50 protein-coding genes (2 of these 50 running past the window's edge) are annotated in these 57,090 nt (G+C 73.7%); 32 read left to right on the forward strand and 18 right to left on the reverse strand.

Annotated elements, in window-relative coordinates; all coding sequences use genetic code 11:
* On the forward strand, positions 1–197 hold the 3' end of the coding sequence (locus tag ACW14Y_RS34460) for a cryptochrome/photolyase family protein (protein ID WP_456984681.1). 1,318 nt of this gene lie to the left of the window's left edge; only the last 197 of its 1,515 coding nucleotides appear in the window; the start codon falls outside the window, past its left edge; its stop codon occupies positions 195–197.
* A 115-nt stretch (positions 198–312) separates the two neighbouring features.
* Here the strand turns inward: ACW14Y_RS34460 and ACW14Y_RS34465 are convergent, their stop codons facing one another.
* Positions 313–1,308, reverse strand: coding sequence for a 2-hydroxyacid dehydrogenase (locus ACW14Y_RS34465; protein ID WP_456984682.1), 996 nt, complete (start codon positions 1,306–1,308; stop codon positions 313–315).
* Between the two features lie 341 nt (positions 1,309–1,649).
* Between ACW14Y_RS34465 and melC1 the strand changes: the two genes are divergently transcribed.
* Positions 1,650–2,060 (forward strand): apotyrosinase chaperone MelC1, encoded by a 411-nt coding sequence (gene melC1, locus ACW14Y_RS34470; protein WP_340635168.1) that lies wholly within the window; start codon positions 1,650–1,652, stop codon positions 2,058–2,060.
* 61 nt (positions 2,061–2,121) lie between these two features.
* Entirely contained in the window at positions 2,122–2,949 is an 828-nt protein-coding gene (gene melC2 / locus ACW14Y_RS34475) for a tyrosinase MelC2 (RefSeq protein ID WP_380309117.1), read from the forward strand.
* Positions 2,950–3,066: 117 nt separating this feature from the next.
* Here the strand turns inward: melC2 and ACW14Y_RS34480 are convergent, their stop codons facing one another.
* The 5 genes from ACW14Y_RS34480 to ACW14Y_RS34500 form a co-directional block, all read right to left on the reverse strand.
* Positions 3,067–4,092: a 6-phosphofructokinase gene (locus tag ACW14Y_RS34480; protein WP_380309115.1), complete on the reverse strand. Its 1,026-nt coding sequence runs from the start codon at positions 4,090–4,092 to the stop codon at positions 3,067–3,069.
* Between the two features lie 367 nt (positions 4,093–4,459).
* Complete coding sequence (locus ACW14Y_RS34485) at positions 4,460–5,188, reverse strand: type 1 glutamine amidotransferase (protein WP_030396266.1); 729 nt, start codon at positions 5,186–5,188, stop codon at positions 4,460–4,462.
* Between the two features lie 64 nt (positions 5,189–5,252).
* Positions 5,253–6,515: a MurT ligase domain-containing protein gene (locus tag ACW14Y_RS34490; protein WP_266273085.1), complete on the reverse strand. Its 1,263-nt coding sequence runs from the start codon at positions 6,513–6,515 to the stop codon at positions 5,253–5,255.
* Positions 6,516–6,975: 460 nt separating this feature from the next.
* Positions 6,976–8,388 carry a GNAT family N-acetyltransferase gene (locus ACW14Y_RS34495; RefSeq protein WP_380310125.1) on the reverse strand — a complete coding sequence of 471 codons (1,413 nt, stop codon included), beginning with the start codon at positions 8,386–8,388 and terminating at the stop codon, positions 6,976–6,978.
* An 89-nt stretch (positions 8,389–8,477) separates the two neighbouring features.
* Positions 8,478–9,941, reverse strand: a complete 1,464-nt coding sequence (locus tag ACW14Y_RS34500) for a pyridoxal phosphate-dependent decarboxylase family protein (RefSeq protein ID WP_456984683.1) — start codon at positions 9,939–9,941, stop codon at positions 8,478–8,480.
* 390 nt (positions 9,942–10,331) lie between these two features.
* Between ACW14Y_RS34500 and ACW14Y_RS34505 the strand changes: the two genes are divergently transcribed.
* A complete protein-coding gene (locus ACW14Y_RS34505) occupies positions 10,332–11,504 on the forward strand; it encodes a WD40/YVTN/BNR-like repeat-containing protein (RefSeq protein ID WP_456984684.1) in 1,173 nt (390 codons plus the stop codon).
* A gap of 200 nt (positions 11,505–11,704) precedes the next feature.
* Here ACW14Y_RS34505 and ACW14Y_RS34510 read toward each other — a convergent pair whose 3' ends face one another.
* Entirely contained in the window at positions 11,705–12,847 is a 1,143-nt protein-coding gene (locus tag ACW14Y_RS34510; protein WP_456984685.1) for a hypothetical protein, read from the reverse strand.
* Between the two features lie 209 nt (positions 12,848–13,056).
* Positions 13,057–14,907 (reverse strand): asparagine synthase (glutamine-hydrolyzing), encoded by a 1,851-nt coding sequence (asnB, locus tag ACW14Y_RS34515; RefSeq protein ID WP_456984686.1) that lies wholly within the window; start codon positions 14,905–14,907, stop codon positions 13,057–13,059.
* Positions 14,908–15,119: 212 nt separating this feature from the next.
* On the opposite strand from asnB, the gene ACW14Y_RS34520 reads away from it, so the two are divergent.
* Positions 15,120–15,404, forward strand: a complete 285-nt coding sequence (locus ACW14Y_RS34520) for a hypothetical protein (protein WP_030396260.1) — start codon at positions 15,120–15,122, stop codon at positions 15,402–15,404.
* 42 nt (positions 15,405–15,446) lie between these two features.
* On the forward strand, positions 15,447–17,273 hold the full coding sequence (glmS, locus tag ACW14Y_RS34525; protein ID WP_380312607.1) for a glutamine--fructose-6-phosphate transaminase (isomerizing): 1,827 nt from the start codon (positions 15,447–15,449) through the stop codon (positions 17,271–17,273).
* A 105-nt stretch (positions 17,274–17,378) separates the two neighbouring features.
* On the opposite strand, the gene ACW14Y_RS34530 is transcribed toward glmS, so the two are convergent.
* Together ACW14Y_RS34530 and ACW14Y_RS34535 are read right to left on the reverse strand one after the other, a co-directional pair.
* Complete coding sequence (locus tag ACW14Y_RS34530) at positions 17,379–18,530, reverse strand: serine hydrolase domain-containing protein (protein WP_380302355.1); 1,152 nt, start codon at positions 18,528–18,530, stop codon at positions 17,379–17,381.
* 108 nt (positions 18,531–18,638) lie between these two features.
* A complete protein-coding gene (locus ACW14Y_RS34535; RefSeq protein ID WP_456984687.1) occupies positions 18,639–20,435 on the reverse strand; it encodes a beta-galactosidase in 1,797 nt (598 codons plus the stop codon).
* Positions 20,436–20,719: 284 nt separating this feature from the next.
* Here ACW14Y_RS34535 and ACW14Y_RS34540 point away from each other — a divergent pair, with 284 nt between their 5' ends.
* A complete protein-coding gene (locus ACW14Y_RS34540; RefSeq protein ID WP_456984688.1) occupies positions 20,720–22,126 on the forward strand; it encodes an amidase in 1,407 nt (468 codons plus the stop codon).
* Between the two features lie 27 nt (positions 22,127–22,153).
* Here ACW14Y_RS34540 and ACW14Y_RS34545 read toward each other — a convergent pair whose 3' ends face one another.
* The 3 genes from ACW14Y_RS34545 to ACW14Y_RS34555 all read right to left on the reverse strand — a co-directional run bounded on the left by ACW14Y_RS34545 (position 22,154) and on the right by ACW14Y_RS34555 (position 26,279).
* The gene (locus ACW14Y_RS34545; RefSeq protein WP_456984689.1) at positions 22,154–24,136 is read right to left on the reverse strand and encodes an FUSC family protein; all 1,983 of its coding nucleotides are present in this window, start codon (positions 24,134–24,136) and stop codon (positions 22,154–22,156) included.
* A gap of 98 nt (positions 24,137–24,234) precedes the next feature.
* Positions 24,235–25,551 (reverse strand): MFS transporter, encoded by a 1,317-nt coding sequence (locus ACW14Y_RS34550; RefSeq protein WP_456984690.1) that lies wholly within the window; start codon positions 25,549–25,551, stop codon positions 24,235–24,237.
* Positions 25,548–26,279, reverse strand: a complete 732-nt coding sequence (locus ACW14Y_RS34555; RefSeq protein ID WP_456984691.1) for an ArsR/SmtB family transcription factor — start codon at positions 26,277–26,279, stop codon at positions 25,548–25,550. Before ACW14Y_RS34555 ends, ACW14Y_RS34550 begins: the two co-directional genes overlap by 4 nt.
* Positions 26,280–26,482: 203 nt before the next feature.
* On the opposite strand from ACW14Y_RS34555, the gene ACW14Y_RS34560 reads away from it, so the two are divergent.
* Positions 26,483–27,223: a PIG-L deacetylase family protein gene (locus ACW14Y_RS34560; protein WP_266273072.1), complete on the forward strand. Its 741-nt coding sequence runs from the start codon at positions 26,483–26,485 to the stop codon at positions 27,221–27,223.
* A gap of 5 nt (positions 27,224–27,228) precedes the next feature.
* On the opposite strand, the gene ACW14Y_RS34565 is transcribed toward ACW14Y_RS34560, so the two are convergent.
* The 4 genes from ACW14Y_RS34565 to ACW14Y_RS34580 all read right to left on the reverse strand — a co-directional run bounded on the left by ACW14Y_RS34565 (position 27,229) and on the right by ACW14Y_RS34580 (position 30,288).
* Positions 27,229–28,386: a PP2C family protein-serine/threonine phosphatase gene (locus ACW14Y_RS34565; RefSeq protein WP_456984692.1), complete on the reverse strand. Its 1,158-nt coding sequence runs from the start codon at positions 28,384–28,386 to the stop codon at positions 27,229–27,231.
* Positions 28,387–28,459: 73 nt separating this feature from the next.
* Positions 28,460–29,188 (reverse strand): DedA family protein, encoded by a 729-nt coding sequence (locus ACW14Y_RS34570; RefSeq protein WP_456984693.1) that lies wholly within the window; start codon positions 29,186–29,188, stop codon positions 28,460–28,462.
* Between the two features lie 47 nt (positions 29,189–29,235).
* Positions 29,236–29,430, reverse strand: a complete 195-nt coding sequence (locus ACW14Y_RS34575; protein WP_380302372.1) for a DUF1918 domain-containing protein — start codon at positions 29,428–29,430, stop codon at positions 29,236–29,238.
* Positions 29,431–29,610: 180 nt separating this feature from the next.
* Entirely contained in the window at positions 29,611–30,288 is a 678-nt protein-coding gene (locus ACW14Y_RS34580; RefSeq protein ID WP_380302374.1) for a TetR/AcrR family transcriptional regulator, read from the reverse strand.
* A 179-nt stretch (positions 30,289–30,467) separates the two neighbouring features.
* Here ACW14Y_RS34580 and ACW14Y_RS34585 point away from each other — a divergent pair, with 179 nt between their 5' ends.
* A complete protein-coding gene (locus ACW14Y_RS34585) occupies positions 30,468–31,028 on the forward strand; it encodes a hypothetical protein (RefSeq protein ID WP_456984694.1) in 561 nt (186 codons plus the stop codon).
* 120 nt (positions 31,029–31,148) lie between these two features.
* Here the strand turns inward: ACW14Y_RS34585 and ACW14Y_RS34590 are convergent, their stop codons facing one another.
* A complete protein-coding gene (locus ACW14Y_RS34590) occupies positions 31,149–31,964 on the reverse strand; it encodes an NAD(P)H-binding protein (protein WP_456984695.1) in 816 nt (271 codons plus the stop codon).
* Between the two features lie 110 nt (positions 31,965–32,074).
* On the opposite strand from ACW14Y_RS34590, the gene ACW14Y_RS34595 reads away from it, so the two are divergent.
* The 23 genes from ACW14Y_RS34595 to ACW14Y_RS34705 form a co-directional block, all read left to right on the forward strand.
* Entirely contained in the window at positions 32,075–32,716 is a 642-nt protein-coding gene (locus tag ACW14Y_RS34595) for a TetR/AcrR family transcriptional regulator (RefSeq protein WP_455709446.1), read from the forward strand.
* Between the two features lie 351 nt (positions 32,717–33,067).
* Positions 33,068–36,274 (forward strand): non-ribosomal peptide synthetase, encoded by a 3,207-nt coding sequence (locus tag ACW14Y_RS34600; protein WP_456988326.1) that lies wholly within the window; start codon positions 33,068–33,070, stop codon positions 36,272–36,274.
* Between the two features lie 80 nt (positions 36,275–36,354).
* Positions 36,355–39,048: an acyl-CoA dehydrogenase family protein gene (locus tag ACW14Y_RS34605; RefSeq protein ID WP_456984696.1), complete on the forward strand. Its 2,694-nt coding sequence runs from the start codon at positions 36,355–36,357 to the stop codon at positions 39,046–39,048.
* 61 nt (positions 39,049–39,109) lie between these two features.
* Positions 39,110–40,354, forward strand: a complete 1,245-nt coding sequence (locus tag ACW14Y_RS34610; RefSeq protein ID WP_456984697.1) for a cytochrome P450 — start codon at positions 39,110–39,112, stop codon at positions 40,352–40,354.
* A gap of 150 nt (positions 40,355–40,504) precedes the next feature.
* Positions 40,505–40,975: a GNAT family N-acetyltransferase gene (locus ACW14Y_RS34615; RefSeq protein WP_266273061.1), complete on the forward strand. Its 471-nt coding sequence runs from the start codon at positions 40,505–40,507 to the stop codon at positions 40,973–40,975.
* Positions 40,972–41,604 (forward strand): hypothetical protein, encoded by a 633-nt coding sequence (locus tag ACW14Y_RS34620; protein WP_380302386.1) that lies wholly within the window; start codon positions 40,972–40,974, stop codon positions 41,602–41,604. Before ACW14Y_RS34615 ends, ACW14Y_RS34620 begins: the two co-directional genes overlap by 4 nt.
* Positions 41,605–41,614: 10 nt before the next feature.
* Positions 41,615–42,694: a BtrH N-terminal domain-containing protein gene (locus ACW14Y_RS34625; protein WP_456984698.1), complete on the forward strand. Its 1,080-nt coding sequence runs from the start codon at positions 41,615–41,617 to the stop codon at positions 42,692–42,694.
* Positions 42,694–43,956: a DegT/DnrJ/EryC1/StrS family aminotransferase gene (locus ACW14Y_RS34630; RefSeq protein ID WP_456984699.1), complete on the forward strand. Its 1,263-nt coding sequence runs from the start codon at positions 42,694–42,696 to the stop codon at positions 43,954–43,956. Before ACW14Y_RS34625 ends, ACW14Y_RS34630 begins: the two co-directional genes overlap by 1 nt.
* Before the next feature lie 80 nt (positions 43,957–44,036).
* Entirely contained in the window at positions 44,037–44,900 is an 864-nt protein-coding gene (locus ACW14Y_RS34635; RefSeq protein ID WP_380386061.1) for a transketolase, read from the forward strand.
* On the forward strand, positions 44,893–45,819 hold the full coding sequence (locus ACW14Y_RS34640) for a transketolase family protein (protein WP_380386026.1): 927 nt from the start codon (positions 44,893–44,895) through the stop codon (positions 45,817–45,819). The genes ACW14Y_RS34635 and ACW14Y_RS34640 overlap by 8 nt, the downstream gene beginning before the upstream one ends.
* Positions 45,820–45,896: 77 nt before the next feature.
* The gene (locus tag ACW14Y_RS34645; protein WP_380302394.1) at positions 45,897–46,064 is read left to right on the forward strand and encodes a lysine biosynthesis protein LysW; all 168 of its coding nucleotides are present in this window, start codon (positions 45,897–45,899) and stop codon (positions 46,062–46,064) included.
* The gene (locus ACW14Y_RS34650; RefSeq protein WP_380302396.1) at positions 46,057–46,941 is read left to right on the forward strand and encodes a RimK family alpha-L-glutamate ligase; all 885 of its coding nucleotides are present in this window, start codon (positions 46,057–46,059) and stop codon (positions 46,939–46,941) included. The genes ACW14Y_RS34645 and ACW14Y_RS34650 overlap by 8 nt, the downstream gene beginning before the upstream one ends.
* Entirely contained in the window at positions 46,938–47,948 is a 1,011-nt protein-coding gene (argC, locus tag ACW14Y_RS34655; protein ID WP_380302398.1) for an N-acetyl-gamma-glutamyl-phosphate reductase, read from the forward strand. The genes ACW14Y_RS34650 and argC overlap by 4 nt, the downstream gene beginning before the upstream one ends.
* A 5-nt stretch (positions 47,949–47,953) precedes the next feature.
* On the forward strand, positions 47,954–48,775 hold the full coding sequence (locus ACW14Y_RS34660) for a [LysW]-aminoadipate kinase (protein WP_380302400.1): 822 nt from the start codon (positions 47,954–47,956) through the stop codon (positions 48,773–48,775).
* Between the two features lie 32 nt (positions 48,776–48,807).
* Positions 48,808–49,860 (forward strand): M20/M25/M40 family metallo-hydrolase, encoded by a 1,053-nt coding sequence (locus ACW14Y_RS34665; RefSeq protein WP_456984700.1) that lies wholly within the window; start codon positions 48,808–48,810, stop codon positions 49,858–49,860.
* On the forward strand, positions 49,857–50,594 hold the full coding sequence (locus ACW14Y_RS34670) for a sulfotransferase-like domain-containing protein (RefSeq protein ID WP_456984701.1): 738 nt from the start codon (positions 49,857–49,859) through the stop codon (positions 50,592–50,594). The genes ACW14Y_RS34665 and ACW14Y_RS34670 overlap by 4 nt, the downstream gene beginning before the upstream one ends.
* Before the next feature lie 99 nt (positions 50,595–50,693).
* Positions 50,694–51,947 carry an MFS transporter gene (locus ACW14Y_RS34675; RefSeq protein WP_380302406.1) on the forward strand — a complete coding sequence of 418 codons (1,254 nt, stop codon included), beginning with the start codon at positions 50,694–50,696 and terminating at the stop codon, positions 51,945–51,947.
* Positions 51,948–52,059: 112 nt separating this feature from the next.
* Complete coding sequence (locus ACW14Y_RS34680; protein ID WP_456984702.1) at positions 52,060–52,335, forward strand: phosphopantetheine-binding protein; 276 nt, start codon at positions 52,060–52,062, stop codon at positions 52,333–52,335.
* A complete protein-coding gene (locus ACW14Y_RS34685; RefSeq protein ID WP_456984703.1) occupies positions 52,332–53,903 on the forward strand; it encodes an amino acid adenylation domain-containing protein in 1,572 nt (523 codons plus the stop codon). Before ACW14Y_RS34680 ends, ACW14Y_RS34685 begins: the two co-directional genes overlap by 4 nt.
* The gene (locus tag ACW14Y_RS34690) at positions 53,903–55,219 is read left to right on the forward strand and encodes a condensation domain-containing protein (RefSeq protein WP_456984704.1); all 1,317 of its coding nucleotides are present in this window, start codon (positions 53,903–53,905) and stop codon (positions 55,217–55,219) included. The genes ACW14Y_RS34685 and ACW14Y_RS34690 overlap by 1 nt, the downstream gene beginning before the upstream one ends.
* Positions 55,220–55,302: 83 nt before the next feature.
* Complete coding sequence (cysC, locus tag ACW14Y_RS34695; RefSeq protein WP_456984705.1) at positions 55,303–55,866, forward strand: adenylyl-sulfate kinase; 564 nt, start codon at positions 55,303–55,305, stop codon at positions 55,864–55,866.
* Positions 55,863–56,795: a sulfate adenylyltransferase subunit CysD gene (gene cysD, locus ACW14Y_RS34700; RefSeq protein ID WP_380302416.1), complete on the forward strand. Its 933-nt coding sequence runs from the start codon at positions 55,863–55,865 to the stop codon at positions 56,793–56,795. The genes cysC and cysD overlap by 4 nt, the downstream gene beginning before the upstream one ends.
* 2 nt (positions 56,796–56,797) lie before the next feature.
* Positions 56,798–57,090 carry the beginning of a sulfate adenylyltransferase subunit 1 gene (locus tag ACW14Y_RS34705; protein ID WP_380386040.1) on the forward strand. 1,048 nt of this gene lie beyond the right edge of the window, so the window shows 293 of its 1,341 coding nt (coding positions 1–293); the start codon lies at positions 56,798–56,800; its stop codon lies beyond the right edge, outside the window.

Here is a 57,090-nt window from a genome sequence, read left to right on the forward strand (position 1 = left end):
GCGCCTACCGGCCCGGTGACCGGACCGGGGAGCGTGCCTGCCCGTTCACGGCCGGCTACTGGTCCTTCGTCCACCGCCACCGCGCACTGCTGGCCGCCAACCACCGCACCGCCCGCGCCGTCGGGGGGCTCGACCGGCTCGGCGACCTCCCCGAGCTGCTGGCGGCCGAGACCGCCCGCGGGAGCGCCGCCCCCTGACGGCCCTGGGCCCCGCCGTGCGGCCCCGCCGTACGGCAGGCGTTCCCCCGCGTCGACGTCCGGCTCCACTCCGCGGGCGACAGTTGCCGGATCACCGTACCGGTTCGTCGGGAGGTCAGGTCCTCGGGACGAGGGTGTTCCCGTTGGTGCGGCCGGCGGCGAAGTCGTCGATGTTGCGGACGGTGGCGTCGATGATCTGGCCGACGGCGGTGCGGGTGAAGTAGGCCTGGTGGCTGGTGACCAGGACCTGGGGGAAGGTGACGAGACGGGCGAGGGTGTCGTCGGCGATGCCCTCGATGGAGCGGTCGGTGAAGAAGACGCCGGTCTCCTCCTCGTAGACGTCGAGGCCGACGCCGGAGAGGTGTCCGGCGCGCAGGACCTCGACCAGGGCGGCGCTGTCGACGAGGCCGCCGCGGCTGGAGTTGACCAGGATCGCGTCGTCCTTCATCCGGGCGAGGGCGGCGGCGTCGATGAGGTGGTGGGTGGAGGGCAGCAGGGGCACGTGCAGGCTGACCAGGTCGGCGCGGGAGAGCAGTTCGGGCAGTTCGGTGTAGGTCAGGCCGAGGTCGCGGCAGGCGGGGTTCTCCGCGATGTCCCAGCCGAGGAGTTCGGTGCCGAATCCGGCCGCGATCCGGGCGAAGCACTCGCCGATCTTGCCGGTGCCGATGACGCCGACGGTCATGCCGTGGATGTCGCGGCCGAGGAGGCCGTCGAGGCGGAAGTCGAACTCGCGGGAGCGGCTCGCGGCCCGGGTGAGCCTGCGGTTGACGGCCAGCGCCAGGGCCCACGCGTGTTCGGCGACCGCGTAGGGGCTGTACTGGGAGACCCGGGCGACGGTCAGGCCGAGGCCGGCTGCGGCGTCGAGGTCGATGTTGTTGAAGCCGGTGGAGCGCTGGGCGACCAGCCCGGTGCCGCCGGCGGCGAGGACGGCGAGGGTCGCGGCGTCGAGTTCGGCGTTGACGCTGCTGCTGACCACCGGGTACCCGGCCGCGAGCGGGGCGGTGTCGCGGTTGAGGAAGACGGAGAGGCAGCGCAGCGAGTGCCGGCCCGCGAAGGCCTTCTCCAGCAGCGGGCGCTCGTCGGCCTGCACGCCGTACGCGAGGATCTCCATCGCCTGGCCCCTCCGGGGTCTCGTCCGCTCCATTGCGCTCCTCCGGTCACGCTAGGGCGACTCCCGCCGGTCCCGCCAGGTGGACGCGGCCGAGGGTGGTCGTCGGCGTGATCGCCGGGTGAACGCGGGGGTGATCGCTGCGTGGTCGGCAGGTGACAGAAAATGACCGGATTTATACGCAACCCTACGTACCCCCGCCGATCGGCTGTTCCGTAGGTCAACGAGCATTGCGACCATCGAAACGGGTGATTCGATCAAGGAATCACCTTCGTTTAACGATTAACCAATCGTTCGTGAACAGTGCCCGAACCACAGCCCCGGGCACTTGAGGGGGTATCACCATGTCCGAGGACACCCATGCCACGGAGCTGACGCGCCGACGGATGCTCCAGGGGGCCGCGGCCGCCCTGACCGTTGCCACCGGCACCGTCGTGATCGGTCTCGCGGGCCCCGGCGGCGGGGCCGCCACCGCCGCCGACCCGGGCGCGTCCGACAGCTTCGACGAGGTCTTCCAGGGCCGACGGATCCAGGGCCGCCCGGCCGACGGGGGGAGCCACCACCACGGCGGCGCCGCCGGCACCGGCTACGAGGTGCGGATCGACGGCGACGAGCTGCACATGATGCGCAACGCCGACGGCACCTGGATCAGCGTCGTCAACCACTACCAGACCTTCGCGACGCCGCGCGCGCTCGCCCGGGCCGCCGTCAACGACCTCCAGGGCGCCACGCTCGTCCCGGTCGTCACCGCCTGATTCCGGCCACCCGGCCACCCGGCCACCCGAGACCGATACACCACCACCAGAGGGGGGACTCATGGGAGTCCGCAAGAACCAGGCGAACCTGACGGCCCAGGAGAAGCGCGCGTTCGTCAACGCCGTGCTGGCGCTCAAGGCGAACGGCGGCTACGACCCGTTCGTCACCACGCACAACCAGTTCATCATCAGCGACGTCGACAACGGCGAGCGCACCGGGCACCGCTCGCCCTCCTTCCTGCCCTGGCACCGCCAGTACCTGCTGGAGTTCGAGCGCGCGCTGCAGGCCGTCGACCCGAGCGTCAACCTCCCGTACTGGGACTGGACGGCCGACCGCACCGCCACCGCCGGGATCTGGGGCGCCGACTTCATGGGCGGCAACGGCCGCAGCAGCGACGGCCAGGTGACCACCGGTCCGTTCGCCTTCTCCGGCGGCAACTGGCGGCTCAACGTCAACACCGACAGCCGCACCTACCTGCGCCGCCAGCTCGGCACCGGGGTGGCCCAGCTGCCCAGCCGGGCCGACACCGAGTCGGTGCTCGCCATCACCACCTACGACGCCGCGCCGTGGAACAGCTCCTCGGCCGGCTTCCGCAACAACCTGGAGGGGTGGCGCGGGGTCAACCTGCACAACCGGGTGCACGTCTGGGTGGGCGGCCAGATGGCCACCGGGATGTCGCCCAACGACCCGGTGTTCTGGCTGCACCACTGTTTCGTCGACAAGCTGTGGTCGGAGTGGCAGAAGCGCAACCCCGGCAAGACCTACCTGCCGACGGCCGGCACGCCCGACGTGATCGACCTCAACGACCGGATGAAGCCGTGGAACACGGTCACCCCGGCCGACCTGCTCGACCACAGCGGGACCTACACCTACGACACCGGCTTCTGACCGGCTGACCGCCGCCGGTCCGGTTCCGCTCCCGGCGGGGCAGTCGCCGCGAACGGCCCCGGCCCCCGAGACTCGCGCTCTCGGGGGCCGGGGCACCGGACGTACGGGGGCGGGCGGTCAGATGACCGTCTCGGCCTCCAGGTAGCGGTCGGCCGGCACGGTCTTCAGCTCGGCCACCGCCTCGCCCAGCGGCACCAGGGTGATGTCGGTGCCCTGGAGGGCGGTGATGTGCCCGAAGGCGCCCTTGTGGACGGCCTCCACGGCGTGCCAGCCGAAGCGGGTGGCGAGGACCCGGTCGTAGGCGGTCGGGGTGCCGCCGCGCTGGGTGTGGCCGAGGATCACCGGACGGGCCTCCTTGCCGAGCCGGTGCTCCAGCTCACCGGAGAGCTGGGTGGCGATGCCGGTGAACCGCTCGTGGCCGTAGATGTCCTTGCTGCCCTCTTCCCAGTGCATGGTGCCGGGCTCGGGCTTGGCGCCCTCGGCGCAGACCACGATGGCGAACTTCTTCTGGCGGTCGAAGCGCTCCCGGACGACCGCGGTGAGCTTCTCGATGTGGAACGGGCGCTCCGGCACGACGATCGCGTGCGCGCCGGCCGCCATGCCCGCGTTCAGGGCGATCCAGCCGGTGTGGCGGCCCATGACCTCGACCACCATGACGCGCTGGTGCGACTCGGCCGTGGTCTTCAGCCGGTCCAGCGCCTCGGTGGCGACCGAGACGGCGGTGTCGAAGCCGAAGGTGACGTCGGTGCACGCGATGTCGTTGTCGATGGTCTTCGGCACGCCGACGATGGGCAGGCCCGCGTCGCTCATCAGCTTGGCGGCCTTGAGGGTGCCCTCGCCGCCGATCGGGATCACCGCGTCCAGGCCGAGGTCCGCGCAGTACTTCTTGGCGCGCTCGACGCCGTCGCGCAGATGGCTGGGCTGCACCCGGGAGGACCCGAGGATGGTGCCGCCCTGGGCGAGGATGCCGCTCACCGAGTCGAGGGTCAGGGGCCGGTGGTGCCCTTCGAGGAAACCGCGCCAGCCGTCCTCGAACCCGATGATCTCGTCGCCGTGGTCGACCACCCCCCGGTGGACCACGGACCGGATCACCGCGTTCAGGCCGGGGCAGTCACCGCCGCTGGTCAGCACTCCAATACGCATTGCTTTGCAACTCCCGAGCAGAACCGAGGAACGGCCGGACTACAGGCTGGGACGACGGACCACCACCATGACAGGCCGTACCCGCGCCGGGTGGGCGCGGAGATGACCGTCGGGTGAAGGACCGGCCGATTCGGACAGAACATCCGAAACCGGCCGTGGAGTCGAGCATACGGCGCCTGCGTCCGGCCGGGCAGGAGCCGACGCGGGAGCGGCGTCGTCGACGCCCCCGCGTGGAAATGCAGCCTGCTGCCGAGGAGGGTGTGCAGCCGGCAGCCCCGGGACGGGGCAGCCCCATTGTCGTACGTCCCGGCCCGCCCGGGGAGCCCATGACCGCATCGCGGGCACCGGGCGGACGGACCGGGGAGTACTAGGCGGGGCGCGTAGTGGCGGCGATGCGCTCGGCGCGCAGCGCGTCGTACCAGGTGGTGTCGGCCGGCGGCAGGGCGTTCACGTCCAGCGCCAGCTTGAGCAGCATGTCCGCGACGGCGGGGTTGCGCGCCAGCACGGGGCCGTGCAAGTACGTGCCGAAGACGGTGTCCCGCCAGGCGCCCTCGGTGCCGTCGCCGGTGCCGTTGCCCCGGCCGGCGGTGACCCGGGCCAGCGGCTTGACGCCCTGGCCGAGGTGGGTCACGCCCTGGTGGTTCTCGAACCCGGTCAGCTGCGGCAGGCCGAGCTGCGGGTCCACGTCGGCCAGCACGTCGCCGACGCAGCGCTCGCCCTCGCCGCGGGTGGTCCACACGTCCAGCAGGCCGAGGCCAGGCTCGCGCTGCCCGAGGTCGTTGACGAACTCGTGGCCGAGGATCTGGAAGCCGGCGCAGACCCCGAGGATGATCGCGCCGTTCTCGGCCGCCCGCACCAGCCCGGTGTCGTTGCGCAGCCGCTCGGCGGCCAGCCGCTGCGGGCGGTCCTCACCGCCGCCGATCAGGTAGATGTCGCCGCTGGTGGGCACCGACTGGTCGGAGCGGACGTCGATCCGGGTCACGTTGAGATGGCGCTGGCGGGCCCGGCGCTCCACGACCAGGGCATTGCCCCGGTCGCCGTAGGTGCTGAGCAGGTCGGGGTAGACCCAGACCACGCGCAGGCTGCTCTCACTCATCCTCGAAGGCCTTCCATGACGTACGTGCGGTGGGCTGCTGGGGGCTGCGGGTGCCGGTCCGGCATCAGCCGGCCACGACCTTCCGCAGCTGCTGGAAGGCGGTGTAGTTGGCGATCGCCTCGATCCGGCCGGGCGGGGCCATCCGGACCGCCTGCTCCAGCGAGTCCACAACGTGGAACTGCAGCCCGGCGACCTCCAGTCGCACCGCGAGGTCCAGCTTGCGCTGGCCCAGCACGAAGACCGGGTGCCCGGCCAGCCGCTCGTAGTCGACGTCCCACAGCCAGGAGGTGTCGGTGCCGTCCGCGTCGAGCGCGTTGACCGAGAGCACCACCGGGGTGGGCGGGCCGTCGATCAGCGAGAAGGTCTCCAGCCAGCCGGCCGGGTTCTTGGCCAGCAGCAGCCTTATGTCACGGCCCTGGTACTGCACCACGTCGTAGCGGCCGGCGACCGCGCTGACGCTGCGCATCCGCTCCAGGGCGACCTGCGGGGAGACGCCGAACACGGCGGCGACGGCGGCCGAGCTGGTGGCGTTGGCGAGGTTGGCCCGGCCCGGCAGCTGGAGCTGGATCGGCCAGGCGCCGCGCTGCGGGTCGATCACATGGGTGCCCTGGAGCGCCCAGTGCGGGTTGGGACGCCGGAAGCCGCACTCCTGGCAGAACCAGTCGTCGCCGGGGCGCTGCATCACACCGCCGCAGGCGGGGCAGGACCAGGCGTCCTCCTTCCACGCCTGTCCGGCGGCCACCCAGACCACCTTCTTGCAGGAGGAGGCGGCCCAGGTCACCAGCGGGTCGTCGGCGTTGGCGATCACCACGGCCTCGGTGTCCTGGAGGCCCTCGCGCCACTTCTCGGCCATCATCCGGGTCTCGGCGGCGCGGTCGAGCTGGTCGCGGGAGAGGTTGAGCAGGGCGATCGCCTTGGGGCGGGTGTCGCGGGCGACGCCGGCCAGGTACTTCTCGTCGACCTCGATCACGCCGAAGCGGGCCTCCGAGCCGCCCGCCAGGGCGGAGGTGATGCCGGCCGGCATGTTGGCGCCCAGGGCGTTGGAGACCACCGGGCCGGCGGCGCGCAGCGCCTCGGCGATCAGACGGGTGGTGGTGGTCTTGCCGTTGGTGGCGCTGACCAGCACCACGTCCAGGTGGTCGGCGAGGGTGGCGAGCAGATCGGGGTCGAGCCTGAGCGCGACCTTGCCGCCGATCACCGAGCCGCTGCCTCGGCCGGCCTTGCGGGACACGGCGGCGGCCACCTTGCCGGCGGTCACCGCGATCTTCGCGCGTGCCGGCAGCGAGGCGTCGCGTGCGCCTGTGGGCTCCGATTCGGTGCCTGCCATGCTCAGTGGTTCCTCCTTGCTGCGGCACCGCCCGGGGGCCGGACTACGGGCCGTCGGGCGGCGGGGACGGGATCAGCCTACCGACTCCGTCGCCCGGCTCGACTCCCCGGACCCCGTGCCGCCTGCTGCGACGCCCCGGGGGCGGCGGTCCGGGAGGCCCTGACGCGGGGTCGGGGTGGGCGGTGTACGGACGGGCCGTTCGCCGTCGGGGACGCGTGGGCGGGGTGCGGCGGTTCCGCGCGCGCCCCGGGCCGGGCGGCGCGGGGGCCGCCCGGCCCGGGGCCGGTGAGGTTCTTGGTGAGGATGTGGTGAAGAAATGACCGGACGATTACCGGACCTGTCCGACCTGCTCACCGGTACCGCTCGATCGCGGGTCGCGCGACCCCGGGAACGGCCCGGGACCGGCCGCGGACCGGCGCCGGAAGCAGGGCCCGGCGACCGGCCCCCGAGCCCCCCGTTCTCAGCGGCCCGGACGGGTCTGCCAGGGCACCGGGAGCTCCTCGGCGGCCTCCGCCAGATGGGCGGTGATCACCAGGGTGCCCTCGTCCACCTCGTAGTCCAGCGGCGCCGCCAGCCGGCGCATGGTCGCGATCAGACCGGTGTTGGACGACTGGGTGACCGCGTACACGGTCTCCACCCCGGCCTCCAGGGCCAGCGCGGACATCCGCCGCATGAGGTCCAGGCCCAGCCCGCGCCGCTGCCAGGCGTCCTCGACCAGCACCGCCACCTCGGCGCTGTCGTCGTCCCACATCAGGTGCCCGAGGGCGACGATCCGCCCGTCCGCCGTCTCGACGGCCAGGGCCTGTCCGTGCCGGGCGTCCAGCAGGTGGTCCAGATAGCGGTCGGCGTCCCGGACCGGCCCGTGGTAGCGCTTGCGCAGGGTCTCGGGGGAGCAGCGGTGGTGCATCGCCAGCGCCGCCGCCTTGTCGTCCGCGTCCGCGCGTCGCACGGTCAGCTCGGCGCCGGCCGGCACGCTCAGCCGGGCCCGGACGTCCGGCACCCGGGGGCCGAGCAGGGTGTCCAGCTCGACCAGGGCCTGCGCCCGGGCGAACTCGGTCGGGGTGAACGGCAGCTGCGGGCGGGTGAGTTCGACCAGGTCGCCGGAGGGTACGGGCAGCCGCATCACATGGCCGTCCACCCCGGCGGTGCCGCGCGCGGCCGCCCCCGGGTACTGCCGGATGCTGCACTGCCCGAAGAGCTGGCGCAGTGCGATCGGCAGCTCCGCGGCGTCCAGCGCCGTCCGGGTGGCGAGAGCCAGCACATGGGTGGGGACGTCCACCAGGTCGTGCGCGTCGGCCGGGCCGGTCCAGATGTCGTGCCCGCCGGCCCCGGCCACCAGCGCGGTCAGGTCGGCCCGGGTGAGCGAGCGCGGCGCGCGGACGAAGAACTCGTCCACGGCGCCGGTCGGCAGCGGGTGGGACTGCATCGAGACGATGTTCACCTGCCGGCCGGCGAGGGCCGCGCAGACCCGGGCCAGACTGCCGGGGGAGTCCTGCACGGTGGTGCGGACCCGCCACAGCGCACTGCCCTCGAAGTCGTGCAGCGGCCCCCGCAGCGGCTCGGCCTCCGGCACCCCCGGCGGCGCGGGCGCGTCCGGCGCCGGGGGACCGTGCAACTGGTGGCGGTGCGCCCACCAGGTGTGGAACAGCGCGGTGGCGAGCAGCGCGACGGCGGACACGCCGAGCACCGCCGGCCCGTCCGGTCCGTGCACCACCAGCTTGGCCACCAGGTCGGCGGCGGTCACCGAGAGGAAGACGGCGGAGAGCTCCACCGCGTCGCGCCGCCAGCGGTGGTTGCGGAGGCCGCGGCGTTGGGCACGGGAGGGGGTCGTGGTCGGTTCGGTCGTGGGCGTCAGCTGCTCCGTGTGCTCCATGCCATCAATCTGCCGCTTCCGTGTTTCACGATCACGAATCCTCCGTGACCCCGCGGTTAATGGTGCCGTGACTCGATCACCGTCGCCGGTCACCCGGTGTGCTCGCGCCCGGCCGCCTTCACTTCGGCGAGGAGGACGGCGAGGTCCTCCTCGGTGGTGGCGGGGTTGAGGAGGCAGGCGCGGAGGATCTCGCGGCCGTCGAGGCGGGCGCCGGTGAGGAAGGCGCGGCCGCGGCGCTGGACGGCGGCGGGGAGCTCGCGGTTGAGCGCGTCGAGGGCGGCCTCGTCGGCCGGGCCGGCCGGACCGGTCGGTTCGGTCGACCCGGTCGGGTCGGCGGGGCGCAGGCGGAACGCCACGATGGAGGTCTGGACCTCGGCGAGGAGTTCCAGGTCCGGGTCGGCGGTGACGAGTTCGCCGAGCCGGCGGGCCAGGGCGGTGGTCCGGGCGATGTCGGCGGCCAGGCCGTCGCGGCCCCGGTGGGCGATCGTCGCCCAGACCTTGAGGGCGCGGAACGGGCGGGTCTGCTCGGTGCCGTACTCGGAGAACCAGCCGAGCTCGCCGGCCGCCTCGTCGCGCAGGTAGGAGGGGACGAGGCTGAAGGCGGCGCGCAGCTCGGCGGGGTCGCGGACCAGCGCGCAGCCGCAGTCGACCGGGACGCCGAGCCACTTGTGCGGGTCGAGGGCGAGCGAGTCGGCGCGGGCCAGTCCGGCGTAGCGGTGGGCGATCTCCGGGTCCAGGACCCCGAACGCCCCGTAGGCGCCGTCCACGTGCAGCCAGAGCCGCTCCTCGGCGCACAGGTCGGCGAGCGGGTCGAAGGCGTCCACCGCGCCGGTGCCGACCGTTCCGGCCGAGGCCACCACCAGGAACGGCAGCAGTCCGGCGGCCCGGTCGCGGGCGATCGCGGCGCGCAGTTCCACGGGGTCCAGGCGGCCGTCGGGGCCGGTGGCCACGACGCGCAGGTGCTTGCTGCCGAGGCCCAGCAGCTCGGCGGCCTTGCGGACGCAGGAGTGGGTCTCGCCGGTGACGTAGCCGACCAGCGGCGGCATCCCGGCCAGGCCGTCCTCGCGGACGTCCCACCCGGCGTCGCGGGCGGCGCGGTTCCGGGCGGCGGCCAGGCAGACGATGGTCGCCATCGAGGTGCCGGAGGTGAGCAGCCCGCCGCCGGGCGGGTGCGGGAAGCCGACCAGTTCGGCGATCCAGCGGACCACGGCCCGCTCCAGGTGCACGTCCGCGTGGTCGCCGCCGGCCGAGCTGGGGTTCATCGCGGCGGCGGCCAGGGTGGCGAGCACGCCGGCCGGGGCGGGCGCGGAGTTCACCCAGCCGAAGAAGCGCGGATGGCCGTTGCCCATCGGGTACGGCAGGACGTCCCGGCCGACCGAGGCCAGCAGCTCGTCCAGCGGACGGCCGGCGGCGGGCAGCGGGGCGTCCAGCAGGGTGCGGCGGGCGGCGTCGTCCATCGGCTGCCAGACCGGGCCGGCGGCCAGGCCGGCGAGGTGGTCGGCGGCCAGGTCGGCGGCGGTGTGCGCGGCGGCGCGGAAGTCGTCGGAGGTCATGCGGTGGCTCCAGGTGGTGCGGGCCCGGTGGCGCGGCGTCCTCGGCGCACCCGAACGCCGCGATCCTACGGAAACGGGCCCGCGCCGTGCGGCGCGGGCCCGGTATCCGGGACGGCCCGGCGCCGGAGAGGTTCGGGTGACCGGTCGACCGCGAGCGGTGACGGCCCTGGTGGCGCGAGTGATCGCCCGATCGCCCAGCACCTGGTGAACCGCGACGGCGCTCCGAACGGGGCGGCGGTTGCCCGGCGCGCTTGGGGGACAACGGAACTGACATGTCCTCAGAAGAACTTCGCATGCGCCGAATTGCCGGGACCGGGCGGGCAACCTCCGGCGGAGGGACGGGCGTCATCGGGGCATCGGGGCACCGTGCCCCGGGTCTGGAGGAACGACATGGCTGTCGGAACACGTATCCGACTGTCGCTGATAGGCGCGCTCGCCGCGCTCCTCGCGGGCGGGGTCCTGCCCGCCACCGCCTCGGCCGCCCCGGAACCATCGCCCGCCGCGGGGGCGGCGCGCTGGACGGCGGCCAAACTGCCGAGTGGCAACACCGTGCTGACCGGCTCCACCCGTCCCGACGCCCGCACCACCTGGGCGGCCGGCTTCCGGGTCGTCCCGGGCAGCGAGGGGAGCATCGGGTTCGACCCCGTGCTCTACGCCCGCGACGACCGCCGCGACGGGAAGTGGACCGAAGTGCCGACCGCGCCCGCCGGGACCGACCGGATCAACGCCGTCGCGGCGACCTCGGCCCGCGACGGCTGGCTGGTCGGTGACTCCGGCCGGGGTGGCGGGCCGGTCATGACCCAGCACTGGAACGGCCGCTCCTGGCAGCTGGAGCCGGCTCCGATGCCCGCCGACTCGGTCGGCGGCGGCCTGCTGGGAATCGCCGCGCTGACGCCGAACAATGCCTGGGCGGCGGGCTGGAGCCAGGGGCCCGACGGCCACGTGGGCATCGTCCAGCACTGGAACGGCCGCTCCTGGCGGCAGGTCGAACTGCCCGCGCCGTTCCGGAGCTGGGGCCTCGGCGCGATCGCCGCGGCCGGCCCCGACGACGTCTGGGCCGTCGGCAACGGCTACTCCGAGGACGACCGGCCGGTCGCCCTGCACTTCGACGGGCGCGGCTGGAGCGTCGTGCCGGTGCCGGCCTTCGGCGGCCTGTACGGCGAGTTCAACGATGTCGTGGTGAAGGGGCCGCGCGACGTGTGGGCGGTCGGGCGCGTGGTGCTGGACGAGAAGGACCGCGGCCACGCGTTGCTCATGCACTGGGACGGTCGCGCCTGGACCCGGGTGGAGGCTCCCGAGGGTGCGGGCGCCGTGAGCGGCGCCGCCTCCTCGCCGGACGGCATCGTGACGGTGGGCCGGGTCTCGGGCGGCGGCGAGGCGGCCTACGCGCTGCGGGTGACGGGCTCGCGGGCGGCCTCGCTGGACTTCCCGGAGTCCGGCGCGGGCACGGCGTACTGGTCCTGGAAGGTGTCCACCACCGGTCGTGAGGTGACCGTCACCGGCGCCTTCAACTACGAGAAGCAGCAACTCCCGCAGCCGATGGTGATGACCACCCGGCTCTGACCACCCGGCTCTGACCGCAGTGCCCTGACCGCACGGCCCCGTCCGTACGGTCGCGCCCGGTCCGGCGGCCCCGCCTCGGCGGTGGGGCCGCCGGACCCTGCCGTCCCGCCGCCGGTGCGCAATCCCCGCACGAGCGGGCGGCCGTCGGAGTTCCCGCGTCGGCCGGTCGCCGGCACCGTGCCGTGCGTGCCGGCACCTCCTCAGTCGAGCGAGGCGGAGAGCCCGCCGGCGGACCGGCAGTAGCCCTGCATCTCCTTGTCGGAGAACTTGGCGCAGAGCCGGCCGGCCGCGCCCCCGTCGGTGTAGTTGACCGTGTAGTAGCTGACCAGCCCCTCGGCGCAGGCCTTGCGCTGCCAGCCGTCCGCGGCGGTGGCGCACTGCTGGGCGGCCCAGTCCTCGCGGTCCAGGTTGTACTTCATGGTGCGTGAGCCGACGCCCCGGCTGCAGTCGACCGCCCCGCCGGAGGCCTTGCCGGCGAGGCACCACTTCAGGGCCTCGGCGTACACCTCGGGGTGGTTCGGGTAGTCGTGCGAGGAGAGGTAGAAGGTCGGCGCGTAGAAGAAGCAGGCGGACTGGAACAGCGCCGGCTGGTCCTTGCACGGGTACAGCGGGTCCTGGGCGAGCTTGTCGGCGGGGAGGTTGGCCTTGGCCTTCTCGTCCTCCTCGTCCGGGCCGAAGAGCTGCATGAACAGGCCCTCGGAGCAGCGGATCCGGTTCTGGTCGGTGGTGAACTTGTTGCACAGCTCGCGCGCCTTGGCGACGTCCTGCTTGGCGACGAACATGGTGCCGTGGCCGACGCCGTGGATGCACGGGCCGCTGTTCTTGGGCGCGCAGAGCTTGACCAGGTCGGTCTCCGGCTGGGCGGAGGCGTTGAGCATCTCCTCGACCGCGCCGTGCAGGTAGCCGGCCGCGCAGGTCTCGTGCGGGAAGGAGATGACCTTCTGGAAGTCCGCGTTGAACCGCTTGACCGCCGCGTGCCCGAGCTCGTGGGCGATCGGGTGGCAGAACCGGACGGTGTACGGCAGCTGCTTGGTGATCCGGTCGAGGTCGGCCAGGGCGACGCCGGGGTCGCTGGCGTCCATCTCGGCCATCAGCTTGTTGCGCAGCGTCGAGCGGGTCCAGACCGCCGGGTCCCCGGTCGCGGTGGCCGACGCGGCCGGCTGCCCGGTGCCGGCGGGCGCGGCGCCGGCCGGGCCGGTGGTGCCCTCGGTCCCCGGGGCGGCCGGGGCGACAGCCGCCCGGTCGGCGGCCTGCTGGGGCGTCCAGTCGGTGACGGCCACCGATCCCAGGCCCAGCACCCCGAGCAGCAGGGCGGTGAGAATCGCGAAGGCTCGCGGTTGCATGACGGAGATCCCCCGGCGGATCGAGACGGACGGGACGTTCCCCATCCTGACGGCACGGGTCTCGGATTCCGTGTTTTCGGCCGCCATTCGGGAGGTGTCGGCGACGCTATCGCACGTCCCGCCCGGTCAACGAGGCGGGTTCGCGGCGGGTCACCCTCCCCCGGGTGGCGCAACGGCGCACCACCCGGGGCACTCGGCGCGACCGGGCGTCAGAGCTCCAGCGACACCTGGTACTCCGTCAGCCAGGCGTCCAGGTCCAGGGCCAGATCGGCCGCCAGCCGGACCGTCTGCGGGTCGGTGTCCGGGGCGAGCGCGTCGGCGAGTTCGCGGCGGTCGAGCAGGGCGAGGGCGGGGGAGCCGGGGTCGGCGGCCAGTGCGGCGAGTTCGCGGCGGAGCAGCTCCGGGTAGCGCGGGTCCTGGACGATCGGGTACGGGCTCTTCATCCGGTCGGCGATCTCGGCCGGCAGCACGTCCCGGACGGCGGCGCGCAGCAGACTCTTCTCCCGGCCGTCGAAGGACTTCATCGTCCACGGCGTGTTGAACACGTACTGCACCAGCCGGTGGTCGCAGAACGGCACCCGCACCTCCAGTCCGTTGGCCATGCTCATCCGGTCCTTGCGGTCCAGCAGGATCCGCACGAAGCGGGTCAGGTTGAGGTACGACACCTCCCGCATCCGCCGTTCGAACGGGTCGCTGTCCGGCAGCTGCGGGACCTCGGCCAGCGCCTCCCGGTAGCGGGCGCGGCGGTAGCCGGGCAGGTCGAGCTTGGCGAGCAGCTCCCGGTCCAGCAGCTGCTCGCGCGGGCCGGTGCCCGCGCCGCCGAAGCCGCTGATCGCGGTCGCCCACGGGAAGTCGTCGGCGTCGAGGGCCTTCGGGTCGTGGAACCAGCGGTAGCCGCCGAACAGCTCGTCCGCGGACTCGCCGGACAGCGCGACCGTCGAGTGCTCGCGCACCCCGCGGAAGAGCAGCAGCAGCGAGGTGTCCATGTCGCCGACGCCGCCCGGCAGGTCCCGGGCGCGCAGGGAGGCGAGCCGCTGCGCCGGGTCGGTGAGGGCGGCGCTGTCCAGCTCGATCACCGAGTGGTCGGCGCCCACGTGCCGGGCGAGCAGTTCCGCGTACGGCCGGTCCGGGGTGGTGCGCACCGCGTCCGGGTGGAAGTGCTCGCTCTGCCCGGTGAAGTCGACCGCGAAGGAGCGGACCGGTCCGGCGCCCGCCGCGTCCAGGCAACGGGCGGCCAGGGCGGTGACCGCGCTGGAGTCGAGGCCGCCGGAGAGCAGCGAGCAGAGCGGCACGTCCGCCTCCAGCTGGCGGTGGACGATGTCCTCCAGCAGGGCCCGGACGGTGCCGATCGTGGTGGCGAGGTCCTGGGTGTGCCGGCGGGCCTCCAGGGCCCAGTAGCGGTGGACCGAGACGCCGCCGCGCCGCACCCGGACCAGGTGGCCGGGCTGGACCTCGGCGATCCCCCGGTACGGCGTGAGGCCCGGGGTGCGGGCCATGGAGAGCAGCTCGCGCAGCCCGTCCAGGTCGACCACCGGGCGCACCGCCGGGTGGGCCAGCAGCGACTTGGGCTCCGAACCGAAGACCGCGCCGTCCGGGGTGGGGTGGTAGTGCAGCGGCTTGACGCCCATCCGGTCGCGGACCAGCAGCAGCTCCTCGGTGCGGGCGTCCCAGACCGCGAAGGCGAACATGCCGTTCAGCCGCTCGGCGACGCGCTCGCCCCACTCCAGGTAGCCGCGCAGGACCACCTCGGTGTCGCCGCGGGTGCGGAAGCGGTGGCCGGCCGCCACCAGCTCGGCGCGCAGCTCGTGGTGGTTGTACACCTCGCCGTTGTAACTGAGGGCGACCAGCAGCCGGCCGTCGTGCTCGGCCGTCATCGGCTGGGCGCCGCCCTCGGGGTCGAGCACGGCGAGTCGCCGGTGGCCCAGGGCGGCGTGCCGCTCCAGGTGGGCCCCGCCGTCGTCCGGGCCGCGGCAGAGCTGGGTGGCGGTCATGGCGTCGAGCACGTCGCGTTCGAGGGTCAGGTCGCGGTCGTAGGCGACCCATCCGGTGATCCCGCACATCAGCAAGCCTCCGGTTCTTCCGACACTCTTCCGATGCTCCCGCCCCCCTGGTCACCCCGTGGTTCCCCCCCGGTGTGTGAGCAGGTCATCACGCTACGTGGTGGCCCCGATGCGGACAAGACCCCCAGGCTGCGCCGATTGCCGCAGAATCCTGCCCGATTTCGGGCAGGATCTTTGATCTTTCCCGGGATGGCCGCCTAGGCTCACCGACTGTGTCCAGCTCGACCGGTTCCTCGCACCCTCACGAAGACCTCCTCGCCCACCTCACCCGGACCAGCCCGCTCGGGCCCCGGGAGGCGGCGCGGGTGGTGGCGGAGGTGCTGGCGTACTTCTCCGAGACCACCGAGGAGTACGTCCGCCGCCGTCACGGCGAGCTGCAGGCGCGCGGCCTGACCAACGAGAAGATCTTCGCCCGGCTCGCCGAGGAGCTGCCCGCCCGCCGGGTCGCGGCCCCGGAGCTCTCGGCCCGCCAGCTGCGCCGGATCGTCTACGGCTGACCGGCCACCGACCGGAACCACGGAACCTAGGAGTCCACCACCATGTGCGGAATCGTGGCCTACATCGGCCCCAAGGACGCGACCCCCTTCCTGCTGGAGGGGCTCGCCCGACTGGAGTACCGGGGCTACGACTCGGCCGGCGTCGCCGTCGCCGGACGCACCGGCGGCCTCAAGGTCCGCAAGGTCAAGGGCCGGGTCGCCGACCTCGCCGCCGCCGTCCCCGCCCGGTTCAAGGGCTCCACCGGCATCGGCCACACCCGCTGGGCCACCCACGGCGTGCCCAGTGACGCCAACGCCCACCCGCACCTCGACAACGCCGAGCGGATCGCGGTCGTCCACAACGGCATCATCGAGAACGCCGACGAGCTGCGGGCCAAGCTCGCCGCCGACGGCGCGGTCTTCCGCTCCGAGACCGACACCGAGGTGCTCGGCCACCTGATCGCCGCCCACGCCGCCGAGGGCGTCGAGCTGGAGGAGGCCGTGCGGGCCGCCCTCGGCAAGGTCGTCGGCACCTACGGCATCGCCGTCCTCGACGCCGAGCAGCCCGACCGGATCGTGGTCGCCCGCAACGGCAGCCCGATCGTGCTCGGCCTCGGCGAGAAGGAGATGTTCGTCGCCTCCGACGTCTCCGCCCTGGTCCGCTACACCCGCCAGGTGGTCCACCTGGAGGACGGCGAGCTGGCCACCGTCCGCGCCGACGGCTTCCGCACCTTCACCGAGGACGCCCGCACCACCCACCGCCAGCCGTCCACCGTGGACTGGGAGATCGACTCCTACGACACCGGCGGCTACGAGCACTTCCTGCTCAAGGAGATCCACGAGCAGCCCGGCTCGGTCGAGCGCACCCTCGGCGGCCGCCTCGACGAGCGGTTCGCCACCGCCCACCTCGGCGGCCTCAACCTGGACGCCCGCGAACTGCGCGAGATCCGCCGGGTCAAGATCCTCGGCTGCGGTTCCGCCTACTACGCCGGCGAGATGGGCGCCCAGCTGATCGAGGAGCTGGCCCGGATCCCCGCGCACAGCGAGCCCGCCTCGGAGTTCCGCTACCGCAACCCGGTGATCGAGGCCGACACCCTCTACATCGCGGTCAGCCAGTCCGGCGAGACCTACGACACCCTCGCCGCCGTCCAGGAGGTCAAGCGCAAGGGCGGCCGGGTGCTCGGCGTCGTCAACACCGTCGGCAGCGCCATCGCCCGCGAGTGCGACGGCGGGATCTACCTGCACGCCGGCCCGGAGATCTCGGTCGCCTCCACCAAGGCGTTCACCTCCACCGTGGTCGCCTTCGCGCTGATCGCCCTGCACTTCGGCCGGATCCACGACCTCTCGCCCGCCGACGGCCGCCGGATCGTCTCCGCCCTCAAGGCGCTGCCCGACCAGATCCGCGAGGTCCTCGCCCAGAGCGACGCCATCGCCGAACTCGCCGCCGAGTACGCCGGGTCCGAGGGCATGATGTTCATCGGCCGGGTGCGCGGCTACCCCGTCGCCCGGGAGGGCGCGCAGAAGCTCAAGGAGATCTCCTACGTCCACGCCGAGGCCTACCCGGCGAGCGAGCTGAAGCACGGCCCGCTGGCGCTGATCAGCCCCGAGCTGCCCACCGTCGCCCTCGTCCCGGACGACGAGCTGCTCGACAAGAACCTCACCACCCTCGGCGAGATCAAGGCCCGCTCCGGCCGCGTCCTCGCCGTCGCCCACCGCCGGCCCGAGGCCAAGCTCGCGGACCACTGCGTCCTGGTGCCCAAGAGCGAGCCCGAGCTGGACCCGCTGCTGCTCAACATCCCGCTCCAGCTGCTCGCGTACCACGCGGCGGTGGCGCTGGGTCGCGACGTGGACAAGCCGCGCAACCTCGCCAAGAGCGTCACCGTCGAATAGTCGCGGACGTGCCCCGGGACCGGCCGTGCTCCACGGCCGGTCCCGGGCGCCCGCGACGGGCGCCCGCCGTCGCCGGCGTCCGTCGCGGGCCCGGGGGCCGGACGGTCAGGCCGCTCCGCGCACCGCCCCGGCGGCGCGGACGACGGCCTCGGCCAGCCGGTGGTTCTCCGGCCCGAGCGGGAGCGAGCTGAACCGGCGCCGCGTGTACCCGTAGGCGACGCCGCTGCGCGGATCGGCGAAGGACTGCGCGCCCACCGCGCCGCTGTGACCGAAGGCCTCCGCCCCGAGGAACGGGAAGCGGGTGCTCTGCGCCTCGAAGCCGAGGCCGAAGTGGTCCACCTCGCCGGTCACCACGTCGGTGCCGTGCGTGCGGACCGGACCGAACTCGGCGATCGTGGCCGGTGCCAGGAACGGCGTCCGCCCGTCCAGCCCCTGCGCCGCCGCCGCGTACAGCGCCGCCAGACCGCGGGCGCTGCCGAAGCTGCCGGTCGAGGCCGGACCCTGCGCCTGCACCGGGCGGAGGTTGCCGAAGCCCGCCAGGTCGGTGGGCGGGGAGGCGTTCAGGTTGAAGGCGATCCCCATCAGGCTGTCGGGTGCCGGCGGCTCGCCCTGCTGACCGGGGAGGGGGACCGCCGGAAGCACCGGCAGGTACCGCGACTCCAGCTCCGCGGGCAGGCCGAGGAAGAAGTCCAGCCCGTACGGGGCCCGGATCCGCTCCTCGAACAACTCCTGCACCGTGCGGCCGGTCCGGCGGCGGACCACCTCGCCGGTCAGTGCGCCGATCACGTAGGCGTGGTAGCCGTAGGCCGTCCCGGGCTCCCAGTAGGGCTTCTGGACGGCCAGCCGGTCCGCGATCCGCCGGTCGTCCGCCAACTCCTCCGTGGTGAAGCCGCCGTCGACCCCGATCAGCCCCGCGCGGTGCTCCAGCAGTTGCCGGAACGTGAGCGCCCCCTTGCCCTCGGCCGCGAACTCCGGCCAGTAGTGGGCCACTTCCGTGTCCAGGTCGAGCACGCCCTCCTGTACCAGCAGGGCCGTCACCAGGTGCGCCGCCCCCTTGGCGGAGGAGTAGAGCGCGAACAGCGACTCGCCGGAGACCCCCTCGCCGGCCCAGAGGTCCACCACCCGCCGCCCGTCCAGGTGCACGGCCAGCTGCGCACCACCGCCCGCCGGCTCCTCCGCCACCACGGCGGCGAACTCCTCCCGCACCGCCTCGAACCCCGGCGCCACGCTTCCGCCGACGACGTCACTGCTGGACATGCTTCCCCCTGTACGCGATCCTGCGGCCTTGATCACCGGCCTGCCGGGGCGTCAACCCGCCCCGGCGCCGGAGTATTCCGGCGCCGGGTGGGGGCGGGCGGGTCGGTGTCAGTAGTCGGCGCTGGGTGCGCGGGTGGTGGGGCCGAGGTCCGGCTCGTCGCGGATCTCCAGGGCCTCGGCGTGGCGGTCGAGTTCGAGCACCACGAGGGTGTTGCGGCCCGGCAGCCAGAGCGGGCCCGGCGCGTACAGGGTGCGCTGCGGGCCCTCGTCGGTGTAGCGGCCGAGCAGGAAGCCGTTGAGCCAGAGCAGGCCCCGGCCCCAGCCCGGGAGGGCGAGGAAGGCGTCCGCCGGTGCCTCGACCTCGGTCTCGAACCGGTGGAAGACCGGGTCGCCCCCGGTGGCGCCCACGTCCTCGCGGAAGGCCAGGGCGGAGAGGTCCGCGAGCGGCAGCGGCCGGATCTCCCAGCCGTGCAGCCGCTGGCGCTCGTGCTGGACGCCGCGCCGGATGCCCTTGCGATCGTCCAGCTGGGGGCCGTAGTTGGCCCGGCCCAGGGCCTCGACCAGGATGTCCAGGGTGGCCCCGGCCGGGCCGACCGCCAGCGGCAGGGTGCCGCCCGGCTCGTTGCGGTCCAGCACGCCGAGCGGGCGGCCGTCCGCGAAGACCTGCGCGCGGTCCCCGACGCCGTCGATCCGCAGCGGCATCTCCGGGCGCGGGCCGGGGACGTGGGTGCGGTAGTGGATCAGGCCGAGCGACTGGCCGACCCGCTCCATCGGCTCGGTGGTCGGCCGGCGGACGGGCACCGACAGCGCGTCCAGGGAGTCCAGCAGCCGCGCCCGGCCGGTCGCCCGCTCCAGCCGACGGGGCTCCAGCCGCGGCGGCCGGGCCGGGAGTTCGCCCTCGGGGAGGGGCACGTACTTGCCGATGACGGACCGCAGGGCGTGGAACTTCTCGGTCAGCTCGCCCGCCTCGCCGATCGGCGCGTCGTAGTCGTAACTGGTCCCGGTCGGCTCGTAGCCGGCGGTCTCCGGTCCGGTGCCCGAGTGGTTGGCGCCCGCCCAGAAGCCGAAGTTGGTGCCGCCGTGCGCCATGTAGAGGTTGACCGAGGCCCCGGTCGCGAGCAGTTCGTCGAGCGAGGCCGCCGTCTCCGCGACGTCCCGGACGTGGTGCGGCTGACCGATCCGGTCGAACCAGCCGATCCAGAACTCCATGGCCGCCAGCGGCCCCTTGGGCTGCTGGCGCCGCAGCACCTCGAAGCGCTCCGGCGCGCGCGAACCGAAGGTGCCGGTGGCCAGCACGCCCGGGATCGCCCCGCCCTGCTGCATGAAGTCCTCGGAACCGTCGGCGGTGAACAGCAGGCAGTCCACCCCGCGCGTCACCAGCCCGTCCCGCAGGTACGCCATGTAGGCGGCGTCGTTGCCGTAACTCCCGTACTCGTTCTCCACCTGCACGGCCACCACCGGCCCGCCCCGGCTGCCCAGCAGCGGCAGCAGCTCCGGGACCACGGCGTCGAACCAGCCGTCCACCTCGGCGAGGAACGCGGGGTCGGAACTCCGCAGCCCCATCCCGTCGGTGGCGAGCAGCCGGGCCGGCAGGCCGCCGGACTCCCACTCGGCGCAGATGTAGGGACCGGGGCGCAGGATGACGTCCAGCCCGTGCCGCTCGGCGGTCCGGACGAACCGGGAGACGTCCCGCCAGCCGGTGAAGTCGGTCTCGCCGGAGGGGAGTTCGTGGAAGTTCCAGGGGATGTAGGTATCAACGGTGTTGGCGCCCAGCGCACGCAGGCGGGCCAACCGGTCGTCCCACAGCTCCGGGTGCACCCGGAAGTAGTGCAGCGCTCCGGAGACGATCCGGTGCGGCGCGCCGTTGCGGCGGAAGCCGTCGTCGTCGAAGTCGAGCTCGATCATGCGGACCAGCTTTCGGTTGACGCGGTCGTCGGTCGGTACTGCTGCGTCGGAGCCGGCCCGGGGGTGTCGGCCCACCGGGCCCGCCCTCGTCCGGCCAGCGTATACGAGCCGTGTACGGACCTGTCCGTGCCGCCTTCCCCGCCCGCGCGGTCCTACTCGCGTCCCGGAACACGGGGTTTTCCACGTGCCGCTCCACCCCTAGACTGCTCAGCTCGCGCGGCATTACCGACGGGTAGGTACGTATCCGTGGCGCCGCCACCGACTGGCAGGGATGGGGAGTCCGGATGGCCGACGAGCGGGTGCACGCGTACGCGGACGACGCGTTGGGGGAGCACGACGCGGTGGCGCTGGCCGCCCTGGTGCGGGCCGGCGAGGTCGGGCCCGCCGAGCTGGCGGCGGCCGCGGCGGCCCGGGCCGAACGGGTCGACGCCGCGCTCGCCCCGGTCGCCTTCGCCGCGTACGGGCGGCCGCCCGGGGCGGACGGCAGCGCCGAGGACGCCCCGCTGTACGGCGTGCCCAGCTTCCTGAAGGACAACACCGACCTGCGCGGGATGCCGACCGGCCAGGGCAGTTCGGCCTACCGGGCCAGGCCCGTCCGCCGCAGCGCGGGCTTCGCCGAGCAGTTCCTCGGCACCGGCCTGGGCGTGCTCGGCAAGACCAGGCTGCCGGAGTTCGGGCTGAACGCCTCCACCGAGTTCGCCTCCGCCCGCCCGGTCCGCAACCCCTGGCTGACCTCGCACTCCCCGGGCGCCTCCTCGGGCGGCGCGGCCGCGCTGGTCGCCTCGGGCGTCGTCCCGATCGCGCACGCCAACGACGGCGGCGGCTCGATCCGGATCCCGGCCGCCTGCTGCGGGCTGGTCGGACTCAAGCCCACCCGGGGCCGGGTGGTGCCCAACGCCCAGGGCCGCCGGCTGCCGGTGGACCTGGTGACGGACGGCGTGCTGACCCGCTCCGTCCGCGACACCGCCGCGTTCTTCGCCGCCGCCGAACGCCACTACCGCAACCCCGCGCTGCCCCCGCTCGGCCTGGTCGAGGGCCCCGGCACGGGCCGGCTGCGGATCGGGCTGGTGGTGGACTCGCCGGTCGCGCCCAGCGACGCGGCGACCCGGGCGGCGGTCGAGGCGACGGCGGCCCGGCTGGAGGCCCTGGGGCACGAGGTGACCCCGGCCGTGATGCCGTTCGGCGAGGAGTTCTCCCGCGACTTCGTCCTCTACTGGGGCTACATCGCCTTCCTGATCGCCACCACCGGCCGGCTGACCGTCGACCCGGGCTTCCGGGCGAGCCGTCTCGACGGGCTGACCACCGGGCTGCGGCGGCTCTTCCACCGGGAGTTCCGGCGCGTGCCGGGGGTGGTCCGGCGGCTGCGGCGCGCCGAGGAGACGTACGCGGGGATGTTCCGGACCCACGACGTCGTCCTCTCGCCGGTGCTGGCGCACGTCGCGCCGCCGATCGGGTACCTGAGCCCGAACGTGGCCTTCGACGAGCTGATCGACCGGCTCACCCGGTACGTGGCGATCACCCCGGTCAACAACGTCACCGGCGGCCCGGCGATCGCGCTGCCGACCGGTGCGAGCGCCGACGGCCTGCCGATCGGCGTCCACCTGTCGGCGGCGCACGGGGAGGAGCGGCTGTTGCTGGAGCTGGCGTTCGCCCTGGAGGCGGACCGGCCCTGGCGGCGGATTCAGGACTGAGGGCGGACACCGGGCCCCGGTGGTCGTTCAGCCGAGCACCGGGGAGGCGATGGCGCAGGCGGCCCGGACCTCGCTGCGCAGCGGGCCGAGCACATCGGGAGCGGCGGTCGCCCCGCCGGTTCCTGCGCCGGCCGCGTCCCCGTCCGGTCGCGGCAGCGGGGTGCCGGTGCGCAGCGCCCCGGCGAGGGCGGCCAGGTCCGCGGCGATGGCGGCGACCTCGCCCGGCGGCGGCGCCGGCTCGCCGTGCTCGACCCGGACCCGGGTGGCGGTGGTGGCCTCCACCACCCGCTCCACCGCGATCACCAGCGGCCACCACGCCGCCGCCCGGGGCCCGGTCGGCGGGGGTTCGGTGAGCGCGCGCTGGAACTCGGAGCGGACCGCCGAGAGGTCCCGGTAGAGGCGACGGCGCCGGACCGGCCGGGCGGGCCGGTCGTGGCCGGGAGCGCCGGCGAAGGCCAGGGCCACGTACGCGGAGGCGTCCGCCACGGTGTCGGCCAGCCGGTCGCCGATCCGGGTGTGCCAGGACTCCGGCCAGCACAGGTACCCGGCGACCAGGGCGATCCCGCAGCCGATCAGCGAATCGTAGAGCCGGGGCAGGACCAGCCCGAACCCCTGGTGGTTGAGCAGGTCGGACAGCAGCAGGATGACCGGGGTGATGGCCGCGGTCTGGAACGCGTACCCCTTGGCGGAGAAGGCCGGGATCAGCGCGGCCAGCACCGCGACGGTCGGCACGTCCCACCAGCCGCGCGGCACCTCGGCGAGCACCGGCACGGCGAGCAGCAGCCCGCCGGCGGTGCCGAGGGCGCGCAGCACGGCCCGGGAGAACACCGAGCCGAAGTCCGGCTTGAGGACGAAGGTGACGGTCAGCGCGACCCAGTAGGAGCGGGGCACCGGCAGCACCGACACCACCACCTGCGCCAGGCCGATGCACAGCGCGAGCCGCAGGCCGTAGCGCCAGGACGCGCCGGAGAGCAGTGCCGCCCGGGTCGCGCGCCGGGTCCGCACCCAGGGGGCGGCGGGGCGGCCGAGCCGGTCGGGGTCGGCGGCGTGCGCGTGGTCGGGCTCGGCGCCGACGGCGGCCGCGTAGCGCAGCGCCCGGTCAAGGGCGCGTTCCGAGGGGCCGGTCGGCGCGGGCAGGTCGAGCGCGAGGGGCCCGTCCTCGGCGCCGTTCTCGATGCCGTCGGCGAGGGCGGCGACGGCCGCCGGCCAGGCCTCCGGCAGCGGGCCGAGCCGGGCCGGGCGCAGTTTGGCGGCGGAGGCCGCCTCGACGATCGGGATCAGCGCGTTGAGCCGGGCGATCAGCCGGGTCAGCCCGGGGGAGCGGCCGTGCCGGCGGGTGCGGTGGGCGAGCAGCAGGTCGTAGGAGGCGTTGAGCGACTGGGTGACGTCCTGCCGCCGTTCGTCGTGCTCGGGGGTGCCGGCGGCGCGGACGAACGCGGCGACCGAGCGGTAGGAGGCGGCGACCGCCGCCCGTTCGGGGACGCCGCCGCGCAGCGGCCAGCCGAACAGGGTGAGCAGCAGCACCACCGCCCCGCCGGCGGTGAGCAGCAGCGGCGCCGTCCACCACGGGCGGGGCATCGGCAGCCCGGCCCCGACGACGGCGTTGAGGAGGAGCAGGAGGCCGGAGACGGAGGCGACCGAGCCGATCGAGGAGATCATCCCGGAGACCAGCGCCACCAGGGTGAGCACGGCGACGGCGGTCCAGTCGCGGCCGTACACCAGGGTGCCGAGGGTGACGCCGACCGCGCCGAAGAGCTGGGGGACGGCGATGTTGAAGAACCGCATCCGGTAGGCGTCGGCGGTGTCGCCGATGACGCCGGACAGGGCGCCCATCGAGACCAGCGCGCCGTACGCGGGCCGCCCGGCGGCGAGGCCGACGGCCAGCGGCGCGGAGAGCGCGACCGAGGCGCGGGCCACCGCCGCCCACGGCACCGGCGCGGGTCGGGGCCGCAGCCCGGCCGTCAACCAGGTCGGCGGCGAGAGCCGGACGCCGTGTTCGCGCTGTGCCATGGGCCCAACCTACGGCGCCCGCCGGTTCGGCCCCGGGCGCGGCGCGCACGGGCGGGCGGGGTCCGCCGCGGAGGGTCCGTCGCGCAGGTGAGGACCGGTCAGGCGGTGGCGGTGGTGGTGCCGGGCGCGGGCGCCGGCGCGGGAACCGGGTCGGCCGGTCGGCGGACGGTGGGGAGGTCGCGGACCCGGCCGACGGGGGAGAGCAGCAGGACCAGCGCCGCCAGCGGCACCCCGGCCGTGGTGATCCACATCGCCGGGCGCAGGCCCACCGCGGTGCCGAGCACCCCGGCGAGCAGGGCGCCGACCGGGATGGTGCCGTAGTTGAGGACGGCGGCACTCGCGGTGATCCGGCCGAGCAGCTCGGGCGGACAGTAGTGCTGCTGGAAGCCGGACTTGATGACGTTCCCGGCGACCACCCCGGCCGAGACCCCGAACCCGCCGACGGCGTAGCAGAGCACGCCCGCGCCGGTCCCGGTGAGCGGGATCAGCAGGGCCAGCACGGGCAGGCCCAGCTCGAAGAGGATCATCGCGCGCGCCGTGCCGACCCGGGCGGCCACCCGGCGGGCGGCGAACGCGCCCAGGACGCCGCCGCTGCCGGCCGCCGCGACCAGGGCGCCGACGGTGCCGGGGGCGAGTCCGACCTCGCGGACCAGGAAGGCGACCAGGATCGACTGGTACCCCATCAGCGCCATGTTGGAGGTGGCGCCGTAGAGGGTGAGGGTGCGCAGCCAGCGGTCCCGGGCGACCAGCCGCAGGCCCTCGCCGATCTCGCGCCGCAGCGCCCGGTCGGCGCCGCGCCCGTCGCGGGCGGCCGGGGTCTCGCGGTGCCGGATCCGGCCCAGGCAGAGCAGCGAGACCAGGAAGGTCGCGGCGTTGGCGAGCATGCCGTTGGCGGCGCCGGCGAGCTGGGCCAGCAGGCCGCCGGAGCCGAGGCCGACGATCTGGGCGGCGGAGGCGCTGCCGTGCAGCTTGGCGTTGCCCTCGGGCTGGTCGGCGGGGGAGAGCAGGTCGGGCAGGTAGGCGGTGTACGCGGTCTGGAAGAACACGGCCGCGGTGCCGGTGAGCAGGGCGACCGCGAGCAGCAGTCCGGTGCTCAGCCGACCGGCCCAGGCGGCGGCGGGGACGGCGGTGAACAGGACGAGCGAGACGGCGGCGGCCACCAGCATCACGGTCCGGCGGGGTAAACGGTCCACCCAGACGCCGGCCGGCAGGCCCATCACCAGCCAGGGGGCCCAGGCGGCGGCGCTGAGCAGGCCGATCTCGAAGGTGGAGGCGTGCAGTTCGGAGACGGCGATGAGCGGCATCGCGACGCCGGTCACGGAGGCGCCGAACTTGCCGGCCGTCTCGCCGCACCAGAGCAGCCGGAAGTCCCGGTGGCGGCGGAGCAGGCTGCGGCGGCGCTCGTCGCGGGTCACTCGGCGCTCCCGGGTCCCTCGGTGTTCGCGGGCCCGTCGGTGCTCGCTGGTCCGTCGGTGCTCGGGGGCCCGTCGGTGCTCCCGGGCCCGTCGGTGCGGGAACGGCGCGGGAAGGACTGGAGCTGGACGACGATCGGCAGCGCGGCCGGGTCCGGCGCGGCGTCCGGGGCCGGGGTGTGACGCTCGACGACGGCGAAGATCTCGTCGTTGAGCGCCTGGAGCTGGGCCGGGTTCAGCCGCAGCCGGCGCCAGTCCGAGATGGTGCCGACGTTGCGCCACTCGTCCGGCCAGTCCTCGGTGATGTAGTCGTTGACCCGGTTGAAGTACTGCTGGACCAGCTGGTTCAGATAGAGCGAGACCGCGCCGCGGGTGTCCGGGTCGTCGCGGAAGTCGGCGGTGTCGAGCCGGTTGGACACCTCCACCCGGCGCCACCAGCGTTCGCGCTTGGTGCCGCGCCCCGTCTCCTCCTGGATGAAGCCGTGCTCCGCGAGGTGGCGCAGGTGCCAGCTGACGGTGCCGGTGTTCTCGCCGAGCCGCTCGGCGAGCCGGGTCGCGGTCGCGGGCCCGTCGAGGTTGAGGAGTTCGAAGATCTGCATCCGCAGCGGGTGGGCGAGCCCGCGCAGGCTGCGGGCGTCGAGCCGGCGCTGCGGCGGTCCGGGGGGATCGGGAGGTCCGGCGGTGGCGGGTGCGTCCGGGGTGGCGGAGGCGTCGGGGTGCTCGGTGGTCATGCCCGCAGCCTAGATTGCAGAGGATCCTCTGCATAGGGGTGTCTGCAGAGAAACCTCTGCAAGTTTCCGGTTATCCCGAATCGCCTCCCGGACGGTCCGATGATCTTCTAGAGTCGCGTCCGGTAGGACCGTCGGACCGTAGGGCAGTACGACCGCACGGTGCGTTCCACCCTCGCGCACCGGTTCCAGGGAGAGGCAGCACCATGACCGAGCCGCAGCCGAAGCCGTTCGAGCACGTCGACGAGGACTGGCAGAGCGCCCTCGTGGTCGTCGCCCACCCCGACGACATGGAGTACGGCGGGGCCGCCGCCGTCGCCCGCTGGACGGACCAGGGCAAGAAGGTCGTCTATGTGATGGCCACCAGCGGCGAGGCCGGCATCGACAGCATGGACCCGGAGCAGTGCGGCCCGCTGCGCGAGGCCGAGCAGATCGCCTCCGCCGCCGTGGTCGGCGTGGACACCGTCGAGTTCCTCGGCCACCCGGACGGCACCGTCGAGAACGGCCTGCCGCTGCGCCGTGACATCGCCCGCGCCGTCCGCCGCCACCGCCCGGACATCGTCATCACCATCAACTTCCACGACACCTGGGGCGGGCCGTACCTCAACCAGGCCGACCACATCGCGGTCGGCCGGGCCCTGCTCGACGGGGTGCGGGACGCGGGCAACCGCTGGATCTTCCGCGAACTGACCGCGGAGGGCCACGAGCCGTGGAACGGCGTGCGGGCGATCTGGGTCTCCGGCTCGCCGGAGTCCGGGCACGCGGTCGACATCACCGAGCACTTCGACCGGGGCGTCGCCTCGCTGGAGCAGCACAAGGCGTACCTGGCCGGCCTCGGCGGCGCGATGGCGGACGCGCGCGGCTTCCTGGAGGGCTTCGGCCGCGAGGCGGGCACCCGGCTCGGCACCCGCTTCGCCGTCCCGTTCGAGGTCTTCCCGCTCGGCTGAGGTGCTCAGGGCCCGTCCGGCCGGGCTTCCCGGGGCTCGGCCGGGCGGTCGCTCCCGGGCGTCCGGTGCAGGGTGAGGATGGTGAGGTCGTCCCGCAGCGGGCCGTGGTTGTGGCGCCGGACGTCCTCCTCGACGGCTACGGCGAGGGCGTCCGGGGAGCGGTCGGGCAGCTCCCGCAGCCGCCGGTCGATCGGGTAGAACTCGCCCGCGGCGTCCGCGGCCTCCGTCACGCCGTCGGTCACCAGCAGCAGGGTGGCGTCGTCCGGCAGGTCGAACCACTCGGTGGCGGGCACCTCCCCGGCGAGCTCGGCGAGGCCGAGCGGGACACCGGCGTCCAGGGGGACCGTCCCCGGCTCGCCCCCGTCCAGCAGGTAGGGGGCGAGATGGCCGCAGTTGACGGCCTGGACGCCGGTGCCGGGGCCGAAGCAGAACACCGTCGCGGTGACGAAGCGCTCGGTCTCGCCGTTCTGCGCCGCGTAGGCGTTGTGCCGGACGACGGCGTTCTCCAGGGCGAGTGCCACCTCGGTGAGTTCGGGGTCGCGGAACGCCGCCTCGCGGAAGGCGCTGAGCACGGCGAACCCGGCTCCGATCGCCGGCAGTCCCTTGCCCTGGACGTCGCCGACCAGGAGCCGGGTGCCGTACGGGGTGTCGGCGATGTCGTAGAGGTCGCCGCCGACCAGGGTGTCCTCCTCGACCGGCCGGTAGCGGCCGTGCAGGTGGATCTCCGGGAGCAGGACGGGGAGCGGGCGCAGGAGCTGGCGTTGGAGCGCGACGGCGCTCTGCCGTATTCGGAAGAGCTCGCGGTCCCGCCGGATCCGGCGGGCGCAGAGCACCACGACGACCGCCTCCGCGGCGACGTCGCTGAGCAGGGTCAGGGCGCGCCCGGTGACCGACGGCGGCGGGAAGACCAGCGAGCTGACCAGGATGACGCCGGTGACCCAGATCGCGGCGAGGACGGTCTGGGCGAGCGTGCCCAGGCCGCCGAGCAGGGCGGGGACGAACACCAGCAGCAGGACGATCCGGGCGTCCCCGCCGCTCGCCGCCTGCGCGGCCAGCAGTACGGCGGTCGCCGCGAGCACCGCGGCGGCGACGGTCCGGTTGTCGGGTGCCCGGTTCGGGCCCGGGGGCGCGGCGCCCGCGTGGCGGCTGCCGACTCCGATCATCCTCGCCTCCCGCCTGCCCGTTTCCAGGCTCACCGGCGGGGACGCCCGCCGCAACCGGGCCCGGGCGACGGCCTCAGGAGTCCTCCCGCTCCCCGTCCCGCTCGCCGTCCCGTTCCTGCTCCCGTTCCCCGTCCCGCTCCGGCTCCCGCCGTCGTCGCCGGAGCAGCAACTGCCGGACGGCGAGGGCGGCGACCAGGACGCCCAGCGCGATCAGCAGCCAGAGCTGGTAGCGCAGCGCCGTCCGCCAGACCGTGCCGACGTTGGCGCCCGCGACATAACCGAAGCCCGCCCACACCCCGACCCAGAGTGCCGCGCCGAGCACGTTGAACACCTGGAAGCGCGGCCAGGGCATGCCGGTCGTCCCGGCGATGATGCCGCTGGTCTGCCGCAGGCCGTCGACGAACCGGGCCACCGTCACCACCTTGCCGCCGTGCCGGGCGAAGAACACCTCCGCGCGGGCCGCCCGTTCCGGGGTGAGCAGCACGTACCGGCCCCAGCGGTGGACGAAGGCCCGGCCGCCGGTGCTGCCGATCAGATGGCCGAGGGTGTTGCCGAGCACCGCCGCCGTGAAGGCGATCGCCACCACGGCGGCGAGGTTCAGGTGCCCGGTGCCCGCGTAGACGGCGGCCAGGACCAGTACGGTCTGGCCCGGCGCGGGGACGGCGCAGTTGTCGAGCAGCACGAACAGCGCCACCAGCGCGTAGCCGTACTGCTGCAGCAGCGGCGCGAGCGCGGCGAGCGGCCCCGGCAGCTCGGGCGCGGCCTCGGCGAGGAACCGCGCCGTCCAGGGTGGGAGGGACACGGCTCACCGCCCCGGGCCGGACGGGCGCGGGGCGGTGGGCGGTGGCGTCAGCGGGTCGCCCCGCGGGGTTCGATGTTGCAGTCCGGACCCGGGTAGACCAGGCCCTCGTGGCCGTCCTCGAAGCGGACCACGTACGGCGGCGAGCCGTCCTGGCCGCGGACCTCGACGATCTCGCCCTTCTGGTCGATCATGCCCACCGCCCGGCTGTGGATGTGGAGCTGGTCACCTACCGCTGCGTGCATGGTCGTGCTCCTCGGGTGTGTGCGGACATCGGCGGCCGACGGGCCGCCCGGGTCCCCGTCCGCTGTCTCCACTCTGCTGCGGGCGTGCACGGCCCGCAACGGCGCGTCGGGGCGCCGGGCTGTCGGCGGGTCGGGGCGCCGGACCGTCGGCGGGTCCGGGCGTCGCGGGGGAGGGGCGGCTCAGCGGGGCCCGAGGTGGTCGGCCAGGTAGCAGCGGACCAGCCGCTTGCACTCGGTGATCATCGCCGGGTCGCCGTCCCGGTCGCCGCGGAAGGCGAGTTTGAGCACCGCGTCGGCCGCTTCCAGCGCCACCCGCAGGGCGAGGGTCAGCGCGGCCGGGTCGGTCGTGCCGAACTGGTCGCCGCCGAGGGCCTGGAGCCGCAGCGCGACGGCCGTGTTGTTGTCCACCTCGGTGTCCAGCAGGTGCCGGTCGTCGTGGACGCCGCTCGGCGCGACCGGTCCGGAGAGCCCGAAGTCCACCTGGCCGAATCCGGGGACGGTCCGCTTCATCGCGACGAACTCGTCCACCGCGAGGTCGGTGAACCCGGCCGGCCCGTCGGGGGCCTCGGCGCGCAGCCGGTCGTCGAGCCGGTGCAGATAGTGGTCGAGGTTGCGGTCGGCCAGCGCGGCGAGCAGGTCCTCCTTGCCCGCGAAGAACTGGTAGAGGGTGCCGATCGGCACCTGGGCGCGCTGGGCCACCTCCTTGGTGGTGAGCGCGGCGGGCCCGGCCTCGTCGAGCAGCGCGGCGCACGCGTCCAGGATCCTTCCGTAGCGTTCCTGGCTGCGCTGCTGCACCGGCCGTCGCCGCCCGGGGCCGGTCCACCCCGCTGTCCGGTGACTCCTCGTGTCCGCGCTCATGTGGCCACTGTGCCGCATCTGCCGTTCGGCGGGCCAATCCCCGGGCCGATCGCAGGGCCGATCGTCGGACCGAGCCGAGGCGGATCCCGAGGCGGATCCCGAGGCCGGTCCCCGGGCCGATCGCCGGGGGACAGGCCGTAGGCTCGCTGCGCTGATCATGAGGGGCAGGAGAGGAAGCCATGGGGCAGAAGATCATCCGGTTCTCGGACCTGACCGGCCGGCACGCGGAGGACGAGGACCAGCTGGTGCGGGTCGTGGTCCGGGCCCACCCGGAGCTCGCGGACGGGCCGGTCGCGATCGAGGCGCTCGCCGGGGAACTGGCCGAGGTGCGGGGGCTGGCGCTCAACCTGGTGACGATCGAGCTGCACCGCCCGGACGAGGAGGAGCCGGAGACGGTCGTCATGACCGCCGAGGCCTTCGACCGGCTGGCCACGGTGACGCCGATGGCCGAGGTGCTGCGCGGTGCCGAGCGGGTCGCCGCCCGGACGGTGCCGGTGCAGGCCCCGGCCGCCGGGGCGGGGCGGGAGCGGGTCAACTACGCGAGCACGGAGCACGCTGGCCGTCCGCACAAGGGCCGCACCACCGACGCCGAGAAGCAGATCGTCCGGCAGCACCTGGACGAGATCAACGAGCGGCTGGCCGCCGAGGGCGTCCGCACCGTCGACCTGGCCAACCCGGAGCACGTCGCCCGGTACGGCCTGGAGGAGCTGGCCGCCGAGCGCGGCGTCACCCTCGGCTGATCGGGCGCGGCCCGGCCCCCGGGAACGCGGTGGACGCGTTCCCGGGGGCGGGCCCGGGCCGAGCGCGGAGTGGGCCGGGAGTCGCTGACGCTCCGTCAGGTTCCCGTTGTCCGGCGGGTCTCAGCGGAACGCCGGGGCGGTCCGGGCGGCCCAGTCGGCGAACGTGCGCGGTGCGCGGCCGAGGATGCGCTCGACGTCCGGGCCCGGCGTCCGCTCGACGGGCAGCGGTCGGCCGAGGATGGCGAGGGTGCCCTCCACCACCGGCTCCGGCATGAACGCCAGCAGCTGGGTGCGGGCCTCCTCGCGGGTCTGCTCGACGAACCGCACCGGGGTGCCCAGCGCCGCGCCGATCGCCTCGGCCCGTTCGCGCGGGGTGACCGCCGCCGGGCCGGTGAGCTCGTACGTCCGGCCGGCGTGGCCGTCCTCGCGCAGGGTGGCGGCGGCGACCGCGGCGACGTCCGCCGGGTCGACGGTGGGCAGTCCGACCTCGGCGAACGGCGCGGCGGCCGTGCCGTCGGCGCGGATCGAGTCGGCCCAGGCGAAGGCGTTGGAGTTCAGGCCGCCGGAGCGCAGCACCGTCCAGTCGAGGCCGGACTCGCGCACGGCCTCCTCGAACCCGGCGGCGTGGCCGTAGACCTCGGGCCGCGTCCCGACGCCCTGGGAGGAGAGCAGGACGACCCGGCGCACCCCGGCCGACCGGGCCAGCCCGAGGATCTCCCGGGGTGCCTCGCCGGCCACCAGCAGGAACAGGGCCGTGGCGCCGTCGAGGGCGGGACGCAGGCTCTCCGGGTCGGCGAGGTCCGCCGGTACGTGCCGGACGCCGGTCGGGAGCGGCCCCGGCCGACGGGAGACGGCGGTCACCCGCTCGCCGGCGCCGACCAGGGTCCGGACCAGCTCGCGGCCGACATTACCGGTCGCACCCGTGACAACAATCATGGCAAACCCCCTGTGGGGGGCGGTGGTCGGCCGCCCCGATCGAGTTAGTCAGTTGGCTGACTGAGAAGGACGGTAGCCGATGCGCGGGGCGGACGTCTACTCTTAGTCAGGTGACTGACTCAAAGACCTCGAAGACGGCGAAGGCGACGAAGACCGCCAAGGACTCGAAGGCCGTGAAGGCCGTGAAGGGCGCCGGTCGGACCCCGGGCAAGCGCGAGCGGCTGGCCGCGGCGGCGGCGCAGGTGCTGCACGAGAAGGGCGTGGAGCAGACCACGCTCGCCGACATCGCCCGGGTGGCGGACGTCCCGGTCGGGAACGTCTACTACTACTTCAAGACCAAGAACGAGCTGGTCGAGGCCGCGATCCAGGCCCACGGCAGCGGGCTGGCGGAGCTGATCGAGCGGCTCGAGGCGCTCCCCGCCCCCGGGGATCGGCTGAAGGCGCTGCTGGCCGGCTGGGTCGGGCAGCGCGAACTCACCGCCCGGTACGGCTGCCCCACCGGCAGCCTCGCCTCGGAGCTCGACAAGCGTGCCGACGGCCTCGACGTCGCCGTCGCGGAGGTCATGCGCAGGCTGATCGACTGGGTGGAGGCGCAGTTCGCGGAGCTGGGGCGCGAGGACTCCCGCGAGCTGGCGGTCGCGCTGGTCGCCGCCTATCAGGGGATCTCACTGCTCACCAACACCCTTCGCGAGCCCGGGCTGATGCTGGCCGAGGGGGAGCGGCTGGAGCGCTGGATCGATTCGCTGGGCTGATCGTCGGTGTCCGGAACCTGCCAAGACGAGGGGCGGGGACGGGAGCGGACCGCCGGACTCCGCCGCCGACGTGCGCGAATTTCTCGTCCTACCAGGAGAAACGCCGCGGCCGCGGAACGCGTAACGCGGCCGCGGCGGGATCCCCCTTGCGTTGGTGACCTTGACCGCCTTGATTCATTGCGGCAGGATGCCCGATGGTCGGAACGCGCATCTGAGTCGCACGACCCCGTTCCTGCACTGCTGAAATACCCGCAGAACTGCTGCTTTTGATCGCACTTGACGACAAGGGAGCTTTGTGTGAGTTCAGCACAAGACGGTGCCGCATTGGACAGGAAGCAGTCGCTCGCGGGTATGTTGGCGCGTGCTCGGGCCAAGATCACCGAAGGCCCCCGCCCGCGCCAGGACCGGAACAATGTACCGCTCTCGCATTCACAGAACACTTTGTGGTTCGTGGACCGGCTGCAGACCGGTGGGACGACGTACAACGTCGCATTCCTGTTCCGGCTGGAGGGCGACCTCGACGTCGCCGCGCTGACCGATTCCTTCGCGAGCATCGTCATGCGGCACGAGGCGCTGCGGACCCATGTGCTGGTGGAGAACGACGAGTACTTCCAGGGCGTCGTCGAAAATCCCGCGATCGTCGTGGAACGGACCTCCGTGGAATCCGCGGCCGAGGCCGAAGGGCTGATGGCCGAGCTCGCCGGGACGGTGCTGGACCTGACCGCCTTCCCGCTCTGGCGGGCCTCCCTGGTCACGGTGGCCGACGACCTCCACTACTTCGGCTTCCTGGTCCACCACATCGTCTTCGACGGCGTGTCGACCTCGATCTTCTTCGAGGAGCTGGAGCAGGAGTACAACGCCCGCCGGGTCGGCGCCGAGCCCAAGGTCGAGCCCCCGACCGTGCAGTTCGCCGACTTCAGCGCCTGGCAGCGCAAGCGCATGGCCGCCGGGGCCTGGCAGGAGAGCGTGGACCACTGGGCCGCGGCGCTCCGCGGCGTGGACGTCATGGACATCCCCGGCGACCGCCCGCTGCCGCCCGAGACGACCTACGCCGGCGCCGCCGAGGTGACCACCTGGGAGGGTCTGGCGGCCCGGGTGAACGAGCTCGCCTCCGCGCTGTCGACCACGCCGATCACCGTTTACGCCACGGCGATGGCCGTGCTCTACAACAAATACTCGGGGTCCGAGGACATCATCTTCGGAGTGCCGACGGCCAATCGCACCGAAGTCGAATGCGAAAGGACGATCGGCTTCTTCATCAACATGCTGCCGCTGCGGTGCCGGGTCGATCCCGGGGCGACGTTCCGGGAATGTCTCGTGGATGTCCAGCGGCGGTTCCGGGACGGTCAGGCGCACGGCCACCTGCCGCTGGAGGAGATTATCGCCGGGGCCGGTGTGCGGCGTGAGTCGGCGCGCTCCACCCTGTTCCAGTACACGCTGACGATGAACGAATGGGCGGAACCGCTGCGGCTCGACGGAATCACCGCGGTGGAGACCGAGCCGGAGACCACGCACGCGAAGTTCTTCCAGTCCTGGACGGTCACCCGGAACGGCGCGGATCTGGACGTCCACACCGCGTACAACACCGATGTCTTCGACGCCGCGACCATTTCCACGATGCAGCGGGCATTCGTCGGAATCCTGAACAGGGCCATCGCTTTTCCAAACCTTTGCATAGCCGAGGCGTGGGCCCACGACGAGGATTCCCGGGCGGTGCAGTCCGTTCTCGGAAAGGGCCGCGACACCTCGCTCCCGACCGGCAACGTGTTCACGCATTTCCGTGCCGTCGCGGCCGAGCACCCGCAGCGGCCGGCGGTGGTCACCCCCGGCGCGACCCTGACCTACGGCGAGCTGCGGGACCGCGCGGAGGCGCTCCGGGCCCACTTCGCGGCCCAGGGCATCGGCCCCGGCGACCGGGTGGGCGTGGCGCTCGAACCGTCCGGCGACTACCCCGCGACCGTGCTGGCGCTGCTGGCGCTGGACGCCGTGTACGTCCCCGTCGACGCCATGAACCCGCCGGGCCGCATCGCGTCGATCCTCGACGGAGCCGCGCCGAAGCTGGTGGTCTGCGACGCGACCACGGCCGGGGTCGCACCGGCGCTGGAGCACCCGCTCCCGGCGCTGCTCCCGGCGGCCGACCCGGCCCCGGCGGAGGCCCCCGGCGGCGCCGCCGTCGCGTACCTGATGCACACCTCGGGGAGCACGGGGACGCCGAAGGGCGTGCTCGTCACCCACGACAACGTCCTGGCGTTCATCCGCAACGTCCGGACGCTGTTCGACCTCACCCCGGAGGACCGGTTCCTCGGTTACGCCTCCTGCGGCTTCGACGTGTCGGTGTTCGAGATGTTCGGCGCGCTGCTGACCGGGGCCTCGCTGCACCTGGTGCCGGCCACGACGAGGCTCGACCTGGCGGGCGTCCAGCGGTTCCTGGAGGAGCACCGGATCACGGTGACCGACCTGCCGCCGTCGGTGATGAAGCTGCTCGACCCGGCGCCGCTGGACGCGCTGCGGATCGTCTTCGTCGGCGGCGAGGCGTTCTCGCACGAGCTGGTCCGGGCCTGGGGCAGGGGCCGGCGGATCTTCAACGGCTACGGCGTCACCGAGTGCACCGTCACCAGCATCGTCGAGGAGCTGGAGGAGCCGCTGGCGCCGTCCGCGCTGCCGATGGGCGGGCCGATGGACAACCACCTCGCGTACGTGCTGGACGCGCGCAACGTCCCGGTGCCGCAGGGTGTCATCGGTCAACTGGCCATCGGCGGAGCCGGGTTGGCCGCCGGGTACTGGAACAGGGACGAGGACGACCGGCAGCGGTTCATCCCCGACCCGGTCGGTGACGACCCCTCGGTCCGGCTCTATCTGACCGGCGACCTGGCGCGCTTCAACGGCGACGGCCGACTGGTGTACGTCGGCCGGGCCGACAAGCAGGTCAAGATCAACGGGGTGCGGATCGAGATCGGCGAGATCGAGAGCGCCGTCCGCTCCGCCCGCGGCGTGCGCAACGTGTTCGTCCAGGTCCAGCAGGACCAGGAGCACAAGCGGGTGGTCGCCTACTGCGCGACCGGCGGGACCGGCGAGGCCTCCGAGACGGCCCTGCGCGACCACTGCCGCAAGCTCCTGGTGTCCACCATGGTGCCGAGCCGGTTCGTGCTGCTGGACGAGCTCCCGATCAACGCCAGCGGCAAGATCGACGAGCGTGCCCTGCCGGGTGTCGACGACGACGGCGCCGCGGAGCCGGAGCCGGCGGACCGGCTGACCGAGGTCGAACACCGGATGCTGACCCAGGCGTTCGGCCCGATCCTCGGCCGCACCGACTTCGCGAAGAACATCAGCTTCTTCGACCTGGGCGGCACCAGCCTCCAGGCCGCCCAGCTGGTGTCCAAGATCAAGAAGCTCTTCGGCACCGACATCTCGCTGGCCGCCTTCTTCGCGGACTCCAGCGTGCAGGCCCTGGCGCTGGAGGTCGAACGCGCCCAGCTGGCCCGGCTGTCCCCGGAGGAACTCCAGGCGGCCATCGAGGGGATGACCGAAGAGGACGTCGCCCGGCTCCTGGCCGAGTGAGGGCGGGGATGGACCGGGACGGAGCGCGCGGCAGGGACCGCGACGGCAAGCGCGACAGGGACCGCGACGCTGGGGGACATGTGACGTACGACGGCGGGGAACGCCTGAACGCCTATCTCCGGACGAGATCGGCACCGGCGGACACGACGAGTCTCGTCGAACTGGGCCCGGCCGCGGCCGGCCGGGTGGTGCTGTTCGCCCACCCGGTGGGCGGCAGCCTGCTGGCCTACCAGCCGCTGGTGCGGCGACTGGCCGACCACCGGTGCCTCGGGCTGGACGCGACCGCCCGCGCGGTCGTCGAGGCCGGGCCGGCCGGGTCGATCCAGGAGCTCGCCCGGCGGCACGTCGAGAGCTTCGGCGAGCACGGCCCCCGGATCGACGTGGTCTGCGGCTGGTCGTTCGGCGGCGCCCTCGCCTGGGAGATCGCCTGCCTGCTCGCGGAGCGCGGGGAACGCCCCGAGGTGGTGCTGCTCGACTCGACCTGGGCGGGCCGGACGGTCCCGGTGTGGACGCCCGCCGAGGCACTGCAGGGCTTCGTCCAGGACGCGCTGCAACTCGGCGGGCAGGCGGCCGGGTTCACGGCCGGCACGCCGGAGGAGGCCGCCGCGCGGCTGGACATGGACCCGGAGGTGTTCGCCGAGCGGCTGGCGGTCTTCACCCACAACCGGCGGCTGGTCTGCGAGTGGCACCCCACCCCGGGCGACCTCGACCTGGTGTCGGTGCGCGCGGCGGAGTCGCTCACCTCCGACTGGCGCACCGTGACGACGGGTGGCGTGGACCTGCACGACCTGCCCGGCGACCACTACGGACTGCTCGGCGACAGCGGCAACGTCGCCGCGATCGAGCGCGTCCTCCGGGAGCACCGGAGCGCCACCGGCGCGGCACCGGCTTCGGGTGCTGGACCGGTTTCGGGCGCGGTCGAGACCGAGCAGACCGACGAGGCCGCCCTGCACACGGCGCTGGCCAAGCTCGTCGACACCCCGCACTGGCGCGACCTGGTGGTCCGCGCCCGCCGGATGGACCCGGACGCGATCGCCGAGGCCTACCGCGAGCTGGGCCGGCGCGGACTGCTCGCCCCGGACTGGCCGCGCGAGTTCGGCGGCGGCGGCCTGCCCACCCGGCTCGCCATCGAGCTGTTCGAGGGCTTCTGCTCGACCGGCCTGCCGGACCTCGTCCACGCGCTGACCGTGCAGATCGTCGGCAACTTCGTGCTGAAGTCCGGTTCGGAGCGGCTGAAGCGCGAACTGCTCCCGCGCCTCGCCGGCGGCGAGGAGTTCTCCACCGTCCTCTACAGCGAGCCGCGGGCCGGCAGCGACCTCGCCGCGCTCCGCACCAGGGCCGAGCGGCGGGACGGCCGCTACGTCCTCAACGGCGTCAAGGTGTTCAGCATCTACAGCGACATCTCGGGTTCGGCCCTGGTGGCCGCCCGCACCGGCCGGGACGGCCACAAGTACGACGGCATCTCGCTCTTCGTCGTCGACCTGGCCGCCGCCGGGGTGACCGTCGAACTGGTGGAGACGGTGCAGCGCGAGCGGATGTGCCGGGTGCGGCTGCGGGACGTCGAGGTCGAGGACTGGCGCCGGGTCGGCGAGGAAGGGCGCGGCTGGGTGCTGCTGGACGGCGCGCTGGCCATCGAGCGCACCGGCATCGACCACGTGGTCAGGGCGGCCCGCTGGCTGCGGGCGCTGCGCGCGACGGTCGGCCGGTCGCCGGGGCTGGAGCGCCTCGAAGGACAGGTCGAGTGCGCCACCACGCTGGCCCGCGCGGCCACCGAGGTGTTCCTGCGGGCCGACGTCAGGGCGATCGACACCGCCGTCGCCAAGCTGTACACCAGCGAGACCTGCCAGCAGGTCGGGCACGAGGTGCTGCGGCGCTGGAGCACGCTGGGCCGGACCGCCCCGGGCCGGACCCCCGGCGTCGACGACCTGGTGCACGAGGAGCTGTTCTCGGGCCTGACCGAGTCACCGGGGCTCACCCTGTCCGCCGGCACCTCGGAGATGATGCTCTCCACCATCGCGGCGGACCTCAAGGAGGAGTACGAGCGGCGCTGTCTGGCGGTCCTGCACCGCTTCGGCGGGGAGCTGGTCGACACCGTCCTGGAGGTCCTCGGACCGGTGGGCGCCGGGGTCCGGGTGGAGCCGCTGTTCGCCCACTCGCCGGCCCGGCGCGCCGCGCTCGCGGAGACCCTCGCCGACCTCGGACTCGACGGGGTGGAGCGGCCGGAGGCGGAGGGCGGCCTCGGCCTCGGCCTCACCGTCGGCTGTGCGATCGCCCTGGGCCTGGGCTACCTCGGGTACGAGAACGCCTACCGGGCCTGCCGTCCCGACCTCGGGTCGGCCGGGGCGGCGGACGAGGACTCCCACGGCGGCTGCGCCGCCCCCGAGTGCCGGCTGCGCCACGCCGCCCACACCCTGGGCCTCGGCCTCGGGCTGTTCCGGACCGCCTGGGAGCACGCCTCCGCCCGGGAGCAGTTCGACCGGAAGCTGGTCGACTTCGACGCCCTGATGTTCCCGCTGATCCGCGGCTACGCCGAGCTGAACGCCCTCGGCACCCGGCTGCACGAGCTGGCGGAGCACGTCGCGGAGGTGGACGGGGAGGTGCTCGGCCGCTTCGAGCTGGTGGCCCAGGACGCCCTGGTGCGCGTCGTCCGCGCGGCGATGCAGGTGCTGGGCGCCCAGGGAATCACCGAATGGTCGGTCGCCTCGCGCTTCTACATGAAATGCGCGGAGAGCATCGGATTCCTCGACCGGGGGAGCGCGGCGGCCGGCGGATAGGCCCGGACCGTGCGCGTGTGTTGTTCGAGTGTCGGCAATCCCAGGTGAAGGCGGTATTTCGATGCGAATTTCTCCCGCTGGCCCCGAATCCTCCGACCTGCTGTCGTCGGACCTGTTCTCCCCGGACCTCTACGAGGAATCGCAGTACGCGGTCCGGAACATGCATTCCCGGTGGCAGGACCTGCGCAAGCAGGACGGGCTGTCGCTGCAGCGGACGCCGGACGGCCAGGAATTCTTCGCGGCCCTGCGGCACGCGGACGTGTTCGAGGTGCTGAACGACCCCGCGACCTTCTCCTCGGCGTACAGCACCATGCTCACGGTGCGCGGCGCCGGGGACGTCGCGGCCGGGGCGGCGATCCACCTCACGGATCCGCCGCTGCACCCCGCGGTCAAGCGGGTCTTCACCCCGCTGATGACGGCGCAGGCGGCGCAGCGCCTGGAGCGCGGCATCACGGACCGGATGGCGGAGCTGTTCGACACCGTCCGGGGCCGGGAGTCCTTCGACTTCTGCGAGGCCATGGTCACCCTGCCGATGACGATCACCGGCCTGCTGATGGGCATCCCCGAGGAGGAGTGGGCGGTCACCGGACGGGCGACGGTGCGCGCGATGGGCGGGGTGAACGCGGCCGAGTCGGAGCGCCAGCGCCGGATCGACCTCTTCGAGGCGCACACCACCATCATGTCCGTGCTCGGCAACGTCCTGGAGGACGCCCCGGCCGCCGACACGGTGAGCGGCCGCTGCCCGGCCACGGCCGGGGTGGTGGGGGACACCACCGGCCGGGACGTGCCGCTGCTGAACGCCTACGCGTTCCTGATGGGTGCCAATCCGACCGTGCCGCAGACGATCAACCAGATGCTGATCATGCTGGCCGAGGACGCGGACCTGTGGTCCTGGTTCACCCGCCAGGAGGAGACCGACCAGCGGTTCGTCGACGAGGCGCTCCGCTGGGCGAGCCCGGTCAACCATGTGCTGCGGCGCACCACCAGGGACGGCGTGGTGGCCGGGACGGAGGTGCCGGCCGGGTCGCTGGTCTCGGCCTGGATCGCCTCGGCCAACCGCGACGAGGAGGTGTTCGCCGATCCGTTCCGGTTCGTCCCGGACCGCTCGCCCAACCGCCACCTGGCCTTCGGCCTCGGGGTGCACCGGTGCATCGGCCAGCATGTCGCCGCAATCGGTATGAAGATATTCTTCGACCTTTGGCGCAAGAATGTGCGGTCCGTGGCCCTGGACGGCGAACCCGGGCACCTGATCTCGAACTTCCTGAACGGCGTAGTATGTCTGCCGCTCGCCGTGACCTGGAAGTAACCGGCGACCGGGACGGCGACCGCACCGCGGAAGGCAGAAGCGATGAGCGATTTCGTCACCACGATTGTCGGGCCGGGCGACTGGCCGACGGTCGGCGAATTCTTCGAGCCGAAAGGCCTCGTGGAGAACTGCTGGTGCACGTATTTCCGCATGACCTCGAAGGAACGCTCCTCCTGCGGCACCGCGGCGCGCAAGGACCGGCTCCGCGAACTGGTCGAGGGCGGCGAACGGGTGGGCATCCTCGGTACCGTCGGCGGCGTCCCCGCCGGCTGGATCGGGGTCGGCCCCCGGCTCGGCTTCCCCCGGCTGACCAGGTCCCGGGCGGCGAAACTGCTGAAGGGCGACGACCCGGAGCGCATCTGGTCCGTCGTCTGCCTCTACCTCACCCGCGACCACCGGCACCAGGGACTCACCAAGGTGCTCATCGACCGGGCCGCGCAGTGGGCGCGGGACGAGAAGGCCGAGTTCATCGAGGCCTACCCCGAGGACGACCGGGACCCGGCGGCCGCCGTCGAACGCGGCAGCTTCCGCGGCCGGGTCACCACCTTCGAGTCCTGCGGCTTCACCGTCGTCGAACCCCGGTTGCAGAGCAGGGCATTGGTACGGAAGGACCTCCGTTGACCGATCAGACCGACAACACCGATCAGACCGATCACCAGGTGCTCGCACTCGAACCCTTCATGAACAACCAGGCCGCGACCACCCCGGCGAACCTCGCCGACGGCCGCCTCAACGTCTGGCGCAACTCGCTGCCGGCCCAGGACGCGCCGCTGGAACTCCTCGTCGACGGCGTTCCGCTGCGCACCGCCCGGCTCGACGGCCTCGGCCCGGACAACGTCCGCTGCGCCGGGCAGCGGATCGAGGTCCCGGAGCGTCGGTGGGACTGGCTCTACCTCATCGGCTGCGGGGAACGCCGGGTCAGGGACGTGCTCACCTGGCACTTCTCCGACGGCACGGTGGACCGGGACCACCTCGCGCTCTCCGACCTGTGGGAGGGCCGGTCCGACTTCGGCGAGGAGCTCGCGCTGCGCACCGACGTCATCCACTACCCGCACCATGTGCAGGAGCGGATCGGGATCACCCTCTGGTGCCAGCGCGTCCCGGTGACCTCGCGCAAGCCGCTCACCGCCATGTCGCTGCCCAGGAACCCGGCCGTCCATCTCTTCGCCCTGACGCTCGTCGGCCGGCACCTGGGTGCCGGCGCCGACGGCGAACCGCTGATACAGGGAGCCAGCCGTGCACTCAGCTAGGACGACAGGGGTGGCTCCGGGCGGAGCCGGCCCGACCGCCACCGCGCCGCGCGCCGCCCGGTGGAACGGCGCCGCCGGAAGCTACCCCCAGTGGTACGAGGACCCGTTGAGCTGCCTGCAGACCACCCTGGGCGGCGTACTGCTGGAACACGGCTTACGGCCGCTCGAAGTCCTGGGCCTCTCCTGCGAGTTCGTCTTCGCGCCGGAGGACGTCCCGCGCGAGGAGTTCTACCGCCCGGCCCAGGGCGACCGGGGCGTGGCGGGCGACCTCTGCCCCTACCACGAGGTGGAGTCCGCCTGGACGACGGGCGCGGACGCGGACGACCTGATCGGGCTGATCGAGCGGCACTCCGGCGTCGTCGTGGCGGTGGACAACTACCACCTTCCGTTCCGCCCCGCCTTCCACGATGTGCACGCGGCCCACCTGGTGGTGGTGCCCGGGTGGCGGCGGACCGCCGACGGCGCCGTGGAGTTCTATGTCTCCGACGCCCAACCACCGCGCTTCCAGGGCTGGTTGGCCGCCGAGCACCTGCTCGCGGGCTGGCTGTCCGGCAATCCCTCCGACACCCAGGACGTCTTCTTCTCCAGCCGCGAGATCGGCGGCCGGGTGCTCACCACCTCGGTGCGCGAGCGGCCCGGCGAACTCACCGGCGACCGGGTCGCCCTGGCCCTGCGCGGCAACCTCGACCGCTGGACCGGCGGCACCGCCGGCCCCCTGGACCGGCTCTGGACCGGCCGGGCCGGGCTGGGGCGCTTCGTCGAACGGCTGACGGAGCACCGCGACGACCCGGCGGAACTCCGCAGCGCCTACACCCTGGGCTGGTCGATGCAGTCGCAGGCGTTCCTGCACGGCCGCCTGGCCCAGGAGTTCGCGCACCGGGCCGAGCGGCCCCGGCTGCTGGAGGTGGCCGCCTCGGCGGACCGGCTGGTCGCGGCCTGGTCGAACGTCCGGCTGCTCGGCGCCCACGCGGCGGAGACGGCCGGGATCACGGAACTCGTGCCGCGCCGCGGCGCCGAGCTGGTGCACGCGTACGAGCAGCTGGCTGCCGACTGGCAGCTCGCCCTGGCCGAGGAATGGACGGACGTCTGATGGATGGCGGGTCTGTGGGCGGGCTGGCGCTCGCCGGGGGCGAACCCGTACTGGGGTCGCTGGCGCCGGTGGACTGGCCGAGGACGACGGACGCGGACCGCGCGGCGGTGCTGTCCGTCCTGGAGTCGAACGTCTTCGTCTCCGACCGGACGGGGGAGACCGCCGTCGAACGGCTGGAGCGGTCCTGGGCGGACTACCTGGGCGTGCGGCGCTGCGTCGGGGTGAGCAACGGCACCACCGCCATCGAACTCGCCCTGCTGGCCCACGGCGTGGGCCCCGGCGACGAGGTCGTGGTGCCCGCGCTGACCTTCGTCGGGACGGCGATGGCCGTGGTGCACGTCGGGGCGACCCCGGTGTACGCGGACGTCGACCCGGTCACCTTCACGATGTCCCCGGACAGCCTGGCCGCCGAGATCACCGGGCGCACCAGGGCCGTCCTGCCGGTCCACCTGCACGGCCTCAGCGCCGACCTGGACGCGATCGGCGAGGTCGCCCGCCGGCACGACCTCGTGGTGGTCGAGGACGCCGCGCAGGCCCACGGCGCCCGTCACCGCGGGGTGCGGTCCGGCGCCTCCGGCAACACCGCCACCTTCAGCCTCCAGATGACCAAGAACCTCCCCACCTGCGGGGAGGGCGGCCTGGTGGTGACCGACGACGACCGGCTCGCCGACCGGCTGGTGCAGCTGCGCCAGTTCGGCGAGACGATCCGCCCGGACCGCCCCCGCCGCTACGTGAGCCACCGGCTGGGCTTCAACGCCAAGCTGAGCAACGTCCAGGCCGCCTACACCGCCAGCCAGTTGGAGCGGCTGGACGAGTACCACGCGGCCCGGCGGGCCAATGTCGAGGCCTTCCTGGCCCGGCTGCGGCCGCTGGAGGGCCTGACCTGCCCTTCCGAGCCGGACGGCTACGAGCACGCGTGGCACATCCTGCGCTTCGTGGTCGACTTCGAGCGGGTCCTGCCCGGTCTGGAGCCGGGGGCGGCCAGGAACCTGCTGATGCGGGCCCTGCGCGCCGAGGGCATGCCGGTCACCAGGTACCAGATGATGCCGCTCGCCGACCAGCCGGCCCTGCGCCCGCTGAACCGGCAGAGCCCTGACTCCTGGCCGGTCACCCAGGACGTCATCGACCGCAGCTTCACCCTCCAGCAGCGCCAACTGCCGCCGGACGCCGGACCGTTGCTCCAGAGCTTCGCCGACGCCGTGGAGAAGGTCTGGTCGCACCTGAAGGTCCTGCCGGAACTCGCGGAAGGTGCGGGCCGCTGACCGGACCCGAGCACCAGCCGACGACCGAATCCGCGTACCGGCCGACGACCGGGTCCGAGCACCGGCCGACGACCGCCCAGCTGGCGGCCCGCGCCCGCGCCGTCCGCGAGCACATCGTGGAGATGTGCGCGGGGCCCGAGGGCGGTCACCTCGGGGGCTCGATGTCCGCCGTGGAGATCCTGGTCGCGCTCTTCTTCCGGACCATGGACATCGACCCCGCCGACCCCGAGTGGAAGCAGCGCGACATCTTCGTGCTGAGCAAGGGCCACGCGGCGATGGCCCTCTACGCCACCCTGGCCGAACGGGGGTTCATCCCCCGCGCGGAGGTCGCCACCTTCTGCCGCCCCGGCAGCCGGCTGGCCACCCACGGCAATGTCGCCGTGCCCGGGGTCGAGTTCGCCACCGGCTCGCTCGGCCACGGGCTGGCGCTGGCCAACGGCACCGCGTGGGCGCAGCGCCAGGTCGACGGCGCCGCCGAGGGCACCGCCGCCCGTACCCCCGCCCGGACCTTCGTGCTGCTCGGCGACGGCGAGCTCCAGGAGGGCACGGTGTGGGAGGCGGCGCAGGTGGCCCGCGCCCTGAACGCGGACAACCTGGTGGCGGTCGTCGACGTCAACGACTTCCAGCAGACCGGGGCGGTGCGCGAGGTCAGCGACGGCGCTCCGGTCGCCGACCGCTGGGCCGGCTTCGGCTGGCACACGGTCGAGGTGGACGGGCACGACCTGGCGGCGCTCGGCGAGGCCCTCGACGGCGCGGCCCGCGCCCCGGGGCCGGCCGCCGTGGTCTGCCGCACGGTCAAGGCGAAGGGCGTGGGCGTCCTGGAGGGCCGCTCCGCCTCGCACTTCGTCCGGCTCGACACCGAGCGGAAGCTCGCCCGGGTCCGCGGCAGCCTCGGAGCGGCGGCACCCGCCGCGAGCGGCGGAAGGAGGTCCGGCCGTGGCTGAGACCGCACCCGAGCCGATGAGCACCAGGGCGGCGTTCGCCGACGCCCTGCCGGAACTCGCCGCGCGCCACAACGTGCTGGTGGTCGACACCGACACCGGGAGCGTCAGACCGGCCCCCGGGATGGACTACCTCAACGTCGGCATCGCGGAGAACGCCGCCGTCGGACTCGCCGCCGGCGCCGAGCACTGCGGACGCCGCGCCCTGGTCTGCACCTTCGCCGCCTTCTCGGTGAGCCGGGCGTTCGAGTTCATCAAGCTCGACATCGCCTACCCGAGGCGCCGGGTGTGCGTGGTCGGCACCCACGGCGGCGCCAGCGGCGGCTGGCTGGGGCCGACCCACCACGCCACCGAGGACCTGGCGCTGATGAACGCCCTGCCGAACATGCGGGTGGTCGTCCCGGCCGACGCGCGCCAGGCGGTGTCCCTGCTGGGGCAGTGCCTGGAGTACGACGGCCCGACCTATCTGCGGCTCGGCCGCAAGGACTCACCGGTGTTCGCGGGACTGCCGGAGCCGGAGCTCGGCCTCCCGCAGGAGGTCAGGCCCGGCCGCGACCTCGCGCTGGTCGCCACCGGCCCGGAGATCCTGGCCACCGCCCTGGAGGTCGCGCAGGGGCTCGCCGCCGCCGGGTACGACGCCCAGGTGATCAACGCCCACACCGTCGACCCGGAGGCCGCTCTCGCGGTCGGCCGGGCCGTCGCCGCCGACTGCCGGTGGCTGGTCACGCTGGAGGAGGCGTGGACCTCCGGCGGCATGGGCGCGCAGGTCGCGTCGGCGCTGGGCGCGCGCGGGATCCGCTGGCTGCCGGTCGGCGTCCCCGGATTCCTGCCGCCCGGCAGCCACGGGGACCTGCTGGAGGACAGCGGACTCACCGCCGCAGCCGTGCTGCGCCGGGTCCTGGAGTTCCTCGACCGACCGTAGCGACCGAGCGACCGAGAACCGACCGACCGAGAACCGACCGAGCGACCGAGTACCGACCGAGAGAGGACAGAAGAGAGATGGAAGCACTGTGCGTCAGCTGTGACGGCCCGCTGAAGATACCGGGGGACAGCTACCAGGGGGAGATCGTGAGCTGTCCCGGCTGCGCCGTCGAGTTGGAGATCCAGTCCGTCGACCCGCTGGAGCTGGCCCTCGCGCCCGAGCCCGAAGAGGACTGGGGTGAGTGATCGGCGGACAGCGTCGACACGGCTCGGGATCCTGCTGTCGACCGTCCGCTACGAGGAACGGCGGCTCCTGTCCGAGCTGGACCGCCGCGGGATCCCGGTCGCCAGACTGGACCCCCGCACCATGTCGTTCGGCCCCGGGGACACCTCGGAGCTGCGGGGGATGGCGGTGCTCAACCGGGAGATCTCCAGTCAGCGCGCCGCCCTCGCGGGGGAGTCGCTGGAGGCCTTCGGCGCCCGCACCCTGAACGACGCCGCGGCGATCCGGGTGTGCGGCAACAAGTGGTCCACCTACCTGCGGTTGCGGCAGGAGGGCGTACCGACCCCGACCACCCTGCTGGCCCCCACCCCGGAGGCCGGCCGGGCGGCGGTGGCCGCCCTCGGCTACCCCGCCGTGATCAAGCCGCTCAGCGCCTCCTGGGGCAACCGGGTCAGCCTGATCACCGACCGGTACGCGGCCGAGGCCGTCCTGGAGCACTGCGCCGCGCTGCCCTCGGCGGTCGCGCGCACGGTGATCGTCCAGGAGGCGGTCCGGCCGGGCTCGCCGGACATCCGGGGCATCGTCGTCGGCGGCGTGTGCGTCGGCGCCATCACCCGGTCCAGCAGCGACTGGCGCAACAACGTGGCGAGGGGTGCCACGGTCGAGCAGCACGCGCCCGACGAGGAGGTCCACCGGCTCTGCGTCCGGGCGGCCGCCGCCGTCGGCGCGACGATCGCGGGCGTGGACCTGGTCGAGCGCGCGGACGGGAGCCACACGGTGCTGGAGGTGAACTCCCGGGTCGAGTTCCAGGGGTTCGAGCGCGCGACGGGCGTCGACGTCGCCGCCCGCATTGTCGAGGCCTGGACAGCCGAGAAGGTCGAGGTGGAGGAACCGGTATGAAACGCATCGCAGTGGTGGGTGGGCGGGGCTTCGTGGGCGGTGAGCTGCTGCGCCTGCTCGTGCACCATCCCGAGGTGGAGGTGGCCGCGGTCACCTCCGACACCCAGGCCGGCCGCGCCGTGGAGACCGCGCACCCGCCGCTGCGCGGCAGCGGACTGCGCTACCGCCGGCGGTCCGAGCTGGAACCGGTCGACCTGGTCTTCCTGGCCGGGGTGCACGGGTCCACGGCGGAGATCCTCGACGACATGGCCGCGCTCGCGCCCAGGATCGTCGACCTCACCGCGGACTTCCGGATCGAGGACCCCGCGCTGATGGAGCGCTACTACGGCTGGAGCCGCGACGGGGAGCACGCCGCGGCCTTCGTCCGGGGCCTGCCCGAACTGCACCGCAAGCAGATCGTCGACGCGACCCGGGTCGCCGTCCCGGGCTGCATGGCCACCAGCGCCATCCTGAGCCTGGCGCCGCTCGCCGCCCGCGGGCTGCTCCAGGACGTCCAGGTCGACGCCAGGACCGGCAGCAGCGGCTCCGGCGCCTCCGGCGGCGACGCCAACTCCCACGCGCTGCGCAGCGGAGTGCTGCGGGTCTTCGCACCGTTCGACCACCGGCACGAGGCCGAGGTGGCCGAGGCGCTCGGGGTCGACGTGTCGATGACGGTCACCGCGACCCCGCAGGTGCGCGGCGTGCAGACGCTGGCCAAGGTGTCCGTCGGGGACGTCGGCGAGCGCGAACTGCTCGCCATGTACCGCGAGGACTACGGCCCGGAGCCGTTCGTGCGGCTGGTGAACAGCGCGCGCGGCACGTTCCGCTACCCGGACCCCAAGGTGCTGCTCGGCTCCAACTTCTGCGATGTCGGCATCGTCGCCGACCACCGCGGCCGGGCCCTGGTGATGGGCAGCCTGGACAACCTGGTGAAGGGCGCCGCCGGCGGCGCGGTGCAGTGCATGAACCTCATGCTCGGCCTGCCGGAGACGTGCGGGCTGACCTTCCCCGGATTGCACCCGGTGTGACCGGGATGAGAATCGTGGTGAAGTGGGGCGGGAGCCTCCAGCAGAACAGCGGCGCGATCGCCGACGACATCGCCGCCCTGTGGCCCGGGCACCGCGTCGTCGTGGTGCACGGCGGCTCCCGGGACATCGACGACACCGTCGCCGAACTCGGCCTGCCCCGGCGCACCCTGCGGTCCCCGGACGGTATGGTGACCCGGTACACCGACGCGGCGACCCTCGGCGCCCTGATGATGGCGATGCGGGGGCGGACCCAGGCCCGGATCGTCTCCGAGCTGGCCGCCCGCGGCGTCACCGCGGCGGGGCTGTCCGGCATGGACGGCGGGCTGGTCCGCACCCGGCGCAAGGCGGCGGTCCGCGCCGTGTTCGGCGACACCGTCCGGGTGGTGCGCGACAACCTCGCCGGCAAGGTCGTCGGCGTGGACACCAGGGTGCTGGAGGCGCTGCACGCCTGCGACATCCTGCCCGTCGTCTGCCCCCCGGGGATGACCGCCGAGGGCGAGCCCACCAACGTCGACGCGGACCGGATGGCCTGCGCCATCGCGGCGGCCTGGCGCGCCGACCGGCTGCTGCTCTGCACGGACACCCCGGGCGTGCTCGCCGACCGCGACGACCCCGCCTCCGTCGTCCCCGCACTGGACCGGGACGCCGCCGCGGAGCTGGTGACCACCCTGAGCGGCGGCATGCGGATGAAGGTCGCCGCCGCGGTGGAGGCACTGGACCACGGCGCCCTGGCGGTCCAGATCTGCGACGGACGGGTGGAAGCGCCGATCGCGGCCGCCCTGCGCGGCAGCGGTACTCTCATCGGAAAGGGCCGTGGCACGATATGACGATCCATCAGGCCACAACGGAAGCAAGGGCGTTGACCGACAGAGAGGCCGTCGCCCTGCTCGCCGAGGTGGTGGCGGTGCCCTCCGTCTCCGGCAGTGAGCGGAAGCTCGCGGAACGACTCCGGGACATCGCCTCCGCACACGGCGCGCGGAGCCACCTCGACGAGGTGGGGAACGTACACGTCCTGGTCGGGCACGGAACCCGTACGGTCATGCTGCTCAGCCACCTCGACACCGTGCCGGGCGAGGTGCCCTTCGAGCGCACCGCGACCCTGGTCCGGGGCCGGGGCGCCGTCGACGCCAAGGGCCCGCTGACGGCGATGCTCGTCGCCGCGCTCAACAGCCGGGACCTCGGCCTCCGGATCCACTGGGTGGGCGCGGTCGAGGAGGAGACGCTCCACTCCAGGGGCGCCGAGCACGTCCGGACCACCGTCCCCGTCCCGGACGCGGTGATCGTCGGCGAACCGAGCGGGGCCTCCTCGGTCACCGTCGGCTACAAGGGCATGGTCCAGCTCGCGGTGCGCTGCGAGGTCGAACGCACCCACACCGCCACCCCGGGACCGAAGTCCAGCGAGACCCTGGTCCGCGCCCTCGCCCGGCTCTTCGACACCTACGGCGCCCGGGGCAACGACACCTTCGACGGGATCGGCATGGTCGTCAGGGACGGCCGGTTCGAACCCTTCGCCAGCTCCTGCTCGCTGCTCTTCCGGACCCCGCCGGGCGTCTCCGCCGAGGACCTGCTGCGCGACGTCCGGGCCGCCCTCGGCGAACAGGTCGAGGTGTCGGCGGTCTACGAGGTGCCCGCCGTCACCGTGCCGCGCGGCTCCGCCTGCGTCCGCGCGCTCTCCCGCGGCATCGCCGCCGCCGGGCTGCGCCCCGCGCACAAGCTCAAGACCGGCACCAGCGACATGAACACCCTGAGCAGGACCTGGCGGGTCCCGATGGCCACCTACGGCCCCGGGGACTGCCACGAGGACCACACCGACAGCGAGCACATCCTGGTCCAGGAGTACCTCGACGGCATCCGCGTGCTGCGCGCCGCCCTGGCCGAACTGGACAAGACCCTTCCGGAGGCGGCGTCATGACGGAACAGCCGAGCCTGCTGGCGCTGTGGAGCGTGCCGAGGTCGCGCTCGACCGCGTTCGAGCGCGCGATGTACGAGCGCGGTGACTTCCTGGTGGTCCACGAGCCGTTCTCCCGGGTGTGCGACTTCGGCGAGGCGGACGTCGCCGGCCGCAGCTGCGCCAGCCAGGAGGAGGTGATGGCGGCCCTCGTCGGGACGGCGGCCGAGCGGCCGGTGTTCTTCAAGGACACCACCGACTTCCCGCTCGACCGGCTCGGCACCGACCCGGCCTTCCTGCGCCGGTGCCGGCACGCCGCGATGGTCCGCAACCCCCGGGACACCGTGCGCTCGCACCTGGTGATGCAGGCCGACGCCACGTCCTCGGCGATGGGCTTCGGGCACCTGTGGGACATCGTCGAGACGGTGACCGCCGCGGGCCTGCCGATGCACCTCGTCGACGGCGACCGGCTGGCGGGCGGCGCCGAGGCGGAGGTGCGACGGTACTGCGAGGCGATGGGGATCGACTTCCTCGCCGAGGCACTGGCCTTCAAGCAGCGGCCGCCGGCCAGTTGGGAGGCCACCGGGCGCTGGCACGCCGCGGCCGGCGAGTCGAACGCCCTGGGCGCCGCCCCGGCCGGGCGCAAGCCCTTCCCGGTGGAGCTGGAGCCGATCGCGGAGGCGTTCGAGCGGGACCAACTCCCGTACTACGCACGGATCACGGCGGCCCTGGGCGCCCCGGCGCCCGCGACCGGCTGATCCGGTCCAGAACGCACGGCACGCGAGAACGCACCGCACGCACGACACGCACGGCACGCACCGCACATCTGCACGTACGCACGAACAAGAGGAGCGGACATGAGTTTGGGCCCTGGCTTCACCAGGCTGTGGTGGTCGCAGGGGTTGTCGAATCTGGCCGACGGCCTGGTCCTGGCGGCCGTACCCCTCCTCGCCGTGGAGATGACCCGCGACCCGCTGCTGGTCGCCGGGATCACGGTGGCGCAGTTCCTGCCCTGGCTGATCTTCACCCTGCCGTCCGGAGCCCTCGCCGACCGCGTCGACCGGCGCCTGATCATGGTGTGGGGCAACGCGATCCGGGCGGTCGGCTTCCTCCTGCTCGTCCTGACGCTGGCGGCGGACCTGCACAGCATCGTGGTCCTCTACCTCGCCGTGTTCCTGGCCGGCACGGCCGAGACCCTGGTGGACAACGCGGCGCTGACAGTGCCGCCGCGGCTGGTCGAGCGCGCCGACCTGGAACGGGCCAACGGGCGGCTGTTCGCCACCCAGTCGGCGATCAACAACTTCGTCGGACCGACGGCGGGCGCCGCCCTGTTCGCCCTGTCGGCGGTCATGGTGTTCTCCTCCACCGCCGGGCTCTTCGCCCTCGGCGCGCTGGCCGCGGTCACCCTGCCCCGGATGCTCCCCACCGCGAGCGACACCAGCGGCGGCAAGCACTCGGCGGGGGACGTCCTGCGCAGCATCCGGGCCGGCTGGTCCTACTTCTGGGAGCACCGGCTGCTGCGCCGGGTGGCGTTCATCTCCGGCTCGATCAACCTGTTCTCCTCCGCCACCGCCGGTCTGCTCGTCCTCCTGGCGACCGGACCGCTGGGCGTCTCCAAGTCCTGGTACGGCGTCTTCATCGCGGTGCCGGCGGTGGGGGCCGTGATCGGCTCGCTGATCGCGGCGCGGGTGGTCCCGGCCCTCGGCGGCGGGCCGGTCACCTGGCTCGCCGCGCTGGTGCCCGCGGCCAGCTACCTCGTGCTCGGCCTCAGCGGGAACATCGTGCTCTCCGAGATCGTCATGTTCCTCGCCGCCATCTCCACGGCCCTGAACCAGATCGTGGTGAGCACGCTGCGGCAGGCCGCCGTCCCCGACGAACTCCTCGGCCGGGTCACCGCCGCCTACCGGCTGATCGTGCTCGGCGCGGTGCCGGTCGGCGCGCTGACCGGCGGCGGCCTGGGCCGCTGGCTGGGCCCCGAGCACGCCTTCGTGGTCTGCGGCGTCGGACTGGCGCTGGCCGCCGTGGTGTTCGCCTCCCGGGTGACCACGCGCGCCCTGCGCGAGGCCGAGCGGGACGTGCGGCCCGCGAGCGCCGTCGAACCGATCGCCTGAGCCGGCCGTCCGGTCCCGCCGACCCGCCCAGCCCCGCGCCCGCCGACCCGCCCACCCCCTTGAGCAGATCCAGCCGACGAGACAGGCCGAGCAGCCGAGAACAGGAGATCCCGTGACCGAGAAGCGCGACGTCGTGTGCAAGGCCGAGTACGAGCCGCCGGCCGACGAGCTGGAGCAGCAGGTGGCCGACGTCATGGCCGAGGTGCTCGGCGTCGACCTGGTGGGCCGCCGCGACAGCTTCTACGACTTCGGCGGCACCTCGCTGGCGGCCATCCGGATCTGCGCCCGGATCGAGCGCCGGCTCGGCTTCAAGGTCGACCCCGCCTGGCTGCTGGAGTACGACGAACTGGCCGACTTCGCCGAGCAGGTCCGGCTCGGTGCGGAATGACCGCCTCGACCGGACTCCCCTCGACCGGACTCCCCTCGACCGACGTCCCCGCCGCCGACGCCCCGCCGCCGCGCAGTGTGCACGCCGCGGTGGCCGCCCACGCCGACCGGGCGCCCGGCGCCCCGGCCCTGGTCCACGGCGAGGAGCGGATCGACTACCGGACCCTCGTCTCGGCGGCCCGCGCCCTCGCCGGCCGGCTGACCGCCTGGGGCGTGCGGCCCGGGGACATCGTCCCGCTGCTGCTGCCGCGCGGCGCCCAGCTGATCGCGCTCCAGCTCGGCGTGCTGATGAGCGGCGCCGCGTACGCCACCCTCGACCCGCGCTGGCCCGCGGGCCGGCTCGCCGCGATCCTCGGCCAGCTCGACGACCCGGTGGTGGTCGGCCGGCCCGGCGCCGAGCCGCTCGGCGCCACCAGGACGCTCGCCCCCGGCCCGCTGGCCGCGCTCGCGGCCGGGGCGGCGGCCGAGCCGTTCGCCCCGGTGCGGACCGCCCCGGACGACCTGGCCACGGTGTTCTTCACCTCCGGCAGCACGGGCGTCCCCAAGGGGGTGCTGATCCCGCACCGCGCGGTGACCCGGATGTTCGGCCCGGGCGGGCTGGACGGCTTCGGACCCGGGCACACCACCGCCCAGGTCGCCCCCGGCGCCTGGGACATGTACGCCTTCGAGCTGTGGGGCCAGCTGACCACCGGCGGTACCTGCGTCGTGGTCGAGGAGAACCATCTGATGCCCGGCCGGCTGCGGCGCCTGGTCGCCGAGGAGGGCGTGGACACGCTCTGGCTCACCACCTCCCTGTTCAACCTGGTCGTCGACGAGGACCCGGATGCCTTCGCGGGCCTGGGCACGCTCTACGTCGGCGGCGAGAAGCAGTCCCCCCGGCACGTCGCGCGCTTCCTGGAGCGCTTCCCCGACCTGCCGCTCTGGAACGGCTTCGGCCCGGCCGAGAACTGCATGCTGACGACCGTGCACCGGATGCGGCCGGCCGACACGACCGTCCCCACCGGCATCCCCGTCGGCCTGCCGGTGCCCGGAACCACCGTGCTCCTGCTGCGCGAGGACGGCACACCCGCGCCGCCCGGCGAACGCGGCGAGATCGTCGCGCTCGGCCCCGGCGTGGCGCTCGGGTACCTCGACAACGGGACGCTGACCCGCGAGCGGTTCCCGACCCTGGAGATCGACGGCGAGCGGCACCGCGCCCTGCGCACCGGCGACCTCGGCCTGATCGACGAGCACGGGGTCCTGCACTACCACGGCCGCCGGGACCGGCAGGTCAAGCTCAGCGGCAACCGGATCGAGCTCGGCGACATCGAGGCCGCCGCCGGCGCGCTGCCGGAGATCCGCGCCTGCGCCGCCGTCGCGCGGACCGACGCCGGCGGGACGGTCGAGCACATCGCCCTGGTCTACACCCTGGCCGAGGGCGTCGAACTGACCGCGCGGGACGTCCGCAGGAGGCTCACCGGCACGCTCCCGGCCTACGCCGTGCCCGGCCGGTTCGAGCAGCTGGACGAGCTGCCGCGGCGCGAGAACGGCAAGGTCGACCTGTCGGCTCTGGAGAGGCGCCCCCGCTGATGCGCGAGTTCCCGCAGACCTACGAGCAGGAGGCGCTCTGGATCGCCGACCGGTTCCTGGGCGACCCCTCACCGTTCCTGGAGACCTGGGCCCAGCGCATCCTGGGGCCGCTCGACGTCCCGGCCCTGGAGCGCGCCCTGGCCGCCCTGGTCGCCCGGCACGCGGTGCTGCGCAGCGGGTTCGACCTCGGCGACGACGGACCGGTCCAGATCGTCGACCCGGCCGGCACCGTCCCGCTGGAACGCCTGCCCTGGCCGGGCGGGGAGCTGGACCCCGACGATCTGTTCGGGACGCTGCGCCGGGCCGGGCAGCGACCGCTCGACCTGACCGTCTCGCCCGCCCGGTTCACCCTCTACGACCGGGCGCCGGACGAGCACGTGCTGCTGCTGCAGATCCACCACGTCGCCGTCGACGACGCCTCCCTGGTGCTGCTCGACCGGGAACTGTCCGCCCTGTACACCGAGGAGACCGGCGGCGCCCCGGCCGGGCTCGAACCGCCCGCGCTGCTGCTCGGCGAACACGCCGTCCGCGCCCGGGCGGCCGGGATCGACCCGGCGGACCTCGCGTTCTGGGCCGACTTCCTGGCCGGGGCGCCCGCCCTGACCCAGCTGCCGCCCCGCCCGAGGCCGCTCGCCGCCCGGCGCGGCTCCGCCTGCGACACCGTGCGGACCACCGTGCCCGCCGCGCTGGGGGACGCCGTCCGCGCCGCGGCCCGCGCGCTGCGCACCACCCCGCACGTCCTGATGAGCACCTGCATGGCCGTCACCGCGGCGGCGGTGGACAGCGAGGACGTGGTGATCGGCACCCCGGTGTCCCGCCGCGGCGAACCCGACCTCGACGGCGTCCTCGGCTGTCTGACCGACCTGCTCCCGGTCCGCTACCGCGTCCCCGCCGAGGCCGACTTCGCCACGGTGTGCGCCGCCGCCAAACGCCGCTCGCTGGACGTGCTCAGGCACCGCAACGTGCCCTACGCCCGGCTCGGCGGCGGCGTCGGCCGCACCCGGGGCGTGCTGTCCGGCGCGCACCTGGGCCGGATCTGCCTCGTCCTGGACCAGTCGCCGAGCCGGCTGGCGCTGCCCGGGCTGCGCTGCGAGCGGGTGCACGTCGGCGGCGCCGCGGCGAAGTTCGACTGGCTCCAGTACGTGGTCGCGGACGGCGGCGGCTGGGACGTCCGGGCCGACTACGCCCTGGACTTCTTCACCCCGGACGAGGCGGCGCTGTTCCTGCGGCAGTGGCTGACCGCGCTGGCGGCGGCCTCGGCCGACCCCGGGGTGCCGGTGCGGGACCTGTTCGACCGGCTGGCCGCGACCGCCTGAGCCGGGCCGCCCCACCCAAGGACTTCCGGGCTTCCGGACTTCCCGACCTCCAGAAAGAGAGCGACACGCCGGTGGAAACGGAGTTGCGAACCAGCCCGACGACGCGCGCGTGCGAGTGCGGTGCGACGGTGTGGCTGACGGGCCTGCCCAGTTCGGGAAAGACGACGATCGCCCATGCCGCGGCCGAGCGCCTGCGCGCCGACGGCCGCCGGGTCGAGGTGCTCGACGGCGACGAGTTCCGCCTGACCCTCTCCGCCGGCCTCGGCTTCGGCCGCGCGGACCGGTACACGAACGTGCAGCGCATCGGCCTGGTCGCGGAGGTGCTGGCGCGCAACGGCGTGCTGGTGCTGGTCCCGGCCATCGCGCCCTACGCGGACAGCCGGCAGGCCGTCCGCGAGCGGCACGACACCTCCCGCACCCCGTACCTGGAGGTCCATGTCGCGACCCCGACGAGTACCTGCGCCGAACGCGACGTCAAGGGCCTCTACGCCCGGCAGGCCGCCGGGGAGCTGACCGGACTGACCGGCATCGACGACCCCTACGAGGCCCCGACCGACCCCGATCTGCGCATCCCCGCGCACGAGCAGACCGTCGCCGAATCGGCGGCGGAGCTGCTGAACCTGCTGGCGGAAAGGCGGCTGACATGAACCCCCGTCCGATCGGCACGATGACGGACGACCTCTCCGCCCTCGGCCACCTGGACGCCCTGGAGTCCGAGTCGGTGCACATCTTCCGCGAGGTGGCGGGGGAGTTCGAACGGCCGGTGATCCTGTTCTCGGGCGGCAAGGACTCCATCGTCATGCTGCACCTGGCGCTGAAGGCGTTCGCGCCCTCGGCCGTGCCGTTCGCGCTGCTGCACGTGGACACCGGCCACAACTTCCCCGAGGTCCTCGACTACCGCGACCGGGTGGTGGCCGAACGCGGACTGCGGCTGCACATCGCCTCCGTGCAGGAGTACATCGACCGGGGCCTCCTGCGCGAACGCCCCGACGGCACCCGCAACCCGCTCCAGACCGTTCCGCTCACCGAACGGATCCGCACCGAGCGCTTCGACGCCGTCTTCGGCGGCGGTCGCCGCGACGAGGAGAAGGCCCGTGCCAAGGAGCGGGTCTTCTCGCTGCGCGACGAGTTCTCCCAGTGGGACCCGCGCCGCCAGCGCCCCGAACTCTGGCAGCTGTACAACGGCCGCCACGCGCCCGGCGAGCACGTCCGGGTCTTCCCGCTGTCCAACTGGACCGAACTGGACGTCTGGCAGTACATCGCCCGCGAGAAGATCGACCTCCCGGCCATCTACTACGCGCACGAGCGGCCCGTCTTCCGGCGGGCCGGCATGTGGCTGACGGCGGGGGACTGGGGCGGCCCGACGGCGGACGAGCCGGTCGAGACCCGGCTGATCCGCTACCGGACGGTCGGCGACATGTCCTGCACCGGCGCCGTCGACTCCGACGCGACCACCATCGAGAAGGTCATCGCCGAGATCGCCGCCTCCCGGCTCACCGAGCGCGGCGCCACCCGCGCCGACGACAAGCTCTCGGAAGCGGCGATGGAAGACCGCAAGCGGGAAGGGTACTTCTAGACATGAGCAGCCACCGCACCGCCGCCGAGGGCCCGTTCGGCCCGTCGCCCACCACCCTGCTGCGCTTCGCCACCGCCGGTTCCGTCGACGACGGCAAGTCCACCCTCGTCGGGCGACTGCTGCACGACTCCAAGTCGGTGCTCGCCGACCAGATGGAGGCCGTCGAGCACGCCTCCCGCGCCCGCGGCGCCGCCGTGCCGGACCTCGCGCTGCTCACCGACGGGCTGCGCGCGGAGCGCGAGCAGGGCATCACCATCGACGTCGCCTACCGCTACTTCGCCACTCCCCGGCGGCG

It is taken from the genome of Kitasatospora sp. cg17-2 (assembly GCF_054031055.1).

Bases quoted from the DNA above. Each gene is read 5' to 3' on its own strand.
- ACW14Y_RS34465 (WP_456984682.1), bottom strand. From the start codon at position 1,308: ATGGAGATCCTCGCGTACGGCGTGCAGGCCGACGAGCGCCCGCTGCTG.
- melC1 (WP_340635168.1), top strand. From the start codon at position 1,650: ATGTCCGAGGACACCCATGCCACGGAGCTGACGCGCCGACGGATGCTC.
- melC2 (WP_380309117.1), top strand. From the start codon at position 2,122: ATGGGAGTCCGCAAGAACCAGGCGAACCTGACGGCCCAGGAGAAGCGC.
- ACW14Y_RS34480 (WP_380309115.1), bottom strand. From the start codon at position 4,092: ATGCGTATTGGAGTGCTGACCAGCGGCGGTGACTGCCCCGGCCTGAAC.
- ACW14Y_RS34485 (WP_030396266.1), bottom strand. From the start codon at position 5,188: ATGAGTGAGAGCAGCCTGCGCGTGGTCTGGGTCTACCCCGACCTGCTC.
- ACW14Y_RS34490 (WP_266273085.1), bottom strand. From the start codon at position 6,515: ATGGCAGGCACCGAATCGGAGCCCACAGGCGCACGCGACGCCTCGCTG.
- ACW14Y_RS34495 (WP_380310125.1), bottom strand. From the start codon at position 8,388: ATGGAGCACACGGAGCAGCTGACGCCCACGACCGAACCGACCACGACC.
- ACW14Y_RS34500 (WP_456984683.1), bottom strand. From the start codon at position 9,941: ATGACCTCCGACGACTTCCGCGCCGCCGCGCACACCGCCGCCGACCTG.
- ACW14Y_RS34505 (WP_456984684.1), top strand. From the start codon at position 10,332: ATGGCTGTCGGAACACGTATCCGACTGTCGCTGATAGGCGCGCTCGCC.
- ACW14Y_RS34510 (WP_456984685.1), bottom strand. From the start codon at position 12,847: ATGCAACCGCGAGCCTTCGCGATTCTCACCGCCCTGCTGCTCGGGGTG.
- asnB (WP_456984686.1), bottom strand. From the start codon at position 14,907: ATGTGCGGGATCACCGGATGGGTCGCCTACGACCGCGACCTGACCCTC.
- glmS (WP_380312607.1), top strand. From the start codon at position 15,447: ATGTGCGGAATCGTGGCCTACATCGGCCCCAAGGACGCGACCCCCTTC.
- ACW14Y_RS34530 (WP_380302355.1), bottom strand. From the start codon at position 18,530: ATGTCCAGCAGTGACGTCGTCGGCGGAAGCGTGGCGCCGGGGTTCGAG.
- ACW14Y_RS34535 (WP_456984687.1), bottom strand. From the start codon at position 20,435: ATGATCGAGCTCGACTTCGACGACGACGGCTTCCGCCGCAACGGCGCG.
- ACW14Y_RS34540 (WP_456984688.1), top strand. From the start codon at position 20,720: ATGGCCGACGAGCGGGTGCACGCGTACGCGGACGACGCGTTGGGGGAG.
- ACW14Y_RS34545 (WP_456984689.1), bottom strand. From the start codon at position 24,136: ATGGCACAGCGCGAACACGGCGTCCGGCTCTCGCCGCCGACCTGGTTG.
- ACW14Y_RS34555 (WP_456984691.1), bottom strand. From the start codon at position 26,279: ATGACCACCGAGCACCCCGACGCCTCCGCCACCCCGGACGCACCCGCC.
- ACW14Y_RS34560 (WP_266273072.1), top strand. From the start codon at position 26,483: ATGACCGAGCCGCAGCCGAAGCCGTTCGAGCACGTCGACGAGGACTGG.
- ACW14Y_RS34565 (WP_456984692.1), bottom strand. From the start codon at position 28,386: ATGATCGGAGTCGGCAGCCGCCACGCGGGCGCCGCGCCCCCGGGCCCG.
- ACW14Y_RS34575 (WP_380302372.1), bottom strand. From the start codon at position 29,430: ATGCACGCAGCGGTAGGTGACCAGCTCCACATCCACAGCCGGGCGGTG.
- ACW14Y_RS34580 (WP_380302374.1), bottom strand. From the start codon at position 30,288: ATGAGCGCGGACACGAGGAGTCACCGGACAGCGGGGTGGACCGGCCCC.
- ACW14Y_RS34585 (WP_456984694.1), top strand. From the start codon at position 30,468: ATGGGGCAGAAGATCATCCGGTTCTCGGACCTGACCGGCCGGCACGCG.
- ACW14Y_RS34590 (WP_456984695.1), bottom strand. From the start codon at position 31,964: ATGATTGTTGTCACGGGTGCGACCGGTAATGTCGGCCGCGAGCTGGTC.
- ACW14Y_RS34600 (WP_456988326.1), top strand. From the start codon at position 33,068: ATGTTGGCGCGTGCTCGGGCCAAGATCACCGAAGGCCCCCGCCCGCGC.
- ACW14Y_RS34610 (WP_456984697.1), top strand. From the start codon at position 39,110: ATGCGAATTTCTCCCGCTGGCCCCGAATCCTCCGACCTGCTGTCGTCG.
- ACW14Y_RS34615 (WP_266273061.1), top strand. From the start codon at position 40,505: ATGACCTCGAAGGAACGCTCCTCCTGCGGCACCGCGGCGCGCAAGGAC.
- ACW14Y_RS34630 (WP_456984699.1), top strand. From the start codon at position 42,694: ATGGATGGCGGGTCTGTGGGCGGGCTGGCGCTCGCCGGGGGCGAACCC.
- ACW14Y_RS34645 (WP_380302394.1), top strand. From the start codon at position 45,897: ATGGAAGCACTGTGCGTCAGCTGTGACGGCCCGCTGAAGATACCGGGG.
- argC (WP_380302398.1), top strand. From the start codon at position 46,938: ATGAAACGCATCGCAGTGGTGGGTGGGCGGGGCTTCGTGGGCGGTGAG.
- ACW14Y_RS34660 (WP_380302400.1), top strand. From the start codon at position 47,954: ATGAGAATCGTGGTGAAGTGGGGCGGGAGCCTCCAGCAGAACAGCGGC.
- ACW14Y_RS34670 (WP_456984701.1), top strand. From the start codon at position 49,857: ATGACGGAACAGCCGAGCCTGCTGGCGCTGTGGAGCGTGCCGAGGTCG.
- ACW14Y_RS34675 (WP_380302406.1), top strand. From the start codon at position 50,694: ATGAGTTTGGGCCCTGGCTTCACCAGGCTGTGGTGGTCGCAGGGGTTG.
- ACW14Y_RS34685 (WP_456984703.1), top strand. From the start codon at position 52,332: ATGACCGCCTCGACCGGACTCCCCTCGACCGGACTCCCCTCGACCGAC.
- ACW14Y_RS34690 (WP_456984704.1), top strand. From the start codon at position 53,903: ATGCGCGAGTTCCCGCAGACCTACGAGCAGGAGGCGCTCTGGATCGCC.
- cysD (WP_380302416.1), top strand. From the start codon at position 55,863: ATGAACCCCCGTCCGATCGGCACGATGACGGACGACCTCTCCGCCCTC.